Here is a 57,022-nt window from a genome sequence, read left to right as displayed (position 1 = left end):
CACGCGCGGTAGCCACGCGTCCGGCCTGATAGAGTGCGCCCTCTTCGGAAATGTGCGGATCAAGACCTGCTCCAGATGCGGCTGCGAGATCGGCAGGCAGCGGGTTGTCTGGGGTCGCGCCGTAAAGTTCCGCCATCGCGCGACCGCGGTCGGCGATACCGGCGCTCGTCGGCGACTTGTTGCTGCCGCCGGCGCCCGCGCCGTTATAATCGACGGCTGAGGGCCTCGGCCAGAAGTAGCGGGGTTCGGTGAAGGCCTGCGCCACCTGGCGGCTGCCGATGACCGCGCCGCTTTCGCCGATGATCAGCGAACCATTGGCCGTGTCGGGGGCGATCGCCCGGGCCACGGCCCAGACGGCTGTTGCATAGCCCGCGACGCATATCAGCATGGTCGCCGCGGCAATGCGAATACTTGAGAGCAGAAGTTGCATCGTTCGGATCTCCGGATCAGTTCATGAACATGACGTGTTCGGCAATCGGGCCGAGCGTCGCCGCCGGGAAGAAGGTGAGTGCACCGATGACGAAGATCGTCGAGGCGAGCATGGTCGCGAAGACGCCGCTTTCGACGCTGAGCGTGCCGCTCGATTCGACGCTGCGCCGTTTCGCCGACAGCGAACCGACGATCGCGAGCGGCAGGATGATCGGAATGAACCGCGCGAAGAGCATCACGATCCCGGTCGCGATGTTCCACGGAACGGTGCCATCGCCGAGCCCCTCGAAGCCGGAGCCGTTGTTGGCACTGGCCGACGTAAACTCGTAGAGCATTTCGGAGAAGCCGTGCGGTCCGACATTGTTGAGCGTGTCGGCGCCCCACGGCGTTGCGGCGAAGATTGCCGTCCCGCCCAGGATGAAGAGGCCATGCGCCAACAGGGCGAACAGCGCGAACTTCACCTCCCGCGCTTCCACGCGCCAGCCGAGATATTCCGGAGTCCTGCCGATCATCATCCCGGCAATGAAGACGCCGACGACGATATAGAGGAACATGTTGATCATGCCGACGCCGACGCCGCCGAAGGTGGAATTGAGCCACATGCCGACCATCGGCATCAGGCCTGTCATCGGATTGAGGCTGTCATGCATGGCCCCGACCGAACCGTTCGAGGTCGAGGTCGTCAGCACCGACCAGAGCGGGCCGCCGGTCGCGCCGAAGCGCAGTTCCTTGCCCTCGAGATTGCCGACGGTCTGCTCGATCGGCAGGTTGGCGAAGGCTTCTGTCGGCGCGGATTCGAAATAGACCGCGCCTGCGATCTTGACCACGATGAAGCCCAGCATCACCGCGAAGATCACCATGGCGTGGCGCTTGCGCTCTATGATCCGGCCGAACATCCATACGCAGGCCATCGGGATCAGGATGATGGCAACCATCTCGATGATATTGGTCCAGAAGCTGGGGTTCTCCAGCGGATGGGTCGAGTTGGGACCGAAGAAGCCGCCGCCATTGGTGCCGAGCTGCTTGATCGACACGAAGGCGGCGACCGGGCCGCGGGCAATGATCTGCTGCACGCCTTCCAGCGTGGTCGCAACCGCCGCCCCATCGAACGTCATCGGGACGCCGCCGAGAACGAGGAGGATGGCGAACACGAAGGCGACCGGCAGCAGGACGAGAAAGGACGCGCGCTGCAGGTCAACGAAGAAATTGCCGAGCGGCTTGCCGGCAAGACCGCGGGCGAGCGCGGCAAGCGCCGCGATCCCGGTGGCCGCAGACACGAACTGCAGCCACATCAGCCCGCCGAGCTGCGACAGGTAGCTGAGCGATACCTCACCCGAGTAATGCTGCAGGTTGGTGTTGGAGGTGAACGAGGCCGCCGTGTTGAAGATCAGGCTGCCCTCCAGCGCGCCCTTGCCATCGGGATTGAGTGGCAGGGCCTGTTGCAGGGCGAGAAACCCGAAGGTGACCACGAACATGACCACGTTGAAGGCCAGCATGGCGACCATGTAGCGCTTCCAGTTCTGGTCCTGCATGCATGTGGCGCCGCCGATCGACTGGAACAGGCGGGGGAAGCCGCCGGCCTCGCCCCTGTTCGGGTCCATGGCCCATTTCATGTAGCGGCCGAGCGGCCAGGAGATGAGCGCCGTGCCGCCAACGACGAGGACGACGAAGATTATGGATTGAATGAACATCGAGAAGTCTCCGACATCGTTGGAAGATCAGGCGCGGTCGACGGCGTCGGTCATGACGAGCAGAAGCCCGAAGACCGCCAGTCCGAGAACGAGATAGAGGATGGTCATGTGTCGCGTTCCTTGTGGTCAGGCGAGGCCGATGGCGGTGATGACGAGGTCGATCGCCTTGATGCCGATGAACGGCACGATCAGGCCGCCAAGCCCGTAGATGAAAAGATTGCGCCTCAGGAGCCCGTCCGCGCCGATGGCCTTGTAGGCAACGCCTTTGAGCGAAAGCGGGATGAGGGCGATGATGATCAGCGCGTTGAAGATGATCGCCGACAGGATCGCGCTTTGCGGCGTTGCGAGCCCCATGATGTTGAGCACGCCGAGTTGCGGATAGAGCGCGATGAACATGGCCGGCACAATCGCGAAATACTTCGCGACATCGTTGGCGATCGAGAACGTGGTCAGCGCCCCGCGGGTCATCAGCAACTGCTTGCCGATCTCCACGATCTCGATCAGCTTGGTTGGATCGGAATCCAGATCCACCATGTTGCCCGCCTCGCGGGCTGCGACCGTGCCGGTGTTCATGGCGACGCCGACATCGGCCTGGGCGAGGGCGGGGGCGTCGTTGGTGCCGTCGCCGCACATAGCGACGAGCTTGCCCTTGGCCTGTTCCTCGCGGATCAGCGTCAGCTTGTTTTCCGGCGTGGCTTCGGCGAGGAAGTCGTCGACGCCGGCTTCCGCCGCGATCGCCGCCGCCGTCATCGGGTTGTCGCCGGTGATCATCACCGTGCGGATGCCCATGCGGCGCAGTTCGTTAAAACGCTCGCGAATACCCCCCTTCACGATATCCTTGAGATGGACGACGCCGAGCAGTTTGCCTTCCTTGACCGCGGCAAGCGGTGTGCCGCCTGTCTTGGCGATGTCGTTGGCGATCGTCTCGAGTTCGCGTTTGCTTTCGGCGCTGGCGCGTGTCGACCCATTTGCGGCCGATGCCTGTTCGACATATTTGAGAACGGCATCGACGGCGCCCTTGCGGATCGATGACCCATCGAAGTCGACGCCCGACATGCGGCTCTGCGCCGTGAACGGCACGAAGGTCGTGTGAAGTGACTGCATGTCTCGCCCGCGAATGCCGTATTTCTCCTTGGCGAGCACGACGATGGAGCGGCCTTCCGGCGTCTCGTCGGCGAGCGAGGCCAGTTGAGCGGCATCGGCTAGTTCCTTTGCGGTGACACCCTTGACGGGCCGGAACTCGGTCGCCTGACGGTTGCCGAGCGTGATCGTGCCGGTCTTGTCGAGCAGCAGCGTGTCAACGTCGCCTGCCGCCTCGACGGCGCGGCCGGACATGGCAAGCACGTTGAAGCGCGCCAGGCGGTCCATGCCGGCGATGCCGATGGCTGAAAGCAGCGCGCCGATCGTGGTCGGGATCAGGGTCACGAACAGCGCCACCAGCACGATGATCGGAATGGAACCGCCGGCATAGGCGGCGAAGGCGGGGATCGTCGCCGTCGCCATGACGAAGATCAGCGTCAGGCCGGCGAGCATCACGTTCAGTGCGATTTCGTTCGGCGTCTTCTGGCGCTCGGCGCCTTCGACCAGGGCGATCATGCGGTCGATGAAGGTCGATCCCGCCTCGGCGGTGATCCTCACCTTGATCCAGTCCGACAGCACCTGCGTGCCGCCGGTCACCGCCGAACGGTCGCCGCCGGATTCACGGATGACCGGCGCGGACTCGCCCGTGATCGCCGCCTCGTTGACCGAGGCGATGCCCTCGATGATCTCGCCATCGGACGGAATGATGTCGCCAGCCTCGACCAGGACGATGTCGCCCGTCTTCAGGCTTGTGCACGGCACGAGCTTGGTCTCGTCGCTCTCAGAATTGGCAAGCAGCTTGGCCTGCGTCTCGGTGCGCGAACGGCGAAGCGAATCGGCCTGCGCCTTGCCGCGTCCCTCCGCGACCGCCTCGGCGAAGTTCGCGAACAGGATCGTGAACCAGAGCCAGAGGATGATCTGGAAGGAGAAACCGAGGTCGCCCGCGCCGGTCGCGACGTCTTTGAGAAACAGCACTGTCGTCAGAACTGAGACGACGCCGACGACGAACATCACCGGGTTCTTCGCCAGCGTACGCGGATTGAGTTTCTTGAAAGCGCCCCCAAGTGCGGGGACAAGGATGCGAGCGTCGAAGAGACTCGCGGATCGGGACTGGCTCATGCGTGACTCCAGCATGTTAATGAGTGACGGTTCGGTCCGTTCAGCCGCACCCGAAAAGCGCGGCGGAAAGCCGGGCGACAAGCGCGATCAGCACCGTCGCCAAGGTCAAGGCGAGGATGACGTCCGATGCCCGCAGCGGCTTTCCTGCCTTGGGGGGGTGTGCTGCTTCGGATCGAGGGATTTGCGGATCTGGCGAAGCGGCGTTCCTATGGTCCGTGCCGGTTTCATCGGACTGGACCTTCGGGAACTCAGAAGCGTTCCGGCCGAAGCAGCGCGTAGATCAGATAGGCAGCGACGAACAGCGTCACCGCACCGCTCAGAGCATACTCGACGATCATTTCTCACCTCTTCTCGTATGCGGGGCCTCTATTTGCGCCACGCATTTGCAATGCAGGTCATCGCCACAAGTTCGGATGCGCTATGGGGAGCTATGGGAGCGCCAGTCGCATTCCGGCCGATTACCGATGATGGCAAGAATATGGCGCGGAACCGCATAAGGGTTCGAGAGAGGGGGAGAGGCCAAGACATAAAAATCTCATAGGAAAAACGCGACTTCTCGATCGGCCGCAGGTCGCATATCGATCGATGTCGCGTCTTGGAGCGACCTACTGAAGGAGCGGGCGGTCCTCTGGTCCCAGTGTCCAGTTCCGGCCCGGCAGCAGTGCCGTTTTCCAAATTTCAGACCGGCGATGGCTGAACCGGCGATGCATTGCCGGGCGTTTCAGTCGTCCAGCGGCGCCAGCAAAGCGTCGATATCGTCCTTCGTGACACTCGCCAACTCCGGTGGATTCCACCTTGGCGCGCCGTCCTTGTCGATCAGGATGGCGCGAACGCCCTCGGCAAAATCATGTTCGCCGACAACCCTGACCGCGGAATGGAAGTCATCGGCCAGCACCTGCTCGATGGATTGGTCGCGTCCGTTCGTCATCCGGCGCCAGGTCAGGCGCAAGCTGGTTGGCGAAGCGCGCCGCAAAGCGGACTGCGCCTGTGCGATCCATTCCGCCTCTCCGGCTGCCGAGGCAATTCCGTCCATGACCAGGTCAAGATCCTCGCCTGCAAACAGGTGGTCTATGGCGGCCAGCCGTTCGGCCAGTTGTCCGGCTGCGGGAACTGCGGCATGCGCCTCGATGATTTCGTCTATCAGATGTCGGTCCAGCGGGCCGGCGGCCTCCAGTGCTGAGACGAGGCCATTGAAGCCGGCTTTGGGGACATGATGCGTGGCCAGTCGGGCGGTCAAGGCGTCGGCTGCGCCTATTTCAAGCCCGGTCATGGCCAGATAGCGCCCCAGCATGCCGGGACAACGATTGAGGAACCAGGTTCCGCCGACGTCCGGGAACAGGCCAAGCATCGTTTCCGGCATCGCCATGCGTAAATCCTCGCTCACCACGCGATGCGAGCCATGCACCGAGAGGCCGAGACCGCCGCCCATGGCGACGCCGTTGATGAGTGCGATGAACGGTTTGGGGAGCGTGTGAATACGCAGATTGAGTTTATACTCTCTGCCGAAGAATTTCCGGCCCAATGCCCTCCGGTCAGAGGGATCTGGCAGCATGCCGATCGACCGCACATCTCCGCCAGCGCAAAATGCGCGGGGGCTGGCGCTGCGGATCACTACCGCATCAACAGCCGGGTTCGTGGCCCAGCCGGCGAGAACTTCCTCCAGTTTCTCGACTATGTCGAGGTTGAGCGCGTTGAGCGCCTTGGGTCGGTCAAGGGTTATGATCCCCAGACGCCCCCGCATTTCCGCTTGAACGGCATCTGGCCTGGACTTCTCACTCATGGAGGCGCATCTCATTTTGGTCTGGAAGGATAGATCATGGGCTATTGTTTGCCTTGGAGTGCGCCAGAGCAAGGGCTTGGATCAGTCCCAAGCTTCTCGATACAGCAATTGAATGGTCTTCGCATCGGGAACACGCGGGTTATTGCCGGGCGATCCGGAGGCAAGAGCCTGTTCGGACATCAAGGGCAAAAGCGCGGTCCATTTCGCCTCGTCGATACCATAGGTTTTCGGCGTCGGAACGTCCAGATCGTGATTGACTTGGCGCAGCGCTTCCAAGAGCTTGACCCTGATCGTCATGGGTGGCTACGGCCATACCGGCCTGCGCGCGTGGGTGCTTGGCGGCGCAACGCGCGGGAAGTCATGAGGAAATCCGAAGTCCCTGTTCTCATGGGACACTGATCGACGAAGGTCGGCCTATTGCCAGGAATCGCTGTCGGACATCATCGACCAGACCGTAACGAAAAGCGCCGCGATCAGCGGGCCGACGACGAAACCGTTGATACCCATGAGCGCGATACCGCCGAGCGTCGATACCAGGATCAGATAGTCCGGCATGCGGGCGCCCTTGCCGACGAGAGGCGGCCTCAGCAGATTGTCGACGAGACTGATGACCAGTATTCCCGTCGCGAGCAGGATGAAACCTTTGATGACGTCCCCTGAAAGCAGGAGGTAGAAGGCGGCGGGCACCCAGACCGCGGCAGCGCCGATCACCGGAAGCAGCGACAGAAACGCCATCACGACGCCCCAAAGAAGCGCGCCATCCATCCCCAGCAGCCAGAAAACGATACCGCCGATCGCGCCCTGGACCAGGGCGATGACGACACTGCCCCTGACAGTCGCCGTGATCACCTGTGAGAATTTGTCGAGAAACAGTTCCGTCTGGCGCGGGGTCAGCGGGCTGGACTTCCGCACTGTCGCCGACAAGGCTCTGCCGTCGCGCAGCAGAAAGAACAGGATATAGAGCAGCACCCCGACATTGGCGATTATCCGGACCGCCCCCTGGCCGAGCCCGAGGGCCTGCGGCGCCGCCCATTGCGTGACCTCCACCAGCGCAGCGTCGAGGCGCCCCTGCAGCTCCTCCAGTGAACCGATGCGGATAAAGTCGAATGCCTGCAGCACGAAGGGCGGCGCCCTTGCGCGTAGGCTCTCGAAGGCCGAGGGCAGATCGATCTCATGCATGGACATGAAGCGATAAAACCGCGCGGCTTCCCGGACAACGGCGATGAAGATCAAGGCTGACGGGATGAGGATGACGCAGACGCAGATAAACAGACCGATGCCCGCGGCGATATTCCTGCGCGGCTGCAGGCGGGCCGCGAGCACTTTCTGGAAAGGGTGAAACAGGATTGCGATCACCACGGCCCACAGGATCGCGCCGTAGAAGGGGCGGATCAGCCAGACGAACCCGACCGACGCGATCACGGTCAGGATCACGAAACTCGCCTGCTGGACCTGCCTTTGCTGCATCGCACCGCCCGGTCGTGGGTTGTCACGGAAACTTGTCAGTAAGTCGTAACCTTAGCTGAACTCAGCGTGAAGCCAAGCAGGGGATGAAGGCGACGATCCCGGTCTTGTATTCGCCGCAACACTATAGCGCCGGTCGGCGCGAGCAAAGCCGATAAAGTCAATTGGACCAAGATTCCGGAGCGCCTGGCCGAATGCTACAAACGCAGGCCTTTTACCGTTCAATTGCGCCATGTCACTGTTGACCGCCGTATCTTTTCCGGCCGGGGAACCCAACTTTGAAGCCGTGGAGGAAACCTCGCGCGCAAGGTCCGATTTGCTCGACGGTCGTCTCGGCTTCTGCGCCGCGCTGCTGGACGCATCAGCATCTGTCGCATAACCTGAACGAAAACGATCTTCGGTAAACCCGAGGCGGATCAATCCCGCGCTTTTCGGCGCTTCATTTTATGACCAGCTTTCGCGAGAAGGAATTGTCGTGCGTTCATCAGGCTCGCCGGAAGGCGGACAGAAGGTCAAACGGTCTCTCGAGGCTCGAATCTACGCGATCTATTCGACGCTGACGCCCGCCGAAAAGCGGCTTGCGGATATTCTGTTGCAATACCAGATGGATCTGCCGAGCTACACGGCCGGGGAACTGGCTGACAGGGCGCATGTCTCCAAGGCGACGGCGGCCCGCCTGATCCGCACGCTCGGCTACAAGACCTATCCCGAGGCCAAGCGTCAGATACGGGAAGATCAGCACTGGGGCTCGCCGCGCGCTGGTCTTCAGGGCGAAAGCGAGGCATTCGCGAAAAAGCCGTCCATCGCCACAACGGTTCAGATGGATCTCGACAATATCCGCGCCACCGCCGAGGGGTTGCCGCCGGAAACGCTCGAGGCGGTCAGCAATGCCATTGTCTCGGCGCGCCGCGTCTGGATCATGGGGCTTCGGAGCGGCTATGGACTCGCCCATCAGGCCGCCCACTATTTCACGCTCATGAAGAATGATGTTCAGGTGATCCCGGTCGGCGGCGGCAGCTATTCCCACGAGATCGCCTCGATCGACAAGGGCGATGTCCTGCTCGTCATCGCCTTCCGGCGCCGGCCACGGCTTCTGCCGACGATCCTCAAGGAAGCGCGGGCGGCCGGCGCGACCACCGTCCTGATCACCGATCTCAGCGCTTCGGCCAGCGCCAAGGCGGCCGAACACGTGCTGCGCTGCCGGTGCCAGTCGCCTTCGCCGTTCAATTCCTTTTCGGCCGCCCTCACGATCATCAACTATCTCGCCTGGAGCGTGGCGACCGCGATGGGCGATGCCAGCCTGAAGCGCTACGAGCGGATCGACTGGCTGGTCAAGAGGCTGGATGATGTCTCGACCCCGCAGACCCCGGGCGGCCCCGTATAGGGGCCGCCGGTCGCCTTATTCGGCCGCGAGCAGATGCGTTCGGGACGGCGGAGCCCATATACCGCCGCGCGATGTGGAAAGTCCGCAGCGCACCAGCATTTCGGCGAGGCCGACCGCCGCGGTGACGCCATCGACGACGGGAATGCCATGGCGCGCCTGAAGCTCCTTTGCAAAGCCCGTCATGCCGGCGCAGCCGAGCGCGACGCCGTCCGCGCCGGCGGCGATGCCTTTTTCAATAAAGGCCGAAATGGTGTCGAAGGCGCCGCTTTCCGCGTCCTCGAGAGCAAGAACCGGGATATCCGATGCGAAAACCCGACGGCAACGCCCGGCAAAGCCATAGCGCAGGATGTTGTCCTCTATGATCGGCGCGGAACGGGTGAGCGTCGTCACCACGCAGAAGCTGTGGGCGAGAAGCGTCACGGCATGGAACGAGGCTTCACCGATGCCGATGACCGGCCGTGTGGCGATGGCGCGCGCGGCGTCGAGACCTGTGTCATCGAAGCAGGCGATCACATGGGCATCCGCGCCTTCGGCCTCGGCGGCGGTGATCGCCTTCAAGAGGCCCGGCACGGCGAGCGCCCCGTCGAAGGGTCCTTCGATGGCATCCGGGCCATGGAGGGACTGGCGTTCCAGGATGTCCGTTCCGGGGCTGGCCCCGGCGCGCGCGGCCTCGGCAATGCGGGCGGTCATGGCGGTCGTGGTATTGGGGTTGATGACGGCGATGCGCATTGTTTTCTGCTCTCTCGAACGTGTTCAGGCCGCTGTCGGCCGCTGGTCGATCAGCGCCCCGTAGGGTATCGGGGCGTCGGTGAGATGACCGTCGCATATGCCGACCTGCCAGCGCTGATAGGCGCCGTTGTCAATTCGGGGCGTGGTCCACATGCCGTTGGCGCGATAGATATCGGTGAGTTTCACCAGCAGGTCGGGCGCGAAACGCGGGAAGGTTGCCGCCAGGAACGCGCGATAGTCTTCGGCCTCGTGGTCAAGGATCCAGTTCATGCCGCGTCCAAGCGCGCGGGCAAAACGGGTATGGGTTTCGCGCCGTTCTTCGTCCGGCTCGCCCTCGCTATAGTAGACGCTCCACGGGATATTGCCTCCGGTGACGGGAAGCGGCTGGACCACATGGCCGCCGCCGGCCGCCTCGAGCGTCACGGCGGAGGGGAAATCGATCACCAGATAATCGCCCATGCCGCCGCTGAAGAGGTCGGTCAGCATCCTGCCGTCCAGATCCTGCACGAAGTTGACGGCCTTCGGGTCGACGCCGTTTTCGCGCAGCAGCATCTTGATGAACAGACCGACGCTGGCGCCGTTGCTGCCTTTCATGGACACGGTGCGGCCGGCAAGGGCGGACCATTCGAAATCCTCTGGCCGCTCGCGCCCGACGATTGCCAGCGGCGCACGGGCCGCGACCTGGGCGAAGGGGACATAGCGTTTGCCGCGGCCGTGAAACATCGACGGTACCCAGATGCCGCCAAGGGCTGCCTGCGCCTTGCCCGTGCCGATATCATCGAGCACACGGTCCCAGGGGGACGGAACCTCGGCGGTGACCCTGAGGCCTTCCTCCTCGAAGAAGCCCTGATCGACCGCGACATATTCGGGCAGGTAGTTGAGGCTGCGGCCGGTCGCGGAAATGTGAAATGTCTGCATGATCTTCTCTTTGTCGGTGCCGTTAGGCCAGGCGTCTGCCGTCTTCGGTGTCGAAGAGCAGGGTGTCCTCGCTGCGGTAGTTGAGCGAGCAGGCTTCCCCGATCGCCATTTTGAGATGGCCGGAAACACGCACGAAAACGAGATCGGTTTCCAGTAACCGGTCGTGATCTTCCTCGCCGGTCATCAGCCGGCAGCCGATCACGGTCTCGGCGCCGAGGCGCTCGACCACCGAGACGCGCGCCGGTAGCAAGCCTTCGCCTGAGGCGTGGATCGACAGCTTTTCCGGCCGGATGCCGAAAGTCACCTCGCGCCGCTTCGGCAAGGGGCCCGGATGGTCGACGGCGAGGCGGCCGGACAGCCGCAATTCGTCCTCCCTGATCGTTGCCGGGATGAGGTTCATCGGCGGCGAGCCGACGAACTGGGCGACGAAGGTATTGGCGGGCTGGTCGTAGATCTCGTCGGGCGTGCCTACCTGCTGGACGATGCCCTTGTTCATTATGATGATCCGCGTCGCCATGGTCATGGCTTCCACCTGATCATGCGTCACATAGACGAAGGTCTTGCCGACCTTGTGATGCAGCGCCGAGATTTCCGAGCGCATCTGGGTGCGCAGCTTGGCGTCGAGGTTCGAAAGCGGCTCGTCGAGCAAATAGAGCGACGGGTTGCGCACGAGCGCGCGGGCGAGCGCCACGCGCTGGCGCTGGCCGCCGGAGAGGCTTGCGGGCCGGCGGTCGAGTAGCGGCTCGAGTTCGAGCTGGCGGGCGATGCGGAGCGTGCGCTCGGCAATGTCGGCGCGCTTCATCAGCCGTGCGCGGGCGATCATGTTGACGGCGGGCAGGTGATACCACGGGCGAAACGCATCCATGATCAGCGGAAAGGCGATATTCTCGCGCACCGTGGCATGGGGGTAGAGCGCGTAGGTCTGGAACACGAAGGCGACGCCGCGACGGCGCGGCTGCCAGTCATTGGCGATTTCGCCATCGAACAGCAGCTCGCCGGAGGTGATGTCGCTGAGGCCGGCGATCATCCGCAAAAGCGTGGACTTGCCGCAGCCGGAAGGGCCGAGAAGGACGAGAAACTCGCCATCATGGATGTCGGCATCGAAGGTCTTGATAACGGTGTTGTCGCCGAACGACTTGGAGACGTTCCTGAAGCTCAAGGCGGGCATGGCACTATCCTTTGACCGCGCCGGCCGTCAGGCCGGCAACGATCTTGCGCTGGATGAGGAGGAAAAAGACGATGGCCGGAATGCTGAACACGAGGGCAGCGCCCATCACCGCCGACATTGGGGTTTCATACTGGCCGACGAAGGAGGCAAGCCCGACGCTCGCCGTCCATTTGTCGCGATCCATCAGGAAGGTGGAGGCAAACAGGAACTCATTCCATCCGGCGAAGAAGGCGACGACGGCGGCTGCGGCGATGCTCGGCATGATCAGCGGCAGGATGATCATCGTCAGGATCGAAAAACGCGGGCAGTTGTCGATGATCGCCGACTCCTCGATCTCGTAGGGCACCGCGTCCATCGCGCCCTTGAGCACGAAACAGGCGACCGGCAAGGAAAAACCAACATTGGCGAGAACCAGACCCGCAAGGCTGTTGAGCAGGCCGAAGGTGATGAACATCGCATAGAGCGGCACCAGGATCAGCGCTTCCGGCACCACCTGGGTGACGAACAGGAAGAACCCCACCAGACCCTTGCCATGAAAGCGAAAGCGGCTCAGCGCATAGCCCGCCAGCGAGCCGAGCACGAGGCTCAACACCGTGCCGCCGGCGGCAACCAGCAGCGTGTTGAACAGCCAGAGCCCGATCGGCACCTCGCCAAGGTCATGCATCAGGGCCGGAAAATGCTTCAGTTGCGGAAAGAAGGACTGCCCGGAACCGTAAAGCTCGGAATTGGCCGAAAGCGCGGTGGCCGCCATCCAGTAGACCGGAAAGCCTGCGCAAACGAGAAGCACGCCGATCAGGAGATAGCGAAGCGGTTTTAGGGTGAGGCGTTTCTTCGTCATCAGCGCGACATCCACTTCATGCGGCGTTGTTCGAACAGGAAATGAAGACCGGCGATGGCGAGGGCCAGAACCAGCCCGACCGCGCCATAGGCGCTGGCAAGTCCGAGTTCGTGGTTCTCGAAGGCGACCTGACGGATCTTCACCACAAGCGTGCTGGTCGAACCGACAGGCCCGCCGCCGGTGAGCAGGTAGATGATATCGAAGCGGCGGATCGACCAGACGCAGACCAGAAGCGCGGCGAGCTGTATGGCCGGCCGGATATGCGGCAATGTCACCATGCGGAAGGTGCTGAGGCCGTCGGCGCCGTCGATGGTCGCCGCCTCGCGCACTTCGCCCGGCACGGATTGGAGCGCCGCAAGCACGACCAGCATCACGAAGGGCGCGACCTGCCAGACGGTGACCACCACCACGGCCGCAAGCGCCAGGTCGGTGCTCGTCAGCCAGGCATAGCGGCCAAGCCCGAGCGCCTCGGTGATCCGGTTCAGCACGCCGGAGCGGTCATTATACATCCACAGCCAGATCAGCGAGGCCGCGACATTCGGCACGGCCCAACCGAACAGAAGAATGCTGCGCACGATCGCCCGACCCCGGAACGGCCGGTCGATCGCCAGCGCCGAGATGACGCCGAGCGACACGCCGAAGATGACCGCAAGCACGGCATAGACAAGCGTGACGCGGACGGACTGGAAGAAGGACGGGTCCGAAAACAGCCGCTCGTAATTGCCAAGGCCGATGAACCGGCCGTGGTTTGGGTTGATGATCCGCGTATTGGTGAGGCTCATATACATCTGCCGCCCCAGCGGCCAGAACATGAACACCACCAGATAGAGCATGGGCGGAAGAATGAAGCCGTATGCGGCGAGCCGCGGCAGGCTTATGCTGCGTTTATGACCCTTCATCATCACTCTTCCGCCCTTTCGCTCAGAACTGCCGGTCGACCTGCGTCTGGGCCTCGGCCAGCGCATCTTCCGCGGAGGTATCCGTCAGAATGGCCTTTTCCACGGCCTGCATGACGAAGCGCATGATCTGCGGCGTTTCGACCTCATAACCCGGGATCAGCGTGCTGCGCGAGGTTTCGGCAAGCTTGGCGAAGGTCGGCGCCCAGGGGTTGGCGGCGGCGAACGCCTCCGTCACCGGCACATCGGTCGCCAGCGTATCGGGACCGGAGGCATCACGCAGCGACTGCTGACCCTCGGGGGTGACGAGCCATGTCAGGAAGGCGATGGCCTCGTCCTGATGGTCACTGTGCGAACTGACGCCCAGGAAGATCTGCTGATGGGCGCCGGGATGGGCAAACGGCAAGGCGGCGGCGCCGATATCGGCGCTTGGCAGTGCGCCCCCGGAGGCAATGTTGAGCGTGCCGCCGGAATTGTCGATCGAGAAGGCAACCTGCTTTTCCTTGAAGCGGGTGCGCTGCGTCGGCATGCTGTCGCCGATCGGGATGACGCCGGAGTCATAGGTCTCCTTGAATGCCTCGACCGCAGCCACCGCTTCCGGCGTGTTGATCGTAAGGTTTCCGTCCCCGTCGACCCAGTTGACGCCGTAGCCATAGGCCCAGTTCTGGAAATCCATGAACCAGCCGGTGAAATCGTTGATCTGGTGACGGGCGGTGAAGCCGATCACGCCCGGGTTCTTTTCCATGGATTGCTTGGCGGAGGCGATCAGCTCCTGAACGGTGGCCGGGATCGCGACGCCTTCCGCCTCGGTCACCTCGGTGTTGAAGATCAGGGCATAGACGGCGCGCTGCCAGGCGATGCCGTAGCGCACGTCATCGATCACGCCGTTTTCATTGGTGCTGTTGAGGTCGACGCCGTCGACCGCACTGCCGACATCGACCAGAAAGCCGGCATCGGCCATGGTGTAGAACAGGCCTTCCTGCATGATCGCGATATCGGGGCCCTGGCCGGCGCCCATTTCCGTTGTCAGCTTGTCGGCAAATTCGGCCGAGGGAATGGCCTCCTGCTCAAGCATCACATCCGGGTTGACCTCTTCGTATTTCTTGATCGCGGCCCAGAGATTTTGGCCGCGCAGCGCGTCAAGCCACTGCGAATTGGCGATGACCAGCGTGGTCTTGTCGCCCGATTGGGCTAGGCTCGTTCCGGGATTGCCGATTGTGGCGGCAAGGCCGATGAAAAGGGCGGAGGCGAGCAGGCCCCGTCTGCGAATTCTGTCAATCATGTTTGTTCTCCTGCTGAAGTTTGCTTTTTGTTTTGGGTCTTGAGAAGGGGTTCAGTCCGCTTTCACGCGGTGGGGCGCAAGCGGTGTGTGGCAGCTGAGGTTCTCGGCCCCGTCTGCCGTCACCAGGTAGCAGTCGCCGACATTGCAGCCGGCGACTTCCGGCTCCAGCCACTGGGCATGGAGCACGAAGGTCATGCCTTGTTCCAGAAGGTCGTGATTGTTGGACTGGATGTTGTAATTCTGGAATTTCTGCATCGAAACCGAATGGCCGACATTGGGGTTATGCGGTCCGAGCGTCGCCGGATAGACATGCATCAGTTTCCGGCCCTGGCGCTCCCAGTCTTCGTCGGGCACGTGCTTGCGGGGGACGAGCCGCGGTTTGCCGTCGTCTTCGGAGACCCAGTTATAGGGCATGGTCCGGCTGTCGGCGGAGGCGAGATAGCCGCGTTCGATATAGGGCTCGAAGGAGGCATTGGCGACATCTGATACGAGCGCGCCCGGACGGACGACGGCGGCGGCCTTTTCCACGCCCTCCACGCACATTTGAAGGACTTCCTCCTGCTTGTCGGTGATATTGCCGACGGCGATCATGCGGGCGATCTGGGCGGTGTACCCCTGATAGATCACGGCGGAGATATAGAGGTTGATCAGGTCGCCGTTGCGCACGACATGGCCGTAGGGCTTGCCGCAATGGGTGCCGTAGCGGTTGATGCCGATCTGGTACCCGTCGCCGGTCTCGCCGCCGCGCGCCATCTGGGCATAGGTGAAGGCGGCATAGATCTCGTGGTCGGTCACGCCGGGCCGGATTACATGATAGGCGGCCTGGATGCCGATATCGGCGAGCTGGGCGGCGGCGCGCACCACGGCCTGTTCGCGCGGCGAGCGGATTTTCTGCATCCGGTCGATGATCGCGGAACCGTCGGCAAAGGCGCTTTTGGGCAGATGCGCCTTGAGCCCATCCCAGTAAGGCCTTGAGGTGGCATCGCCGATGAGGCCGATCTGGGCGACGGAGAACCCCTCGCGTTGAAGGAAATCGCCGACCGCCTGCACCACCTTGTCGACGGTTTTGCCGGGGCGGTTGTAGGTCTCGCGGCCCCAGGTGCCGACCTGCCAGATATCCTCGACCAGAACCGGCTCGCCCGCCGGCGGCAGCAGGACCGAGCTACTGAAGATCGAAAACATTGTCAGCGGCTTGTCGTCATCGGTCGGAACCACCAGAACGCCCTCACGCGCCCAGTCGCAGACATAGCGCAGATAGGAGTTCGACACCTTGTAGGAGCCGATCGAATCCGCGTGGATGAGGATGACGTCATACCCGGCAACCGTCGCTTCCCGCCGGATGCGGCGCAGCCGGTCGACGAATTCGCTTTCCGGCAGCGGGCCGACCGGCTCGAACTCGAAAGACGGCTCAAAACCATCCAGAAGACGCTCGAACCGAAGATCGGCTCGGAAGGCGGAAGGGGCAGGACTGAGGGCGGTCATGATATGTCTCATCAATGCTATGGATGAGGACAGACTACAGATGAAACTTTTTTTGCAAATAGCGCGACTGCATGAAGTTTCGGCACTTTGAGCATTGAGTGTGCAGAGTCTAATTTTTTCGCGATTTTTATTTCCAAACGACGCAGGTCCTTAAATTACAGCTATCGTCAGGCTGTTGGAAAGGCGAGCTATTTCCCGATTCGGCGACACGGAGCTTGAAAAAAATATTTTATGAAAACGCGAAAAGTCATCATTTGCGTATTCGCGACTGCCTGTTTCGCAGTCAGCAACCCGGTAACAACGCACCGGAAATGACGTCTTCTCGCCATTTGCGGGCCTTGCGAAGGAGGCAATCCGTCACGCTTGTCTCATCTGGCCAGGAGGTAACTCATCCAACGTCGGGCAGGCGGCTGTTTCGATCTTCCGCTATCGTCTTCCGTATCCGCAAGTCGGCGGAGGAGGGACCGATGGCGAGGGTGAATGGCGTTGGTTCGCGGACCCACCGGTCCTTGTACGGGTCCCAGCCGCAGAGCCTGCGTTCCGGAATTGCGAGCCTGATGCTCCGCTTTTCCATGGGTGCGAGAACCGTCTTGGCGAAGGCGACAAGGCGTAGCGGCGCCCCGGTTTCGCTGATGAGGTAGATCTGGGCGACCTCGCTGCCCTTCCGCTCCGATCGGTTGAAAAGATCGACTTCAACTGTCAATTGCTCTCCCCCGAAAACCAGCCGCGCATCGACATATTCGATCTGTGCGTAACCAAGCCCGTGACCGAAGGGGAATTGCGGCCGCGTGCCGCGCGCGGCAAAGCCGCGATAGCCGATGGCCGTTCCTTCGGCGTAGACAACCTTGCCGTGGGCCTCGGGTCGCCGGGTGAGCCCGCCGTAGTCCTCGCCCTGGGCGGGAAAACTCTGGGGCAGGCGCCCGCCCGGCTCGGCTTTGCCCGTAAGAATGTCGGCGAGCGCGTTGCCGCATTCCTGGCCCGGATACCATAATTGCAGGATCGCCGGCACTTTATGCGCCCAGGGCATAGCAACCGGCCCGCCGGACTGCATGACGACGATCGTCGAGCGGTTTGCTGCCGCCAACGCCTCGATCAGCGCGTTCTGCGCGGGCGGCAGGTCGAGGCTTTCGCGGTCCTCCGCCTCGGTTTCCCAGTCGTCGTTGAGGCCGGCGACCACGACGACCGCATCGGCCTTGCGCGCGAGCGCCACGGCGTCCTCGATCGAACCGAGCGACGAGGGCGCCCTGAGGCCGAAGCGCACGGCCTTCAGCGTGGTGGTGATGCCGTCGCCGCAGGCGTAATCGACGCTGATTTCATAGCGTTTTCCGGCTTCGAGATGGACCCGGCCGCGCCGTTCGGCGCAGCCATGGCCGAAATAGCTGAAGCCGCGCGTCCAGCTTTCCCATGCTTCGAGAATAGGTTCACCATCGATGGCAAGGCGGCTGGTGCCCGCGCTCATCAGGCCGATCTCATGCCATCCCGTTTCGCGCGCCTCGTAGCGTGCCGAAAGCCGCGCTGAAAACGCGCGGTGATCCACTTCGGGCGCCACCGGCCCGAACCAGCGGAACTCGCTCCTGGCGCCGGTCTTGGTCAGCACCGGCGGGCCGCCAAAATCGGTTCCGGCGAAGAAGGCGATGTCGACGGGCGCGTCGATCAGCGGCAGGTAACGGTCGCCGGGACAGCCGAGCGCATAATCGACCGTCGCGTGGGGAAAGGCGGCGCGGATGCCTTCGAGCGGAGAGATCGCATAATGGGCGTTGATCTGTGCCGAGCCGCCGCCGAACATCACCGCCCTTGCCGCATTGGGGCCGATGACGGCAATGCGGCGGGGCGTCGGGTCTGCAAGCGGCAGTAAACCGCCGTCGTTCTTCAGCAGGACGGCGGCCTCCGCGCCGGCGCGGCGGATCAGGGCCCGCGTTTCAGGCCGGTCCTCGGCGCGCTCGGTCTCCAGATCGTCAGTCGTTTTCGCACCAACGCGCTCGATCAGCCTCATCACCCTTCGGGCGGCATGGCGAACGGCTTCGCGCGGCACTTCGCCGTTTTCAACGGCCTCGACCAGCCTTTCGCCGCGGAATTTCCCCGGTCCCGGCATTTCCAGATCGAGTCCGGCGAGAAGGGCTGCTACCGTTGAATGGGTCGCCGTCCAGTCCGACATCACCACGCCGTCAAACCCCCATTCCCGGCGCAGAATGGTGTCGAGCAGCCATGGGTTTTCGGAGGTATGCACGCCGTTGAGCGCGTTATAAGCGGTCATCACGCAGGCAACGCCGGCCTCTTTCACCGCCGCCTCGAAGGGCGGGAAGTAGATTTCGCGCAGCGTCTTCTCGTCGATCTCGGAACTGGTCGTGCGGCGCTCATGCTCGCATTCATTGCCGATGAAATGCTTGATCGTGGCGGCGACGCCCTGCGACTGGACGCCCCTGACATAGGCGACCGCCATGGCCGAGGCGAGGACGGGATCCTCGGAAAAACACTCGAAATTGCGCCCGTTGAGCGGGTTGCGGTGCATGTTCACTGTCGGGCCGAGCAAAATGCGCGCGCCCTTCGAACGCGCCTCGCGAGCCAGATCCGCGCCGATTTCATGGACGAGGTCGGGATCGAACGTCGCCGCGAGCGCGATCGCGACCGGATAGGCGGCGGATCGTACGCCGCCGGAAAAATCCTCCCCGCGCGCGCCATTTGGGCCATCGGTCATCTTCACGGCTGGAATGCCGAGGCGCTCGATCGCCGCCGTGCGCCAGAAGGACGCGCCGGAAAGCAGGCTGACCTGCTCGGCAAGCGTCATCGCGTCGAGCTTTTCGTCGAGGGTCTTGTCGGTCATGTCCAAATATCTGTTTCAGCCGGCGCGGCGCTTGAGGGACCGGGAGAGCCCGTAGCTCACAGCCATTGTGAGAATGAGGGTCGTGGCCAGGAGGACGAAGGCAAGCGCCGCGCCGAAGGGCCAGTTTCCGGCGGTCATGAACTGGTCGTAGACGGCAGGGGCCAGCATGGTGAAGCCGGGGCCGCCGAGCAGGACCGGGGTCGCATAGGCGTTCATGGAAAGGATGAACACCAGCATGCTGCCCGCGAGAACCCCGGGGGCCGCTTGCGGCAACAGGACGCGGAAGAACACTTTCAGCGGTGTCGCGCCGAGATTGGCGGCGGCCTCCTCGGTGTCGCGCGGCACGGTTTCCACGACGGAGGAAAGCGTGAGGATCATATAGGGCAGCACCACCGCCGTCGTGCCCACCACCACGGCGAGCGGGGTGTACATCAGCGTCAGCGGGCCGATGCCGAACATGCCGAGGAAGGCGTTGATCGCGCCATGGGTGCTGAGCAGCGCCATCCATCCCGCCGCCCGGACCACATTGCCGACCAGCAGCGGAAACAGCGTTAAAATGATCAGTATCGACTTCCACCGGCTCTGCATGCGCGCCAGCCAATAGGCCGGCGCGAGCGAGAGCAGGAGGCAGAGCGTCATGCACAGGAACGCCACGCCGACCGTCGTCAGGATGATCTCCTGGTAATAGGGATCGGTCAGCGCGGCGATGTAGTTTTTCCCGCTGAGCGCCGCGGTCATCATCTCCATCGGGCTGTAGAGGTTGAGCGACATTCTGAAGAGACCCGCCATCGGCAGGACCAGCAGAACGAAAACCAGCAGCGCGGCGGGAAAAACCAGGAGTGCCATCTCAGCCCTTGAACTCGCGGTTCCAGAAGTCGAGGATCTCCGTCTGATGCTGCATCAGATAGTCGTCATCGAGCTGGATCAGGCGATCCTGGTCCGCCGCAGGCAGGCCGATTGCCGCCTCGAGCTCCGCCGGCAGTTCGGCGTCGGTCACGGTCGGCAGGTAGCCCATCTTGGCGGCGAAGCCGATCTGGGCCTTGGGGTCGAGCGCCGCTTCGAGATAGGCGAAACCGCCCTCCTTGTTCGGGGCGTTCTTCGGCACGGCCATCTCGAATGCGATCGGGATCGCGCCTTCCGATGGCACGGCGCGTTCGATGTTGAGCCCGCTCTGACGCCAGGAATAGCCCCTCGAGACGTAGTTGAGCGTGATCCAGATATCTCCGCTTTCGAAGGCCCCGGCGATCGCTTCGTTCGAGGGCAGGATCTGGACGTCCTGCTTGTCCTTGAGTTCGAGCAGCTTGGCCTGGCCGGGGGTGAAATCGCTCATCGAGCCGCCGCCGACCAGCGCGGCCACCGCCGAGGTCGCCACATGCAGCTTGTCGGAAACGCCGATCTTGCCCTTGTATTCCGGCTTCCACAGATCGGCATAGGAGGTCGGCGGCGTGGTGACCTTCTCCGGGTTGTAGAGGATGGCGATGTAGGAATAGATCTGGGGCACCGAATAGGTCTTGCGCAGCGCCGGGATGACCGCGGCAAGCCGCGGAACATTCTCCTCGGTGACTTCCGACAGCACGCCGAGCTTTGCCATCGGATACATGTCGAGGTCGGCGAGCACGGCGACGTCGAAGCTCGACTTGGCGCGCATCTTCTCGGTTCTGAGCTTGGTCTGGCGGGCCTCGGTCGAGGAGATGTCCTGAATGACCTCGTAGCCTTCCGGGGCCATGATCGCCTCATCGACGGTCGCGCGCAGGATATCGCCATAATCTCCGCCGAAGACGGAGGCAATGACGGTTCCCTTGTCGGCGGAAAAGGCCGGACCGGCGGTGCCGAGCGCGATAAGCGATGTCGCGGCGGTGCCCACGAGGAAAGCGCGGCGGGTTGTTTTCAATCTGTCTGACATAGGCTGTTCACTCTTCCTTTTTGATCGTCTTCTCGTCCGGATCGTTCAGACCCGGCTTGTCTGGTCCGGGGCCGTTCAGGGCCGCTCGGCAAGCAGGCGCGCGTCCTGCGCCTGCCATGTTGCGAAAACCTCCGCTCCGGGTCTGAGAGCGGAAAGAGGGGTGTTGCGGGAGGGCGTGGGCATGACCGCGACAAGCGACGTGCCGGCGAGATCGAGCTCGAACTCCGTCTGGGCGCCGAGATAGGCCATGCCGCTGATCCGCGCGCGCTGGCGCGTCGCATCGTCTCCGGGGCCGGGCGCGGAGGCGACGGGGACAAGCGTGATCTTTTCCGGGCGCAGGGCGAAGGTTACCTCCCGCGCGCCAGCATCATTCGCGGGGTCGCAGGGCAATTCCGATCCGCCTTCGCTGACAAACAGCCCCGGAGCCTTTTGCCGGCCCGCGATCAGGTTGCAGCGGCCGATGAAGCTGGCGACATAGACATCCTTTGGCGTATCGTAGATTTCCTGCGGCGTGCCGATCTGGCGGACAACGCCGCCCTCCATCATCGCCAGACGGTCGGCCATGGTCAGCGCCTCGTCCTGGTCGTGGGTCACCATCAGCGTCGTCAGCCCCAGCCGCTGCTGGAGGTTGCGGATCTCATGCTGCACCTCGCCGCGCAGCTTGGCATCCAGATTGGAAAGCGGCTCATCGAGCAGCAGCATTTTCGGGTTGATCGCCAGCGCGCGGGCGAGCGCCACGCGCTGCTGCTGGCCGCCCGAAAGCTGACGCGGCATGCGCTCGGCCAGATGGTCGAGCCGGACCATCGAAAGCGCCTGTCTGATCCGCTCGTCGCGTTCGGCCCGGCCGATCTTGCGCATTTCAAGGCCGAAGCCGACATTGGCTGCGACGCTCATATGCGGAAACAGCGCATAGGACTGGAACACCATGCCGGTGTCGCGACGGTAGGGCGGCAGTCGGGAGATATCTTCGCCGCCAAGCAGGATCCGTCCCTCGGTCGGCTTCACGAAGCCGGCGATCATCCGCAATGTCGTGGATTTTCCGCATCCCGATGGCCCGAGCAGCGCCACCAGTTCACCTTCCTCGACGTGAAGGTTGATGTCCTTCACGACGCGGGTGTCGCCATAGGCCTTGGCAAGATGTTCAATGATCAGTTCGCTCAAAACACTCTCCGGGCCTTGGGGGTCATAGGACGCGCGACAGCTTGACGTAGCGGTCGGTCACCAGCATCAGCACGCCGATCAGAAGAATCTGGATCGTGCCGACGGCGGCAAGCGTCGGGTCGATCTTGAATTCGAGATAGTTCAGCATCGCGACCGGCAGCGTGATCTTGCCGGGGCCGATCAGCAGCAGCGAAAGCTCCAGGTTCTCGAAACTCTGGATGAAGGAGAACATGCTGGCCGCGACAATGCCGGAGCGCAGCATGGGCAGGGTGATCCGCCAGGCGACGACAACCGGCGGCGCGCCGAGATTGGCGGCGGCTTCCTCGACGCGCAGATCGACGCCTTCCATGCTGGCGGCGACCAGGCGCACCGTCCACGGGATCGTCAGCAGCACATGGGCGGCCACCAGACCCGCCGTCGTGCCGACGATCGTCTGGTCTATGATCGCCTCGGCCCGGATGTAGAAGATATAAAGCGCGGTTCCCATGATGATGGCTGGCACCGCGAGCGGGCCGAGCAGCAGCGTGGAAATCACGCCCTTGCCGCGAAACCGGCCGCGATTGAGCCCATAGGCGGCCAGCGTTCCGAGCGGCACGCCGATGGCGGTCGCAATCAGCGCCAGCTCCAGGCTCATGATCAGCCCTTGCGTGAATTCCCGCCGTGCCCAGGCGTTGACGAACCACCGAAGGGTAAGCCCGTCGGGCGGAAAGCTGATAATGCCCTGGTCGAAAAAGCTGATCGCCACCACCGTCACCACGGGCGCGAGAATGACTGCGTAGGCAATCACGATCAGCGCCGACAAAACGGACTTTGAAAGAAGGTGGCTGGAAATCATGAGATCTAATTTACCTAAAACTATCCCGAAAACAGTGGAAATTTCCGCTCGAAATCATATGATGACGTCACCATTTGCAAATGATGACGTCATCATCAATAGAAAAAGAGGCCCGGCGTGGAAAAAAATCGACACTTGTCAACCATGGGGGATGTGGCGCGGCATGCGGGCGTGTCGCCGGCGACCGTGGCGCGGGTGCTCTACGAGCCGGACAAGGTCGGGCCGGAGAAACAGCGGCGCGTGCGCGAGGCGCTCAAAGCGACCGGATACCGGCCAAACGCGGTGGCGCGCGGGCTCAGAACCAAGCGCAGCTGGACGATCGGCCTGATCGTGGTCGATGGCTCGCTCAATCCGTTCTTCAGCCAGTTGAGCCAGGCCATCCGCAGCGAGGCGCTTGCCCGCGGATACAATGTGCTGATGTTCCAGCACGGCATGAAGCCGGAGATCGAGGCAAGCGCCGTGGTCCAGCTTCTGCAGCAGCGCGCTGATGCGGTGATCTTCTCCTACGGGATCAATGCCAGCGGCCTGGCGCCGCTGTTGCAGGCGGGCGTGCCGGTCATCCAGATCGAGCAGGAGGTCTGCGGGGGCACCGATGCGGTCCTGATCGACCCGGCGAGCGGCATCGACCAGGCGATCGATCATCTTCAGGCGCTGGGACATCGGCGCATCGCCTTTATCGGCGGCGCGCCCGACCGTTACAACCGCGCGCGCGTACACGGCACATCGATGGAGGAGGACCGCCTTGCCGCCTTCAAGGCTGCCATTGCCCGCCACCGCCTTGACGATGATCCGGCCCTGATCCGGCTGGGGCTTTATTTCCCGCTGACGGGCGATGACCCGGCAAGCGAAGGCCGGAAGATGATGCGCGACCTGCTCGGCATCGAGCGCCGCCCGACGGCTGTCCTCGCCTCCAGCGACATTCTCGCGGCCGGGGCATTGCAGGCCCTCGGCGAGGCCGGGCTCAGCGTACCGGACGACATGTCCCTCATCGGCTTCGACAATTCGATCGCCAACCTGCTGACGCCGCCGCTGTCCTCGGTAGGCCGGCCGCTTCAGGCCATGGGCCTCGCCGCCATCGACCTGGTCGTGGAGGCGATCGAAAACCCCGACCGAAAGGTCCGCACGCTCGTTTATCAGACGGAACTCGTCGTCCGCAAATCCACCGCCACGGCCTGACCGCGGAGGAGCGGAACAGAGCGCGCCCATGCACTTCGAGGGTCTGATACCAAGGATCAGAACACCGGTGCCTGGCGGCTGAGAGTTGCGTTTTATGCTCCTGTCCACGACCAAAAATATGCCGCGCGCCCGACGCTTTAGATTGCAGCGATCGTCTCGTTCTGATGCACCACGATGCGGGCGTGATAGGGAACGCGCTCGTAAAGATCGACGATATCATGGTTGATCAGCCGCACGCAGCCGGAAGACACGCTCTTGCCGATTGACTGCCATTCGGGGCTGCCGTGCAGGCGGTAGAGCGTATCCTTGCCGTCCTTGAAGATGTAGAGCGCTCTGGCGCCCAGCGGATTGTCGATGCCGGGCGCCATGCCGCCATTGGCGACGGAATAGATTTCAAGCTCTGGCTGGCGCGCGATCATCTCAGCCGGCGGTTTCCAACGGGGCCAATGTTGCCGCCAGTGGATCGTGCCTTCGCCCTGCCAGGCAAAGCCCTCCCTCCCGATACCGACGCCGTAGCGCATGGCCGTGCCGCCTTCTTCAACGAGATAAAGGAACCGGTTGGGGGTATCGACCACGATCGTGCCGGGCGCCTCTCCCGTCGGGTCGGGGACGCGCTGCCGCAGATATTTCGGGTCCATCTGCCGGTACGGAACAGCCGGCACGATGTGTCCGTCATCCTCGAAGGCCGCGTAGCGCGCTTCGAGCACAGGATCGGCGGCGGGGGTGATCGGCAAACGCTGCGGTTCAGGCGATACCGGTTGTTGGATGTTGGAGGCGCAGGCACAAAGCGCTGCGAGCGATGACAGGGAGCCGGCCAGGAATGCGCGGCGGCGAAGGGGCGGAGATGGGAGATGCATGGGCGATACTCGATGATCATCTGGCGCCGCCGGGACGGCGGGTTTCGGGTGACCGAAGGAACACGCAGGCGCATTCCATGTCCATTATTTATGGGGAATAGGATAGATAACCATCTGTTATACCGGTTCGTCGGCGTTCTGGCTGACGCCCTTCAAAGCCTTCAGGCGGGGAATGACGAAGTCGGTGAAACCGCGGACCGCCGGGCGCATGAATTTGTTCGAAGGGTAGGCCAGAAATGCTTCCGTCGCCTTGACGGTGTATTCCGGAAGAACGCGCACCAGCCTGCCTTCGGCAAGCATGTCGGCGACGAGGCAGAGCTGCACCTGCGCCACGCCGCGGCCTGCCAGCAGGGTGTTGAGAATGACATTTGCATCGTTTGTCTTGAAGGCCGGTCTGACGGGGATTTCGATCGGCCCATGGCCTGCGTGGATCAGCGGCAACATATTTTTCGTTGTTTCGATCGCGAAGGTCGAAACGATGCAGTGGTCCGACAATTGCCCGGGCGATGTGATCGCGCCGGCTGCTTCGATATAGCCGGGTGAAGCGACGAGCACGCGCTGCATGAAGCCGAAGCGGCGGGCAATCACGTCCTGCGCTTCGATCCGGCCGTGCCGGATATCCAGGTCGAAATTCTCGTAGACGAGATCCACCGTGCGACCGTCGAGAACGAGGTCAACGGTGATCGCCGGGTGAAGTTCCTGAAACTCCAGCACCATGCCATGCAGGTGCCTCGAACCGATGCAGGACGGCGCATGGATGCGCATATTGCCCTCGATCTCGCCGTTGTTCAGTCGAACGCCTTCGATCGCGGCGTCGATTGCGGCGATGGCGCCGCGACTGGCGTGATAGAGTTCCATGCCCTGGGCCGTGGGCCGGACACGTTTCGATGAACGTTCAAGAAGGCGGGCTCTCAAATGCTGCTCCAGATTGAGAAGCTGCTTCGTTACCGCCGGCTGGGAGATGCCAAGGTCGCGGGCAGCCCCCGTAATCGACCCTTTTTCGACAGTCCTGATAAAGGTCTTCAGTGCTGTATTCAGGTCCATGCATGCCTTCCGCTTATTGCTTGCGAACAAGCATAGCGAATATTGATGAGCATGTCTTCGCCAGCCGTCGAACATCACCGGTCCCAATCGCTCCAAGGCCGCGAAGCTGTCCGTCAACATGGACTATGTCACTCGAGTCCAGCCGATCTATCAAAGGCAGCTTTTCCATCCCAATTCTGAGGTTCAGTCTCCTGCACATTGACCGGGAGTCGTCGGCTGCTGCTCCCCGGTCGGGTGTCCAGCATTGGGGCTGTTTCCCGGAATCCTGTTTTGGGATGACGCGGCGTAAAATCTCAGGTGGACAAGCCGTCAGTTCTTGCCTCGCGATCGCGCCATGCATTTCCCGTCCGTCGAGATAATGGATCTTGGCATCGTCACGGGCGCGTTGTTCGACGATAGGCTGGAGCTGACGAATGATGTGCAGGGTGAGCTTTCCCGCGCCCTCCTCTGCCTGCGACCCGAGGCCCATGAACTTGGTTGCGCCCTTCCCGAGGGCATCAATATCGAACACGTCAGACCCAGGCGTTGTTCATGTATCGGGCAGTATAACGGAGAAATCGCCGGAAGCGGTGTGTCGGGAGGCCATCCCGGATGGTATCCAGAAAACCATGCACTGCCGGCCCGAACGCGCGGAGACGCATCAAGTCTGCATTGACAAGGATGACGACGGAGAGTGGGGCGGGCTTTGTCAGCAAACTGGTAGGCCCTCCGATTTCCTATGCCGTCGGCATCTCGAACCGGTTGCGCAGCCGGAAAAGTTCGGCCGTGAAGCCGCGGACGAGGGCGGACTTCTGGATGTCGGCGGGAAAGAGAAGGTAGACGCGGAACATCACCTCGGGCGCGAAGGGGCGCAGAGCGACGGTTCTGCTTTCTGCTTCGCCGATGACCAGCGGGTTCACCAGACCCACGGCGTCGCCCTCCTGCGCCAGTGCGCAGATCGTGGCGGCGTTCGGGGTCTCGATCACATATTTTGGCTCGTGCCCGGCATTCTTCATGGCCTCGTCGAAACGCTGCCTTGCCCGATCTTCCGGGCTGAGGCCGATCAGCGGCCATTTTGCGATCAGATCGGGGGTGATCGACTTGTGAAGGGTCAGCGGATGGGATTTCGGCATGGCGACAAGACCGGGGAAGCTGCCGAATAACTGGCTGTCTATGCCCGAGCGGTCGATTTCGTCGGCTGCGAGCCCCAGGTCGTACTGCCCGTCGGTGATGCCGTTCCGGATCGCCGACGACCAGGTGATGTGGAAGGTGATCCTGACGCCCGGATTCTGTTTCCGGAAGGCGCGGATGGCGGCGGGTGCCAGAATGGCCCCGGCTGCCGCCAGCGAGGCGATCTTCAGCGTGCCTGCGCCATAATCCCGGATGCTGGCCGCCGTTGCCTGTAGCCGGTCCAGCCCCTTGAAGCTGACCTCGACCTCGCGGAAAAACAGCGTTCCCTCGGGCGTCGCGATCAGCCGCCCGCGCACCCGGTCAAACAGCGGAAACCGCACCGCCGCTTCCAGCTCGGCGATCAGACGCGAGACGGCCGGCTGGGTGACGCCCATCAGCTCGGCGGCCCGGACGGTGGAGCCCGAGATCATGACGGCGTTGAAGGCTTCGAGCTGACGAAAATTCATGCCTATAAGGTTTCCGCATAGAACTATGTGTCCTGATCAGTATTCCTGCTGCCAACAAAAGGCAATGATGGCGTCGTTATTTCAGGAGTTCATATGCGCGACGCAACCAAGAGCGTTCACCACCCGAAGATCAGCGAAGAGGGCTATGCCGCTCTCGGCGTTCCGACCCACCGGGCCTCGACCATCGTCTTTCCGGACGCCGAAGCCTATGCCACTCGTTCGCAACGGGATCTCGACGGCTATTCCTACGGCCTGCACGGCACGCCGACGCAGCGGGTGCTGGAGGCGCAGCTATCGGGGCTGGAAAACGGGTTGAAGACGGTCATTCTGCCCTCCGGCCAGGCCGCGATTGCCGTTGTGCTGCTGTCGTGCCTGAGGCCCGGCGACCATGTTCTGGTGGCCGACAACGCTTATCCGCCCGTTATCGGTCTCTGCCGCAATTTCCTCGAGCCGCGCGGCATCGCATGGTCGGTGTTCGAGCCGGGTATTGGCGCCGGAATCGAAGGCGATGTGCGCGACAACACAAGGCTGATCTGGATGGAATCGCCCGGTTCCACGACCATGGAAATCGAGGACGTACCGGCCATCACCGCGATTGCGAAACGGCGCGGCATCCTGACCGGCATCGATAATACCTGGGCGACGCCGCTTTTGTTCAAGCCACTCGACCATGGCGTCGACTTCTCGATGCAGGCCCTGACCAAATATCCGGGCGGCCACTCCGACCTGCTGATGGGTTCGGTCAGCGTCAACGAGCTGGAACTGCGCAAGGCCTTGCGCGACACGATGCGCATGCTCGGCTTTGGCGTCTCGCCGGATGCCGTGCAACTGGTGCTGCGCGGGATGGAGACCATGGCGGTGCGCCTTGCGCATGTCGGTCGTGTGGCCGGCGAAATCGCGGCGGAGCTGGAAAGCCGCGGTGTGGGGCCGGTGCTGTTTCCCGCGCTCGCCTCCAGTCCCGGACATGCCATCTGGAAGCGCGATTTTACCGGCGCCAGCGGCCTGTTTTCGGTCGTCCTGCCGGCCGCGCATGAAGCGCGCCTCGATGCCGCGCTCAATGGTCTGCGCTATTTCGCGATCGGTGCCTCGTGGGGCGGCACCCGCAGCCTGATCGCGCCGATGAGCGTCAAGACATCGCGGCAGATGCCGCATCCCCACAAGGACCGCATCATTCTGCGCGTCAATATCGGCGTGGAAGACCCCTCCGATCTCAGGGAAGACCTCGACGGCTTCTTCACTGCGCTCGCAGGCTGACAAGACAAATGCAGCATATAAAATCCAACAAGGAGACGGGAACATGACCTGCAAGACCACATTGACCGCAATGGCGATGATCGCCGCGCTAACTGCGCCGGCATTGGCGCAATCGACCTCGACGCTTGACACCGTGAAGGAGCGGGGGCGGCTGATCTGCGGTTCCAGCCAGGGCACGCCCGGTTTCGGCGCGCCGGATGACAATGGCTACTGGCGCGGCCTCGACGTGGAAACCTGCCGGGCCGTCGCCGTGGCTGTGCTTGACGACAAGGATGCGGTCGATTTCGTGCCGCTTTCGGGCCAGCAGCGCATTCCGGCCCTTCAGACCGGCGAGATCGACATGCTGCCGCGCACACTTACCTGGACGCTGCAGCGCGACGCCAACGGCATCAATTTTACGACGCCGAACTATTACGAATTCACAGGCTTCATGATGCCGAAATCGCTCGGCATCACCAGCGTCGAGGACATGGCGGGGGCGTCCGTCTGCGTGCAGACCGGCTCGACCACCGAGGTTGTCGTCAATGATGTCTCGACCAAGAATGATCTCGATCTTCAGCCGGTCGTCTTCGACAACACCACCGCCGGTCGTCAGGCCTTCTTCTCCGGCCGCTGCGATGCGCTGATCACCGATGCCGGTGCGCTCGCCTCCGTGCGCGCGACGATGGCCGACAATCCGGATGATTACGTCATCTTCCCGGCAACGCCCTATATGGATGCGCTGACGCCCGCCGTCCGTCACGGTGATGATCAGTGGCTCGATATCGTGACATGGTCGATCCAGGCGATGATCGCCGCCGAGGCATTCGGGCTTTCCAGCGAGAACATTGACGACTATCTCGACAGCGACGATCCGCGCATCCGCCGCTTCCTCGGCACGGATCCGGGCAATGGCGCGGCACTCGGCCTCAGCGACGACTTCGCCTACCGGATCGTGAAATCCGTTGGCAATTATGCCGAGGTTTACGATCGCAATGTCGGCATGGATAGCCCGCTGAAGCTGGAGCGAGGCTATAACGCGCTGTTCAACGATGGCGGGCTGATGTTCCCGCTGGCCTTTCAGTAAAGCCGGTCATGCTGTCGCTCTGGTATTCACAACGGGCCCGATCATGGGCCATGCAGATCGCCCTTCTGGGCGGTCTGGTCCTGTTCGTCTGGTGGCTTGCGGGCAATACGCATGAAAACCTGACCGAACGCGGCATCCGCACCGGTTTCGACTATCTCTGGCGGCCGGCGCGCTTTCCGATTTCCGAAAGCATCATTCGCTACGATGCATCGGACAGCTTCTTCTGGGCCTATGTCGTCGGTCTCGCCAATACGCTGTGGCTGTCGTTCCTGTCGATCCTGTTTGCAACGCTGCTCGGGCTGGTGGTCGGCCTTTCGCGCCGCTCCGCCCATCCGCTGTTGTCGCGTTTTGCCGGCACCTATGTCACCGTGCTGCGCAACGTTCCGCTCATCGTCCAGCTTCTCTTCTGGTATGCGATCGCCACGTCGCTGTTTCCGGTTCCGCGCGAGGCGCTCAATCCCTTGCCCGGCGTGTTCCTGTCCATTCGCGGCGTCTATGCCCCGGCCCTGACGCTCGGACCGGGCGCCAGTATGCTGCTGATCGTCGCGGCGTTTCTGTTCGTGCTTGCGATCGTCGCTGGCTTCAAGGCTGCGGCCGGACGGGTACTGCCGGTAAAAGCCGCATCTGTCGGCATTTCCCTGTGTGTATGGGTGGCGGCCATCGTCTGGCTTTCGGGCATGCTCGGCCATCCGGTCGGTCTTGATGCGCCTGCCCTGAAGGGGCTCAATTTCAGGGGCGGCATGGTGCTGTCGCCCGAATTCGCCTCGATCATTACCGGTCTGACGATCTACACCTCCGCCTTCATCGGCGAAATCATCCGCGGCGGCATCGATGCCGTTGAGAAGGGCCAGTGGGAAGGCGCGCGCGCCCTGGGGCTCAGTGAACGTCACATCATGTTCCGGATCATCCTGCCGCAGGCGCTGAGGATCATCGTGCCGCCGATGACCTCGCAATATCTCTCCACCGTCAAGAACACCACGCTTGCCGTGGCGGTCGGCTATCCCGAGCTCGGCCTCGTGGTCAACACGGTGATCAACCAGACCGGTCAGGCGATCGAAAGCATCCTGATAATGCTGGCGGTCTTCCTCAGCATTTCGCTCTCCGTTTCCGCTTTCATGAACTGGTATAATGCGCGCGTCGCATTGGTGGTGCGCTGATGACCGATATCGCTTTCAAGACCGCCGCCGATGCGCCGCAGAAACCGCCCAGGGCCAAGCGCAAGCCGCTGCTGAAGCTGCTGTTCGGCGATCTGCTGTCCGCATTCCTCACGGTTCTGGCCGTCCTCATCATTCTCGGCCTCATCCCGGCCTTCAACTGGGCCGTTCTCGATGCCCACTGGGTGGGCGGCCCGGCCGCATGCCAGGGCGGCGGGGCGTGCTGGACATTCATCGGCGCCAAGGCGCGGCTGATCCTATTCGGTCTCTATCCGCCGCAGGAGCAATGGCGCGCCACCATCGTGATCGTGCTGATCGTCGCCATGGTGCTCGTTTCGCTGTCGCCGAAATTGTGGAACGCGCGGCTGTTGCTGGTCTGGGCCGTCGCGATTGCCGCCATGCTGGTGCTGATGGGCGGCGGCGTGCTGGGCCTCGACTACGTGCCGACGTCGAAATGGGGCGGCCTGCCGGTGACGCTGCTTCTGGCGGTGCTGTCGCTCGGCCTTGCCTTTCCGCTGGCCGTGCTACTTGCGTTGGGGCGGCGGGGAAAATTGCCCGTGGCGCGCGCGATCAGTATTTTCGTGATCGAGCTTGTGCGCGGTCTTCCGCTGGTCGGCCTGCTGTTCGTGGCGGCGATCCTGTTGCCGCTGCTGCTGCCGCCGGAATGGACGGTGGACAAGCTCGGCCGCACGCTTGCCGCGCTGACGATCTTCGCTGCCGCCTATCTGGCGGAGGTCATTCGCGGCGGCCTTCAGGGGCTGGATGACGGGCAGATCGAGGCGGCCGAGGCGCTCGGCATTCCCTACTGGAAGATGATCTGGCACATCGTCCTGCCGCAGGCCATCCAGAACGTGATCCCGCCGCTGACCAACACCGCCATCGTGATGATCAAGAACACTTCGCTGGTGCTGATCGTTGGCGTGTTCGACATGCTGAGCGCGGCGCGCAGCGCCAGCACCGACCCTGCATGGCCGGCGCCTTCCACCGAGGCCTATCTCTTCGTCGCGGCGATCTACTTCATCATCTGCTTTTCCATCTCAATCTATTCGCGCCATCTCGAACGGGGCGTAGCCGCAAGGACACACGGATGAAACCTGCGATCGAAATCGATAACATCGACAAATTCTACGGCGATTTTCATGTCCTCAAGGGCGTTTCGCTGACGGTTGCGGCCGGCGAGAAAGTGGTGGTGTGCGGGCCTTCGGGATCGGGCAAGTCGACGCTGATCCGCTGCATCAACCGGCTCGAGGAGCATCAGGCGGGCCGGATTGTCGTTAACGGCGTTGAGCTTGGCGACGATCTGCGCAATCTCGATGCGGTGCGGCGTGATGCGGGCATGGTGTTCCAGCACTTCAACCTGTTTCCGCATCTGACGGTGCTCGAAAACTGCGCTCTGCCGCAGATCCTGTCGCGGCGCACGCCGCGCGCGGAAGCGGAGACGGCGGCGGAAACCTTCCTGAAGCGCGTCCGGATTCTCGACCAGGCGCCCAAGTTTCCCGGGCAGCTTTCCGGCGGGCAAAAGCAACGCGTCGCCATAGCGCGGGCGCTCTGTATGCGGCCGCAGATCATGCTTTTCGATGAACCGACATCGGCGCTCGATCCGGAGATGATCCGGGAAGTGCTCGACGTGATGGTGGAACTCGCCGATGACGGCATGACCATGGTGGTCGTGACCCACGAAATGGGCTTTGCCCGCCAGGTCGCCGATCGCGTCGTCTATATGGAAGCCGGCGAAATTGTCGAAACCGCCGCCCCGGATCAGTTCTTCGATGCGCCGGAAGACGAGAGAACCCGACGTTTTCTGTCCAGCATCCGGACGATGATCCACTGAAGGGCCCGTCGCGAGCCGACATCTTCTTGCGAGACAGTTCGATGCAGCGTGCTTGTGGCGCACCGCATCGACGCTTTTCAGTTCAGCGCGCGCCGAATGCCCGGAAGGAACCGCAGCACTGTCGCATCCAGAAGCAGGATGAGCGTGATCGCGAGCCCGGCCAAGGGAAACACGATGCCGAGCGCGACGACGAGCAGGGCGGCGCCTTTCCAGAATGGCAGGTCCTGTGGTCTAGGTGGTGCGAACAGGCGGCTGCCGGCGGTTCCCGGGCGGCGCTTCCACCACATGATGGCGCCGGAGACCGAGACCAGCACGACGGACAGGCAGAAGACCGTGTTCAGCACGAGGTTCCAGACGCCGAGATCGCCTTCGTGGAAGGCGATGCCGACGGCCATGGCCTTGGCATAGGGCGAATAGTCGGCAAATCCGACATCGGCGAGCACTTTGCCGGTATACTGGTCGATATGGATCGTCCGGTCGGCGGTCGGGTTCGGGCCGTCATTCGACATGCTGTCATGGCTGATGGTCCACACGCTGGTGGCGTCTACCGGAATATGGATCTGGAAGCGGCCGTTGAAGCCGAGCGAACGGGCGAAGGCGGCGACGCTGTCGATATCGACCTTGCCGGAAATCGCCTCGACGCCGGCGGGCGAACCGGATTCCGGCAGCGGCGTCTGTTCCAGGCCCCACGGAACCTCCTTGGTATTGCCGTGGTTCATGTCGGCATGGGTGCTGTCGGAAAGTGGCGCGCCCCATTTTTCGGCCGGAAAGGTGTTCCAGGCCTGCACCATCTTCTCGCCCCAGATGCCGGCCCAACTGAGGCCGGAAAGCAGGAAGACGAGCAGGACAAGCGAGATCCACATGCCGGTGACGCCGTGGACAGATTTCCACAACGCCCTCTTGTTGAGAGAAAGCTGCGGGATCAGCGTTGCGCGCCAGCCGGTTCCGTTGCGCGGCCAATGCAGGTAAAGCCCGGTCGCGATCATGATGATGGCGAGGCTTGCGGCGATTTCGATCATCCGGTCGCCGAAACGGCCCAGAAGAAGCGTGCCATGAATGTCCGTTGCAAAATCGTACCAGCCCGCGCGCCACGGAAAGGTCTTCATCACCGCCCCGCTATAGGGATCGATCGCCACGCCGGTGGTGCCGGCGTCTGTTGCGACGGCGAAGGCAGCAACGCGATTGTCGGCAAGCGGCTCGACATACTGCGTGGCATGGCTGCCGGGAACGGCCGCCTCCGCTGCGGCCTCAAGTGCGCTGATCGCCATCGTCCCGCCCTGTGGCGTGATGGCCATGCGCTCGGCGCCAAGGCCAGCGCCCCAGGATATCCAGAGCATGGTCAGGCCGGTGATGGCCAGCATGCAGAGGAAGGGAATGACGTAGAGGCCGGCGTAAAAGTGCCATCGCCAGGCGATGAAGTAATATTTTTTTGCGTCAACCGCAGTCGACGGGGCCGCGGCCCGAGAGATCGTGTCAGTCATGTCTGTCTTTCGCTTCGATAAGGTTTCAACGGATTTCGAAACTCAGGAAGCGAGAGGTGGCCCTGTTGAAGGCGGCAGGCCGGTGGCCTTGGCATGCGCGAGCAGGATCGTCGGTCGATCGGGAATAATCAGGAAGGCGCTGCTTCCAGTCGACAGGGGCCGTGGGGCATCGGCAAGATTGAACAGGCCATGCGCCATGGCCCAGCCGCAAGGGTTGCCCTGCGCCGGCTCCGGTTTTGCGGGCTTCGGCTCTGTCGTGATCTCCAGCGGGCCGTGGCTCGTGCAGATGACGACCTTGATGCCCTCAGGCGTTGCAACCGGCATGATGCCGGCCGGCGCCAGCGAGAACAGCAGGAAGAACACTAGCACGATACCGCCGATCAGATCGCGGTTTCGGCGCAACTCAGCCATCGTCGGTGTCGATCAGCCGCTTCAGCTTCTCGATCGCCATATCGTGATCTTCCTGATAGGCGATGGTGCTTTGCAGCACGCCGCCATCGTTCAACAGGAACACCGATGCGGAATGGTTCATCGTGTAGTCGCCGTTGGGATCGTTCGGATCGAGTGGCACCTTTTCGTAGTAGATGCCGAAGCCGTCCGCCATGGCGCGGACCTTGTCCGGATCGCCGGCAATGCCGGTAACGCGGTCGGTGACGTTGGAGAGATAGTTCCGCATCATCTCCGGCGTGTCCTGTTCCGGGTCGATCGTGATCCAGTAGGCGTCGATCTTGTCGCCATCGGGATCGACCTCGTGCAGCCAGCCATTGAGCTCGTAAAGCGTCGTCGGGCAGACTTCCGGGCAGTGGGTGAAGCCGAAGAACAGCGCGGTCGGCTTCTGGCGGAAGGCGGCCTGGGTGATGGGAGAACCGTTATCGGCGGTCAGCGTGAAGTCCGGCCCCATAGGGATATGCATCATCTCTTCATTGGTCTCACCGATCTGATAGACCAGCCAGATGATCACCACGCAGATGGCAGCGATGGACCCCCAGAGGGCCCTTCTGAAGTTCTTCATGTCCTGAATTCCTGCTTGCGCACACGGGTCTGCGGGGCCGTCGCCGGCCCGGCAGACGCGCTTGTGCGATTTGGGAACGCCCCGCATCGCCAGTCAGGCTGTGCGGGTCGGTGCGGTGTCCGAAACTCAGTTCGCCTTCATGTCGCCATGGTCGGCGTGGTCATGATCCATGCCATGCATGTCGTGGCCGGCTTCCTTCGCGGCGATGCTTTTGACGGAGAAGGGCACGGTCACCTTTCCCGCCTTCTCGAAGGTCAGCTCGACATCGACGACCGTATCTTCGACAAGCGGTCCATTCAGTTTCATGAACATGATGTGCAGGCCGCCCGGCGAAAGCTCCACAGTCTCGTGAGCGGGAACCGGAATGCCATCGGTCATCTGGTACATCTTCATCACATCGCCATCCATGCGCATGTTGTGAAGCTGCAGGTCGCCCGCGGCATCGGATGAGGCGGCGATGAGGCGATCGTCGGTATCGCCATTATTGGTGATCGACAGGAACCCGCCGCCGACGGGCGCGCCGGGCAGAGTGGCGCGGGCGAAGGCGCCGGTGATGTCAAGATCACCAAGCTTGATGTCCTCGCTCATGGCGTGGTCCATATCATGGCTCATGTCATGAGACATCGCGGCGTGGTCGTCGTGGCCACCATGTCCGTGACCGGCCGCCGTCACCGTCAGCTTGGGCGCGGGTTCGGCGTCACTTGTCTCGCCCGTACCGGTCCAGTGGTTGGCGCTGCCATCGGCGCAGAGCTGAACGGCCGGGAAATAGAGCACCGTGCCGGGGGCGATATCGGCCGACAGCGAGCCGCGCATCACGAACTCGTCGTAATAGGCGTCGGGCAGTTCTCCGCCCTTCCAGATCACCTCGGTCACGCCTTCGCTGACCGGCGTGCCATGGTTCATATAGGTTTCGGCGTAAGCGCCGGTGACGGTTTCGAGCTCCCAGCCGGCATGCGGCATCGGCTTCACGCTGTAAAAGCCTTCCGGCACTTTGACCCGGACTTCAGTGGTCGCCGCGCCATCGCAGCCGTGCGGCACGCGGATAACGGCCTTGTAGCTGCCGCCGGCCGATGCTTCGCCGGTTTCGAGCGTCATGTGGGCATTGGCGGCGGAAAGGCTGGCAAGGCTGATTGCGCCGGCCCATGCGATACGGGTCATGAACGTGGTCATGGAAAATACTCCGTTTGGAATTGTCGTGATTTTACGGACCCTGACAGGCCCGCTTTGCGGAATCAGACAGCAAACGGCGGTGCGCGCGGGTTGTAATGGCTCGTGTAGACGACGCGGGACGGTGTCTCATCTTCAAATGCGAGATCATGCGCCAAGAGGCAGGTATAGGCCGGGACGGCCTCGTCCGGCGGTGGCGGCAGGATGGCGGCATCCTGGCGGCAGGCATGGCAGGGGCCGTGGCTCATGGCCCCGTCATCGCCGGGCCCGCTGCCGCAGAGAACGGTCTGGGACGATGCCAGAAGCGAACTGGCGTCGTGGTGGGTCAGAGCCGGCATGAAGGGCTGATAGATAAAGGCGAGCGCAAAAACGGCGATCACGGCCAGTGCCGCCGCCAGTTCCCGCATCGCTGCCTTCAATCCCCGCAAACCCAAAACCTCCCCATCATTCCGCTGTTCCGCCGAAGCATGCAGCATGTCGGCCAGACAAGAATGGAAGCCGCACGTTATTGCAACTTGTCAATTTGACGCAAGCGAAATGCGATCTCGCGCACCGGTTTCATCCATGGTCCTGAACATCTGCCGCCACAAGGCTGACGTCCTCGAACGTGACATACGCCATCGCCTTGTGGATCGAAAACTGACGTGTGTCGTTGGGCCCCGTCATCACCAGAATGACCGTTTCCTTCGGCGGACAACCGGGGAGGTGGCAGGCAAGCTCGTTGACCGAGACGATGGTTGCATCATCGATCTTCAAACACGCGCGCGTCCAGCTCTTGATCCTGCGCGCGGACTCGACAACATTCGGCCGTTTCGGGGCGAGCGGGTTCACGAAAGCACTGCTCAAGCGGTTTTCCTACTGCTTTTCCTTGAGCGCGCGACAAGGGCGTCGAAAAACGCGCGGATCTGCTGTTGCGGGAGGTCCATGCCGATCAGCACGATCCGCGTGCCGCGCTCCTCACCTGGCCATTGCGGCAGGCGCACGGTCGGGTCCATCCTGTGCTGGACGGCGTGGATCACCATTGGTCTTTCGGGATCGTCGCTGAGCGCGACCAGCCCCTTCATGCGGATGAGGCCGCGGTTTTGCGGGCTGAGGAGAACGCCCAGCAGAATGCCGATCGCATCCGGGTCCAGCGGCGTTTCGCTCGTCAGGGTAAACGCCTCGATCTCGTCGCCATGGCGATTGGGGTCGTGGTCGTGTTCGGGATGAGGGGAGAGCCGCTCCATCGCCAGCCAGCCATTGACGTCTTCAGCCTTGTGCACAACGGAGTAGGGCGTTTCGCCGAGAAGCGAGCCGAGGTCGAAGCCCGGCGCATGCCGGTCACGAAAGCGCGCGGCGGGATGAGCACGGAAAGCTCCTGCGCCCAGTTCCGTTTTTCCTCGGCGATATCGGTTTTCGTCAGGATCACCGCATCGGCAAAGGCCAGCTGTTTCCAGCCTTCGATGAAGCTTGCAAGCGTTGCACGCCCGTCAATCGTATCGAAGGCGGTGATGACGCCCTGCAGATAGAAATGGCGCGCAACGGCGTGGTCGCGCAGCGCGGTGGCCGGCGCGCCGCCGGGGATCAGGCTGTTGATGATAGGAGCGGGATCGGCAAGCCCGGTGGTTTCGATGACCACCCGGCTGATCGGGCCGATTGCGCCTTTCATGCGGGCGTCGTGCAATTCGAAAAGCGAGGTGCGGATATCGCTGCTGGCGGAGCAACAGAGACAGCCGGTCGTGGTGCGCATGTAGCGCTCCGAGCCGGCGCGGACCAGATCGTGATCGATGGCGATGGAGCCGAATTCGTTGATGATCACGGCCGTGTCGGCCATCCGCGGATCGCTAACCAGTGAATTGACCAGCGTCGTCTTGCCGGAGCCGAGAAAGCCGGTCAGCAGCGTTACCGCAACGGGGTCGTAGAACTGCTTCAATCCATTCCTCTCTGACGCGGGGACGGGCTTGTCGACAAACCGCTGCGTCCGGCCCTGGAAGGCCGGACGCTTCTTCTTTGGTTACGGCGCTGACCTCAGTGCGCCAGCATCTCGTCGACGATCTGGTCGCTGTCGAGCGATGACGGGTAGTAGGTCGGCCAGTTGGTGAGTTCCTCCAGCACGGCGGCGCGGTCGTCGCCCCAGTAGAGGTGATAGTGATCGGCCTCTGCCGGTGCGATCCGGTGGTCGGAGAACTGGATGAACTGCGGGGCCGCCTCGTCGCCGCCGGTCTTTTCGAAGATGAAGCGGACGCCGCGGTTGCCCTTGGCATAGGTCAGGATTTCATAGCCGTCGCTTGCGTAGTGGCCTTTGACGGCCGCGCCATCCCTATAAAAGGTGACCATGTCGCCATCGATGGTGATGCGCTCGACATCGGTCTTGTAGCCGGTGTCGTAATAGGCCTTGTATTCCTCGGCGGTCATCTCGCCGGTCTCGGCCTTGTGTTCCATGACCGAGTCGAGGGTTCCGTCCTGAAGATAGGGATAGACCGACTGCCAGTCGCCGGCCCAGTCGGAAAGGGTGCGATCAGCGATCTGGCTGTCCTCGAAATAGCCCTTGGCGATCTGCGGGTCGCCATGATCGTGGTCATGGCCTTCGTGGTCATGTTCGCTCTCGTGGACCATGCCGCTGCCGCCGGCAACGGCGATGTTGTAGGGGATGCCGCCGACGTCGATGGTGCCGACTTCCGTGAGGCCATCCTTGGCGATGCGGCGGACGAGGCCGGCATTCGGGTCGCTCATCACGATTTCATCGCCGGCCATGGCGATGCGCGGACGCGGATCGTTCCAGTGGCCGTCCATCGAATAGGGTCCGGTGACCTTGGCACTTTCCGTGAGGCTGGCGTCCAGGATATCAATCTGGTGCAGGCTGCCATCCTCGGTCAGGACATAGCCGAAGCGGGCATTGGCCGGATCGAGCGCGAAATCGACGCGACGGAAGGGCAGTTCGATGTAACGGAAATGCGGTTCGTCGGCGGGATCGACGACGACGAGGCCATTGGATCCGTAATTGCCGAGAAAGACCTGCATGCTTTTCGCGCCAAGCAGGGTACCCGTCGTCTGGTCGTCCGGCAGATCATCCGGATAGGTCAGCATCTCGAAGACGGGGCCGTCTTCACCGGCGGTCACGGCCAGCACGCCTTCCTGGCAACCGGCGGCGAGATAGGCGCCGGAGAAGGCTTCGCCATGGATGCCGGTGCAGGTCGCGACATCGCCGGTCGGCTCGCCGTCTTCGGTCACGGCGCGCAGGCCGATGCGGGTGCCGTCGACCGGCGTGTCGGTGGCAACGGTCGTGACCCAGTATTGGCCGACGGGGGCGGCAAAGCCGTGATGGGCGCGGTCCTGCTTCAGCTCGCTGGTTTCAATCTCGCCGTGGGAAAGCTCGTGAGCATCGACGATCGCGGCATAGCCGCCCTTGTCGAAATTGATGACCACCTTGCCGTCATGATCAATGATGTGGAACGGGCGCGGACCGGTGAGGCTGCCCTCGACGGCCGCCGGCTCCTCGATATCGATATCGGAATGGTCGCCATGGGAATGCAGCGAGATGCCGCTGTTGATGAAATGCACCGCGTCGCTGTCCGACTGGACGGCGACGATGGCGGCGCCACCATTGACCGCGTAGAGCTTGCTCTGGCCGGCGGTGTCGAAGGACCAGCGATGGTCGGGCTCGCTGAGATCGAAGGCCGTGATTTTCGCATCGGCATGATCGCCGACGAAAACGCGGTAGAGGGTGACGCTGTCCTCATGGTCTTCGGCAAACGCCGCCGGAGCGCCAAGTGAAATCGCGAGTGCGGATGCACCCAGGATCCATCGTTTCATATCAGTCTCTCCTTGATGGTATAACGTAACAAGTATGGGCAAGGCTCGGCCTCGCCCTTTTTTATGGGTGTCAGCCGTTGTTGATGGCGGCGGCGAACGTTTCGACGTTGTAGTGCATCATGTCGATATAGCGCGGCGCGGGGCCATCGGCTGAAGACAACGCATCCGAATAGAGCGTTCCCCCAAGCTCGAGTCCGGCTTCGGACGCGATCTGTTCGACGAGGCGGGCGTCGGAAATGTTTTCGGCAAAGACGGCGCTGAGCGACAGCATCAGCGTGCCGGACAAGGCCCTCTGCATGAAAGCGAACTCGATGAAGGGAAGCACGAGAGCGTCGTAGATCATCCTAGCAGCCCGACAATGCCCTTCATCAGCGTCGATTTGCCAGACCCGTTGCCGCCGACCACCGCCGTCAGACTGCCCTTGCCGACAATGCCATTCAGGTGGTGCACGGCCGGATGGCGGTCATATCCAAGCGTCAGATCGCGAAAGGTCAGGCAGGCCTCGGCCATCGAAAGAGTCTCGTTCATAGACAGGAGATTCAGTAATGTAATACCATTACGTCTATCGAACGCGTGATTTGAAGGCAACCGCTTTTTCCGGCTTCGGCGAAAATTTCGTCCCGGGTTTGAAAAGGCTTCGACAATGCGCACTGGCGGCGTTTCGAGAAAACGATGCGCATCTCGTCTTCGGCTCCAAGCTTGGCAATTTCGAAATCCCGGAAACCCTGCCGCCGGGGCCGCTGCAGGCGTTTCTGCCGCTGAAGGTTGCAGAAGTCTCCTCGCTCAGGCCGGGCCTCACCGTAGCCGTGGAAGGTGAGGGGCTTTCCGGCGCCGCTTCCCGCTGGCTGGAGCGACTGGAGACCGCGCTTCCTTCAAAGCTTGCGACCGAAGACGGCCAGCCGGTCATGGTGGCAGATGAAAAGCCGAGCTATCTTGGCGCTTGGCTCGATCCCGCGCTTCTCCACGCGCTATTTGGCCGCCTTTTGGATGAGGCCGGTATTGCCCGTGTCGCAATGCCGGAACCGTTGCGCCTGGTGCGGCGCGGAAAGGTGGCGGCGATCTTCAAAGATGGTCCTGAACCTTACACGATACCCTTCGCCACCGGCCGCTTTCTGCTCGGCGAGCGAACGGTGCCCCCACAGGATCTCGCGATCTTCGAGACGACGCCTTGAGAGGCCTTCTGGACGCGCCATTGATGCGATAGATTCAATAGGTTGGAGCCGTGCATCCGAATGGATGCGCGGCTCCAGCCAGTTCCGGCGCGAATCTCCCTTGCAAGCAAAGACCTCAAGGGCAACAGGTCACAGAAAGTCGAGCACCATCCGGTTGAACTTGTCGGCATGTTCCCACTGAACCCAGTGGCCGCATCGATTGAAGACGTGCAGTTCGGAATTCTGGATGCCAGCCACCAGCCTGATGCCGGTGTCCATCGGCACGAAGCGGTCGTTGCGACCCCAGACGATCAGCGTCTCGGCGGTAATCTCGTGCAGCCGGTGGTCGACATTGGGGAACTGGCGCGGATTGATTGCCAGGCTCTTGACGAAATTTCCCAGATGGTCGCGGCGCGCCAGAATGTTCTTCAACCGGGTCTCGAACAGGTCTTCGGTGAGATCTCTCGGATCGAAGACGAAAACCTCCATCATCTTCTTCAGGTTCTCGATGGTGGGATTGCGGTAAAGCGCGCCGATCAGCTTGATGCCTTCGGCGGGCTGCGGCGTGAACAGGCTCACGCCCCCGGTGCCGCCGCCCATCAGGATCAGCTTGCCGACCTTTTCTGGATGCGCGAGCGCAAAGGCGACAGCGCTGTGGCCGCCCATGGAATTTCCGATGATGTGTATCTTCTCAAGCGCCAGTGCCTCGACAAGGCCGTTCAGCATCCGCGCGTTCAGATCGGAGCGTGAACCGGTGGAAATCACCGTGTCGCTCTCGCCCCAGCCGGGGCAATCCATCAGCACGACGCGATAGCCTGCGTCGGTCAGGGGTTGGATATTGCGATTGAAATTCGCCCAACCCGTTGCCCCGGGACCGGAACCGTGCAGCATCACCACGGTCTCGCCGCCGTTCCTGGGGTCGCAGTCGTTGTAATGAATTTTCAACGTGCCGTCGCCATCGGCGATCTGCGCAAAACGGCTGGTCTCTTCCGCCGTAAATATATGAGCCATGAAAACTCCTCCGAATTCCGTGATGGCGGTTCCTTCGCGGCGAACTTAGCGACCTCGTCGCGGCGCACGCAAACGGTCCGCCCATGCTGTGCACATTGTGCACGTCGCCGATTTGAAGATTGTCCCGCCTGTTTCGCCTCTGTTAGCCAGTGAAAAGCGGACGGCGCGGTCCCAATGCCGCGAGGAGCGGCGCTCGCCAGACGTTTTCATATCAAAGGCCAGTGCCGCGCATGTCGCGGCCGGGACGCAATGTTCAGGAAGCCGCAGGCGGTTTCCCGGCTAGAGAAGTGTTGCCATTTTCAGGGAGGCTTTCCATGGCATTTTCAGACCAGTTTGACCCCGGGCCGCAGATCGCCCAGTGCGGCACCGTCAATCTCGGCACCAGGGATATCGAAAAGTCGCTGTTCTTCTTCCGCGATACGCTGGGCATGGAAGAGGTCGAGCGTAATGACAATGTGTCCTATTTGCGCTGCTATCAGGAACTCGGTCATCATTCCCTGGTTCTGACCGAACAGGAAGAGGCCGTCGTCAATGCCTTTTCATTCCGCGTCAAACGCCCGCAGGATGTGGCGCTTTTCCATGAGGAACTGAGCCGGCAGGGTATCGAGGTTCTCGAGGTTCCGGCCGGCGCCGAAGCCGGACGCGGCGAAGCGATCCGTTTCCTGCTACCCGGCGGCGGCCATCCGTTCGAGCTCTACTACGATATGGAAAAGCCGCTGGCGCCGGAAAGCATGCGCTCGCGCCTGCCGTCCAACAGCTCGAAACGGCGTGGTCTCGGCGTGCGCCGGATCGATCATTTCAATATTCAGGCCTCGCCGGACACGATCAATCAGGCTGAAAACTGGGTGCGCGATACGCTCGGCTTCAAGCGCCGCGAATTCGCCCATTTGCCGAACCGGCCGGGAACCGTGCTGGCCTCCTGGATGTCGGTGACGCCGCAGGTGCACGATCTGGCGATTGTCGCCAATGGTCTCAACAAGACGGCCCAGCTTCATCACATCGCCTTCAACCTGCAGGATTTTTCCGACGTCTTGACCGCGGCCGACACGCTGCGCGATCTCGACGTTTCCTATGGCGTCGGACCGGGCAAGCACGGCATCGGCCAGGCGATGTATCTTTACATTCACGATCCGGGGTCCGATCACCGCGTCGAGCTTTACGCCGGCGGCTACCTGATTTTCGACCCCGACTGGAAGGCGATCGAATGGGAGCAGGAAGCGTTTCCGGACGGCATGACCTGGTACGGCGATCCCATCGACACATCGACAGGCAGCCGCGGCCGCGACACCACCGGCTGCGCCGGGCTCTATCGCAATGAGCTCGTCCCCGCCCCGGCCAAATAATCTTCGACCTTGCGCGCCGCTTCCCGAAGCGGCGCGAGATATTTCTCGCATGCCTGCGACAGGCTCATGGCCGATCGCAGCATCACGACATTGATGCAGCCGGCCACCTTGTCGCCATGCATGACCGGAACCGCGAGCGCCATGATCTTCTGCTCGCGAGTCCAGTCGCCATTGGCAAATGCGTAGCCGTTTTTCCGGTGGTCATCGAGCTGCGCCTCGAAGGCGCTCCGCGCCGATGGTTCCGCCAGAAGCGACCCAGGCTGCTGCGCAAGCTCGGCAAGCAGCTTTTGGCGTTCCTCATCCGGACAGAAGGCAAGATAGGCGCGGCCCAGAGCCGTTGTGGTCAGCGGCAGGCGGCGGCGCACCGTGACCTTGTGAAACGAGAGCGGGCTGAAGCGGTGCGTGGTCTCGCGCACCTGCATGGAAAGCCCGTCCAGCGTTGCCAGATCCGAGGGCCAGACCACCTTGACAAGCAGTTCGCCGAGAACGACGGAAGCTGCTTCCGAAATCCACTCGTCTTCATTGTAGCCGTCGCTCAGGCCATAGACGCCGGCCGTCAGCCTGTAGCTGTCGTCGGAGGTCGACCGGCGCACCAGCCCCTCGTTCTGAAGCGTTTCCAGAAGCCGGCGCACCGTTGTGCGATGCAGCGCCGTTGCCGTGCTCAGTTCGCGCACGGTCGCCCATCCACCCTCGGCCTGATTGAGAGACCGCAACAAAGCGAGGCCGCGCGAAAGCCCTTGGACAGGCTTGTATGGCGTGTGGCTTGCGTCTCCCATTTGAGCTCCCGTCACGTGCACTATGTGCACGAATCTTTCATGATCGTTGTTAACTTTGCAAGCCTGCTGATAGCTGATCCCGGTTGCCGGGGCGCGGAGGAGAACGTCTCCCGGACGATGAGACCGAGGAGCCAGATCATGACATTTCCCGTCAGTTCACATCAAGATGCCGCCGCGGCGGCCGAGACCGCGCGCGCGACCCCGATGAAGGCGCGGGTTCTGATTGCGGGCGCGGGCCCCGTTGGCCTGACGCTCGCCAATTATCTTGGCGGCTATGGCGTCGAGACGATCGTGATCGAGGCGCTGCCGGAGCTGATCGATTACCCGCGCGCCATCGGCATTGACGATGAGGCGATGCGCACGATGCAGGGCATCGGGCTCGCCGACAGGATCGAGCCGCACACCACGCCCTTGCACTGGATGCGGTTCCTGACCGCGAAGGGCCGCTGCTGGGCCTCTCTTGAACCGAAAACCGACGAGTTCGGCTGGTCGCGACGCAATGCCTTCATCCAACCGCAGGCCGACCGGATTCTTTACGAGGGGCTTTCCCGCTTCAGCCACGTGAAGGTCCTGTTCGCGACCGAATTCAAGAGCCTGAAGCAGGACGCGGACGGCGTGGTCGCGACGGTGGAAGGTCCGGATGGTCCCTTCACCATCGATGCTGACTATATGGTCGGCGCAGATGGCGGCCGCAGTCCGGTCCGCGAGGCATTGGGCCTTGCCTTCGAAGGTAAGACGGCCGCCAATCAATGGATGGTCGTCGATGTCGAGAACGATCCCGTCGGCACGCCCAATGTCTACCTGGTCTGCGATCCGAAGCGGCCTTACGTTTCTGCCGCCTTGCCGCACGGCGTGCGCCGTTTCGAATTCATGGTGATGAAGGATGAGGACGAAGCCCATTTCGAGCGTCCCGACGTCATGCGCGCCCTGCTTGCCAAGGTTCTGGAAAAGCCGGAAAAGGCAAAGCTGATCCGCCGCCGCATTTACAATCACAATGCCAGGCTTGCCAATCGCTTCCGCGTGGGGCGGGTCATGCTTGCCGGCGACGCCGCCCATATCATGCCGGTCTGGCAGGGGCAGGGCTATAACAGCGGTATTCGCGACGCCGCCAATCTCGGCTGGAAGCTGGCCATGGTGGTGAATGGTCGTCTGGGTCCGGACATTCTCGATACCTATGAGAGCGAGCGGCGCAGCCATGCCAAGGCGATGATCGACCTGTCGGTCATGGTCGGCAAGGTGTTCAATCCGCCGTATGCGTTTCTCGGCACGGTGCGCGATGGCGTCACCCGGTTTTTGAACCTGTTTCCCGCCGTCAAGCGCTACATCGTCGAGATGCGCTTCAAGCCGATGCCGCGTTTTACCGAAGGCGCTCTCGTGCCAAGTCGCGTCAAAAGCAAGGAAAGCCCGGTCGGTCGCCTGTTCATCCAGCCGCGGGTGCGCACCGTCACGGGTGAGGTCAGGCGCATGGACGACCTGATCGGTCCCAACTTCGCAATCCTCTCCTGGGGCAACAATCCGCTGCAATATATGGATGCCGACCAGGTCGCGATGTGGCAGGCGCTCGGCGCGGTCTTCATCTGTGTGAAGCCGGACGTGCAGCTCGGCGTCAGGCCCGATGAGGCGCTCGGCTTCGGAACAGATGCGATGAACGGCGTCGTCGAGATCGGCGATCAGCAGGGCCGGCTGAAGGAATGGTTCGGCAACTGGCCGGAATCCGTGGTCTTCCTGCGGCCCGACCGCGTGGTGGCGGCCACGGCCACGCCGCTGACGGTGACCGAGGTCTCGCGTTCGCTGGCGCGCGCCATGTCCTATCCCGGCAAGCCGCAGCGGATGGCGGTGGCGAAGGAGGCGTGATCATGGTCGATCCCGCATTGGTCCGGCAACTCGCGGGCGCGCTTCTTGCCGCCGAGGAAACGGCAAAGCCCATCGCCCCGATCCGTGATGCCATGCCCGACGATGACGGCGAGACCGCCTATGCGGTCCAGCGCGCCAATGTCGAGCATTGGGTGTCGTCCGGTCGGCGGGTCGTCGGCAGCAAGATCGGGCTGACGGCCAAGGCCGTGCAGGCGCAGCTTGGCGTCGATCAGCCGGATTTCGGCACGCTTTTCGCCGACATGATCTATGGCGATGACGAGGAAATGCCTTTTGCGCGGGTGATGCAGCCGAAGGCGGAGGCGGAGATCGCGCTGGTGCTGAAGGCCGACCTCAAGGCGGCCGACACGACGCTGGTCGAACTGATCCGCGCCGTCGACTTTGCGCTTCCCGCGATTGAGATCGTCGGCAGCCGGATTGCAGACTGGAATATCCGCTTCAACGACACGGTTGCCGACAACGCATCGTCCGGGCTCGTGGTTCTGGGCGGCGTTCCGGTGCCGCTTGCCGGCCTTGATCTCAAAACTCTCTCAATGGCCATGACCCGGAACGGCGAAACGGTTTCGACCGGTTCCGGCGCGGCCTGCCTCGGCCATCCGCTCAACGCGGCGCTGTGGCTGGCGCGCAAAATGGCCACCTTTGGAACACCGCTTCTGGCCGGCGATCTCATCATGACCGGCGCGCTCGGGCCCATGGTCCCGGTTTCACCCGGAGACCAGCTTGAGGCCGACATTGAAGGCCTTGGGTCGGTTCGCGCCGCTTTCGGTAACAATCTGGACTGAACAGCAAGCCGGACCGGGTTTTCATGGAGGCGACCCGGCTGCCGGCATCATATTTTTGAGGAGGAAAACCAAAATGATCAAACGCAGATATTTTCTCGGTGCGGCATTGGCTGCAACCGCGCTGACGGCAGGGTTTCCAGCCTTCGCAGCGGACGATACCGTCAAGGTTGGCGTGGTTCTGTCGCTGTCCGGGCCGTTCAGCATCTACGGCACCCAGATGCAGAACGGCATCGACCTGTTCATGAAACAGCATGGCGATGAGGTTGCAGGCAAGAAGATCGAGCTGATCGTCAAGGATGACGGCGGTATTGCCCCCGACCGCGCCCGCCGCGCGGTGCAGGATCTTCTGGTGCGCGATCATGTCGATGTCCTGGCCGGGTTCACCTTCACCGCTTCGGCCATGGCCTCCGCGCCGTTGGCCGAGAAAACCAAAACGGCAATGATCGTGATGAACGCATCATCGTCGCATATCACCGATGCCAACCCCTATATGATCCGCGTCGGCCAGACCCTGCCGCAGATCACCGAGCCGGCCGGTCGCTTTGCCGCCGAACAGGGCTACGAGAATGTTTACACGCTGGTGGCCGACATCACCGCCGGTCACGATGCGGAAACAGCCTTCATTCGCGGTTTGACGACCAATGGCGGCACTGTTGCGGGAAGCCTGCGCGTTCCGGCGCAAAACCCGGATTTCGCTCCGTTCATCCAGCGCATCAAGGACGCCAAGCCGGATGCGGTGTTCGTCTGGCTGCCGCCGGGCGAGGCGACGATCAACTTCATCAAGGAGTTCGACCAGCGCGGCCTCAAGGAAGCGGGCATCACCATGCTCGGCACGGGCGATCTCACCGACGAGCTGACCATCCGCCAGACCGGCGATGCCGGGCTCGGCGTGGTGACCACCGGCCATTATGCGATGGCGCATGATTCCGACCTCAATCGGGAATTCGTGCAAGCCTATCTTGCCGCCTATCCCGATGATCCGTGGCCGAATTTCCTCTCGGTTTCGGCCTATGACGGCATGGCCGCGCTTTACTACGCGCTGGAAAAGACCGGCGGCGATGCCTCGGGCCCGGCCATCACCGAGGCGCTGAAGGGCGCGACCATAGAAAGCCCGCGTGGACCGATCACCGTCGATCCGGAAAACCGCGACATCGTTCAGACCATCTATGTCCGCAAGGTCGAGGCGGTCGACGGCAATCTCGCCAATGTCGAGTTTTTCGAATTTCCCGAAAGCCGGGACATGACGCCTTGAGGCCAGAGACGGGGCGGCTCTGCCCCCCCGTCTTCCTTTTTCGGAGCTTTGAATGGCAGGTAATATTGTCGGCATTCTCTTCGACGGATTGGCCTATGGCAGCTTGCTGTTTCTGGTCGGCGTCGGGCTTTCCATCACCATGGGACTGATGAATTTCATCAATCTGGCCCATGGGTCGTTCGCCATGATCGGCGGTTACGCAAGCGTCTATCTGGCCAACAGGGCGGGTATTCCCTTTCTCGCCACCCTGCCGCTCGCCTTTGTGGCTGCGGGGCTCTGCGGTATCGTCGCCGAGCGTCTTCTGTTTCAAAGGCTCTACAAGGCGCCGCATCTCGACCAGATGCTGTTTACTGTCGGTTTCGTGTTCTCCTCGATTGCAGCCGCGCACTATTTCTTCGGCGCGTCGCAGCAGTTCGTAGCGATGCCGGACATGCTGCAAGGGCAGGTCCGGTTCATGGGCGTCGATTTCGGCAAATACCGGCTGCTTCTGATCGCCTTTGTCGCCGCTGTCACGCTGGCGCTCCACCTGATGCTGTCGAAGACCCGCTTCGGCGCGGAAATCCGCGCCGCCGTCGACAATCAGGATGCGGCGGCGGGCCTTGGCATCAATGTCAATCTGGTCTTTGCCCTCTGTTTTGCGCTGGGCACCGGTCTTGCCGGTCTCGGCGGCGCGCTGGGCGTGGAAGTGCTCGGGCTCGACCCGACCTTCCCTCTGAAATACATGGTCTATTTCCTGCTGGTCGTGGTTGTCGGCGGCGCAGGCTCGATCAGGGGGCCGTTGATCGCCGCATTGCTGCTTGGTGTTTTCGATGTCGCGGGCAAGTATTTCGTGCCGGAAATCGGCGCCTTCATCATCTATGTCATGATGATCGTGCTGCTGATCGCGTTTCCCTCCGGTCTTGGGGGTAAGCGCGCATGACAATCCGTTTTCAGGCCGTCCAGAGGCTCGCGTCGCCGCGCCCGCGCCTTGCCGAAATTGTCTTCTGGCTGCTGCCGGCCGCCCTCTATTTCCTGCTGCCTTTCGACCGGGCGCTCGTTCTGTCACTGATGACCTATGCCATCGCGGTTCTCGGCCTTGATCTGGTGCTCGGCTATGCCGGCATCGTGTCGCTCGGCCATGCCGCCTTCTTCGGCATCGGCGCCTATACTGCGGGGCTTCTATCCGTCAATGGTTGGCGCGAGCCCTTGAGCGGGCTTTTGATCGCTGGCGCGCTGACGCTCGCCATCGGCTATCTGACCAGCTTCCTTGTCGTGCGCGGCAAGGATCTGACCCGGTTGATGGTGACGCTCGGCATCTGTCTCGTGACCTATGAACTTGCCAATCGCATGAGCGGCGTGACCGGCGGCATGGACGGGCTTTCCGGCATCGAAATGGCGCCGCTTTTCGGCACCTTCGAATTCGATTTCTTCGGCAACACTGCCTATTGGTATGCCTATGCGGTGCTCGCCATCGTTTTTGTCGCGCTGAAGTTTTTCGCTTCCTCGCCGCTCGGCCTGTCGCTGCGCGCCATCCGCGAGGGCGTTAACCGGATGCCCGCCCTTGGCGCGTCGGTCAACAACCGGTTGCAGGTCGCCTTCACCCTTTCGGCCGGGATCGCCGGCATTGCCGGCGGGCTGATGGCGCAGACGACGCAATTCGTCGGCGTCGATTCCCTTTCGGTTACCCGTTCGGCCGAATTCCTGGTGATGCTTGTCCTTGGCGGCACGGGCCGGCTTTACGGCGCGGTAATCGGCACGGCCGTGTTCGTGGTCGCCCATGATTTTCTCAATGAGGTCGATCCGGTCTACTGGGAGTTCTGGATGGGCGTGCTGCTGATGGCGGTGGTGTTTTTCCTGCGCGGCGGGCTGACCGGCGGCGCCAGCGATCTGCTGCGCTTCATTGCTTCCAAGGGCCTTCCGGCCCTGCGCAAGAGGGAGCCGGCGGAATGAAACACGATACCAGTTTCCTTTCCAAAAGCGCGGGCTTTGCACTGGCAACCGAGGGCCTGTCGAAAAGCTGGGGCGGTTTTCAGGCCAACAGCGATATCAGCTTCGCCCTGCCCACCGGCGCGCGTCATGCGCTGATCGGGCCGAATGGCGCGGGCAAGACCACCTTCATCAACATGCTCACCGGCGTGTTGCCGCCGACCGCCGGCAAGGTATTCATCGGCGGCGAGGATGTGACGCAGACCTCGCAGGAGGAGCGGGTGCGCAAGGGCATGGCCCGCACGTTCCAGATCAACACGCTGTTTCCCAAGCTCACGGTTCTCGAAAGCGTGTTGCTGGCGATACTGGAGCGCAAGGGGCTTACCCGGCAGTGGTTCCGCCCGCTGCAAAGCCATACGGTCGAAATCGAGGAGGCGCTCGACCTGATCCAGGATCTAGGGCTTGAAAACCAGGCAGGCAGCGCGGTCGAGACGCTTGCCTATGGCAAGCAGCGTCTGGTCGAGATTGCACTGGCGCTGGCATCCAGGCCACACATTCTCCTGCTCGATGAGCCGGCGGCCGGCATTCCGGCGGGCGAAAGTACCGAGGTTTTCAACGTCATTGCCAGACTGCCCGCCGATGTCAGCATTCTGTTCATCGAGCACGACATGGAACTGGTGCGCCGGTTTGCCGAGCGCATCACCGTTCTGGTCTCGGGCAGGGTGCTGACCGAGGGAACGCCGGACGAGATCATGAGCGACCGCCGCGTCCGCGAAGTCTATCTCGGGGAGGGCGGCCATGACTGATCTTCTGACCCTTGAGGGCGTTTGCGCCGGTTATGGCGAGGCCAGCGTGCTCGACAATGTCTCGTTTTCCATGGCAGGCGGCGACAGTATCGCGCTTTTAGGGCGCAACGGCGTCGGCAAGTCGACGCTGATGCGCACGCTGATGGGGCTGACGCGCCATCGGGCGGGCGTGATCCGTTTCAACGGCGCCGATATCACCTCGCTTGCCACGCATAAACGCGCCCATGCCGGTCTCGGCTGGGTGCCGCAGGAGCGGGCGATGTTTCCCTCGCTCACCGTCGAGGAACACCTGACGACGGTGGCGCGGCCGGGGCCGTGGGATCTCGGCGCGGTCTACGAGGTGTTTCCGCGTCTCAAGGAACGCCGCGCCAATATGGGCAACCAGCTCTCCGGCGGCGAACAGCAGATGCTGGCGATAGCCCGCGCGCTGATGACCAATCCGCGCCTGCTGCTGCTCGATGAGCCGATGGAAGGCCTAGCGCCGATCATCATTCAGGAGCTGGCCCAGGTCGTGCGGGAGCTGATCCGCGACCGAGGGCTTTCGGTGATCGTTGTCGAACAGCATGCGCGTCTGGCGCTGTCGATGACGGCGCGCGCCATCGTGCTTGATCGCGGGCGGATCGTCCACCAATCGGCGAGCGCGGAACTTCTTGAGGATCACGAGAAACTGAGCCGCCTCGTGGCGGTCGCCGCCTGACCGGGCGGACAAAGGATTGACGGAAAAGGACAGGTCATGACGGAAAAGATCAAGTGCGCGATTATCGGGTCCGGGAATATTGGCTCGGATCTGATGATCAAGGTGATGCGAACCTCCGATGTGATTGAAATGGGTGCCATGGTCGGCATCGATCCGCAATCCGACGGTCTGGCGCGGGCAAAGCGGCTTGGTGTGGCGACCACCCATGAAGGCATTGAAGGTCTTCTGAAAATGCCGGAATACAGGGATATTCAGGTCGTTTTCGACGCGACGTCGGCGCGCGCCCATGTTTCCAACAACGCGATCCTGCAAAGGGACGGCAAGAAGGTCATCGATCTGACGCCGGCCGCGATCGGCGCGTTCACCATTCCCGCGATCAATGGCGACGCGAATATCGACGAGCCCAATGTCAATATGGTCACCTGCGGCGGCCAGGCGACGATCCCGATGGTTCATGCCGTGTCTCGGGTTTCGCGCCGCACCGTCTATGGCGAGATCGTTGCCTCGATTTCCTCGAAATCCGCCGGTCCGGGCACCCGCGCGAATATCGACGAGTTCACCGAAACCACCTCGAAGGCGATCGAGCTTCTGGGCGGGGCCGAGCGCGGCAAGGCGATCATCATTCTCAATCCCGCCGAACCGCCGCTGATCATGCGCGACACGGTTTTCGTGCTGTCGCAGGGGGCGTCGCGGGACGATATCGAACGTTCGGTTGCCGACATGGCCGAGACGGTCCGTGGCTATGTGCCCGGATACCGGCTGAAGCAGCGTGTGCAGTTCGAGGAGATCGGCGACAACCAGCCGGTGCGGATGCCGGGCATTGGCCTTGCCACGGGACTGAAGACCACGATCTTTCTGGAGGTGGAAGGGGCGGCCCATTATCTGCCCGCCTATGCCGGAAACCTCGACATCATGACGTCTGCCGCGCTCAGAACCGCCAATCACTGGGCCGCAAAAACCATCACGGAAAGGGCCGCATAATGAGCCGGAGCAACAGGGACAAACTCTATATTCAGGATGTGACGCTGCGTGACGGCATGCATGCGATGCGTCATCAATACAGCCTCGACGATGTCCGTGACATCGCCCGCGCTCTGGACCGGGCCGGTGTCGACGCCATCGAAATCACCCATGGCGACGGTCTGGCGGGCTCGACCTTCAATTACGGCTTTGGCCGTCATGATGATATCGAATGGATCGCGGCGGTCGCCGAAGTGTGCGAAAACGCCGCCGTCACCGTCCTGCTCCTGCCGGGCATCGGAACCGTGCATGAGCTTGAGCAGGCCCATCGGGCCGGCGCGCGTTCGGTGCGGATCGCGACCCATTGCACCGAGGCGGATGTCTCGCGCCAGCATATCGAGGCGGCGCGCGCGCTCGGCATGGATACGGTGGGTTTCCTGATGATGGCGCATATGGCGGAGCCTGCAAAGCTTGCCGAGCAGGCAAGGCTGATGGAAAGCTATGGCGCGGAATGCGTCTACGTGACCGATTCCGCCGGCGCGCTGCTGCCGGACCAGTATCGCGACCGCGTTACGGCGCTGCGTGATGCGCTGAAGCCGGAAACCGAGGTCGGCGTCCACACCCATCACAATCTGGCGCTGGGCATTGCCAATGCGGTCGCCGGCATCGAGGCGGGTGCGGCGCGCGTCGATGCCTCGCTTGCGGGCATGGGCGCCGGCGCCGGCAATGCGCCGCTCGAAGTGCTGATCGCCGTCCTCAACCGCATGGGGATCGCTACGGGCTGCGACCTGTTCGCCCTGATGGATGCCGCAGACGATCTGGTGCGCCCGTTGCAGGAGCGGCCGGTGCGCGTCGATCGCGAAAGCCTGTCGCTCGGCTATGCCGGCGTCTATTCCAGCTTCCTGCGGCATGCGGAGAACGCCTCCAAGACCTACGGCGTCGATGCACGCGACATCCTGATCGAGCTCGGTGAGCGCCGGATGATCGGCGGCCAGGAAGACATGATCGTCGATGTCGCTCTCGACATGCTCGCAACGCGCCGGAAGCGTTCGGCCTGACGACGGTTTGGTCGACGCGCCTGGCTGAATGCCCTCTCCCGCGATAATGGCGAGCGTGGCATGAAATCCAGCCGATCACGGATATCCGCAGCGATCCTCCTGTTCGTCGGCCATGTCCGGCCACCCCCCCTCCCGGAATCTGCCTTTTCAGACTTTCACACGCTTCATGCTGTCGACGAGGTCAAACGTTGACAGATGCAAAATTGTAATACAAGTTGATAATATGAATATCTTATGATCCTCGGAAAGCCTTCCGCAACCAAATAAGAGTCGTGAACGCGGCGACCCCTTCTCGTGCAACATCAAAGGTTGAAGACCGAAGGAGTTTTGTTTTGAGCCAGGCCGCTTCCAATACGACCTTCTCCCGGATCGGGTGGGGATTTCATGGCTGATGTCGGCGTATCCGGTTCCCGCCGGGGGTGGCAGATCGGCAAGGCGGGCAAGGGGCTGGCCGGCGCGCTGGTGCTCGTGGCCTTCTGGGAAATGCTCCGGTCGAGCGGAGTGGTCGATCCGCGCGACCTGCCTTCGGTCCTTGCCATTCTCCGTTCTTTCGTCATGCAGATCACCAATGGCGCTCTCGTTCTCGCGGCGCTTCAGACCCTGTTTTCGTGGGCGATCGGCATGGCGGTCGCCATGGTGTTAGGAACCGCGCTCGGCATTCTCCTGGCGCTGGTTCCCTGGCTGGAACGGGCGAGCCGGCCGACGCTGGAATTCCTGCGCCCGATCCCTTCGGTGGCCCTCATTCCGGTGGCCCTGATGGCGCTCGGGATCGGCGTCGCGATGCAGGTCTCGCTGATCACCTTTGCCAGTATCTGGCCGATCCTGTTCGCCGCGCGCCAGGGCGTGGAGGCCATCGATCCGCGCTATTTCGATGTCGGCCGGGTCTGGGGCCTCGGGCAGGCGGGCCGGATCGCGCGCATCGTGCTTCCTGCCGCCTTGCCATCGATTGCGACCGGCACCCGGATCGCCGCCTCCGTGGCGCTGGCGCTGTCGATCACCGTGGAATTGCTGACCGGACGGCCGGGGCTGGGCGCGGTGCTGCAGGCCGCGCGCCTGTCGGGACAGACCGCGGACATGTGGGCCGTGGTGTTTTGCGCCGGGATCATGGGGCAGGGGATCAACATGGTCTTCCTGCGCATCGAACGCGCCCTGTTTCCATGGAGTGGAGAGCATCTTGCCTGATCGCCAAAAACTGACGATCCTGTTCGTCCAGGGGCTGTTCATCGCGCTCCTCGTGGCTGTTTGGCAATGGGCCGCGATTGCCCATCCCGCGCCCTATCTGCCGCGGATCGGCCCGATCATCGAGGCGTGGCTTTCCTATTTCCGAGCGCCGCTTCTACACCAGGCGACCTGGCCCAGCTTGTATCGCCTGCTTGCCGGCTTCTGGATAGGCGGGGGGCTTGGTGTCGTGTTCGGACTGGCGCTGGGGCAGGCGCGCGGTCTCATCGACTGGACGCGGCCGACGCTTGAATTCCTGCGCTTCATTCCCGCGGTCGCCATTCTTCCGGGCGCGCTCGTGATCCTCGGGCCGACCGATGGCATGCGGATTTTTATCATCGCCTTCGGGTCTTTCTTTCCCGTGCTGCTTGCCACGCTTGACGGCACAAGGCGGATCGAGCCGCTTCTGCTCGATGTGGCGAAGATTGAGGGGCTGAAGCCGGTGACGGTTTCGTGCCGCGTGATCCTGCCCGCCACCTTGCCGGCGATCTTCGCGGGCCTGCGCATCGCGCTCGGCATGGCGCTGATCATGATGATCATCTCCGAACTCATGGCCGCGACGAACGGGATCGGGGTCGCGATGCTGCGCGCGCAGCGCCTGTTCCAGAGCGCGAAAGTCTATGGCGGCGTTCTGGCCATCGGCACGATCAGCATTGTCCTCACACTGGCGCTTCTGGCCGTGGAGCGCCGGGTGCTGCGCTGGCACATCGGATGGAGAGAGGGCGCGAAATGACAGCTTTGACACGGACGGAAACGACGATGGGCACCGAACTTCTGAAGGCCGAGAATTTGACCAAGGCTTATGCCGGCAACGCGACCCCGGTGCTGGGCGGCGTCGATTTCGCCCAGACCGAAGGCGAGTTCCTCTCGGTGGTCGGCCCCTCCGGCTGCGGAAAGACCACGCTTCTGCGCTGTCTGTCCGGTCTGATGCGGCCGGATGCGGGTGGCGTCTCGCACCGGGGCGAAAGCTTCACCCGGCCGCCGGAATGGCTCTCGATCGTGTTCCAGGACTATAATCGCAGCCTGTTCCCATGGCTCACCGTGCGCGGCAATGTCGGTTTCGGCTTGCGCGAACGCGACCGGGCAAAGAAGGCGGCGATGGTGGATGACGCGATCGATGCCGTCGGTCTTTCCCATGCCGCCGATCTTCACCCCTGGCAGATTTCGGGCGGGATGCAGCAACGCTGCGCGCTGGCGCGTTCGCTGGTGTCCTCGCCGGGCCTGCTGCTGCTCGACGAACCCTTCGCATCGGTGGATGCGCAGACCCGGATCGATCTTCAGGACCTGTTGATGAAGCTGGTTGCCGAGCGCGGCATCTCCGCGCTCCTGGTCACCCATGACATCGATGAAGCGGTGTTCATGGGCGACCGGGTGGTGGTGCTGTCGACCCGGCCCGCCCGCGTGGTGGAGGAGGTGGTCGTCGACCTTCCCAAGCCGCGCGATCAGCTCGCCACCAAGGAGAGCCCGCGTTTCCTCGAACTGCGTCACCATGTCTACACTTCGGTGCGTCGGCAAGCCGGGGCGGCCGTCTGAGCCGCCCCCAACAACAAAAAGAAGATCAGAAAAACCTCACCAGAGAGAGAACAAATCCATGTACAAAACCCTGAAAACCCTGATCGTTTCCGCCGCGATGGCCGTGACCACGCTGTCGGCCCTGCCGCAGCCTGCCGTAGCGCAGGACCTGACCAAGGTCCGTGTTGGCTACATTCCCGTCGGCGTCTATGCCTATCTATGGCGGGCCCGCGATGCCGGCTATTTCGC

53 protein-coding genes and 3 pseudogenes (1 of these 56 running past the window's edge) are annotated in these 57,022 nt (G+C 62.6%); 21 read left to right on the top strand and 35 right to left on the bottom strand.

Annotation, left to right across the window (positions count from 1 at the left end):
- The 7 genes from B4E36_RS10955 to B4E36_RS10925 form a co-directional block, all read right to left on the bottom strand.
- Window positions 1-430, bottom strand: partial view of a potassium-transporting ATPase subunit C gene (locus tag B4E36_RS10955; RefSeq protein ID WP_292059289.1) — the 5' portion only. The gene continues 125 nt to the left of window position 1, outside the view; 430 of the gene's 555 nt are visible here — the first part of the coding sequence; its start codon is at window positions 428-430; the stop codon falls past the left edge of the window.
- Between the two features lie 16 nt (window positions 431-446).
- Window positions 447-2,120, bottom strand: coding sequence for a potassium-transporting ATPase subunit KdpA (gene kdpA, locus B4E36_RS10950; protein ID WP_345900335.1), 1,674 nt, complete (start codon window positions 2,118-2,120; stop codon window positions 447-449).
- Window positions 2,121-2,246: 126 nt separating this feature from the next.
- A complete protein-coding gene (kdpB, locus tag B4E36_RS10945) occupies window positions 2,247-4,319 on the bottom strand; it encodes a potassium-transporting ATPase subunit KdpB (protein ID WP_292059294.1) in 2,073 nt (690 codons plus the stop codon).
- Window positions 4,320-4,567: 248 nt separating this feature from the next.
- On the bottom strand, window positions 4,568-4,657 hold the full coding sequence (kdpF, locus tag B4E36_RS10940; RefSeq protein WP_045679702.1) for a K(+)-transporting ATPase subunit F: 90 nt from the start codon (window positions 4,655-4,657) through the stop codon (window positions 4,568-4,570).
- A gap of 383 nt (window positions 4,658-5,040) precedes the next feature.
- Complete coding sequence (locus B4E36_RS10935) at window positions 5,041-6,099, bottom strand: enoyl-CoA hydratase/isomerase family protein (protein WP_292059301.1); 1,059 nt, start codon at window positions 6,097-6,099, stop codon at window positions 5,041-5,043.
- 81 nt (window positions 6,100-6,180) lie between these two features.
- Window positions 6,181-6,396: a hypothetical protein gene (locus B4E36_RS10930; protein WP_292059303.1), complete on the bottom strand. Its 216-nt coding sequence runs from the start codon at window positions 6,394-6,396 to the stop codon at window positions 6,181-6,183.
- Between the two features lie 117 nt (window positions 6,397-6,513).
- Window positions 6,514-7,566, bottom strand: coding sequence for an AI-2E family transporter (locus B4E36_RS10925; protein WP_292059305.1), 1,053 nt, complete (start codon window positions 7,564-7,566; stop codon window positions 6,514-6,516).
- Window positions 7,567-8,038: 472 nt separating this feature from the next.
- Between B4E36_RS10925 and B4E36_RS10920 the strand changes: the two genes are divergently transcribed.
- Window positions 8,039-8,947: a MurR/RpiR family transcriptional regulator gene (locus tag B4E36_RS10920; RefSeq protein ID WP_018063388.1), complete on the top strand. Its 909-nt coding sequence runs from the start codon at window positions 8,039-8,041 to the stop codon at window positions 8,945-8,947.
- 15 nt (window positions 8,948-8,962) lie between these two features.
- Here the strand turns inward: B4E36_RS10920 and B4E36_RS10915 are convergent, their stop codons facing one another.
- From B4E36_RS10915 to B4E36_RS10860, 12 genes are all read right to left on the bottom strand, one after another.
- The gene (locus B4E36_RS10915; RefSeq protein ID WP_292059307.1) at window positions 8,963-9,676 is read right to left on the bottom strand and encodes an aspartate/glutamate racemase family protein; all 714 of its coding nucleotides are present in this window, start codon (window positions 9,674-9,676) and stop codon (window positions 8,963-8,965) included.
- Window positions 9,677-9,700: 24 nt separating this feature from the next.
- The gene (locus B4E36_RS10910; RefSeq protein WP_292059309.1) at window positions 9,701-10,594 is read right to left on the bottom strand and encodes an ABC transporter substrate-binding protein; all 894 of its coding nucleotides are present in this window, start codon (window positions 10,592-10,594) and stop codon (window positions 9,701-9,703) included.
- A gap of 22 nt (window positions 10,595-10,616) precedes the next feature.
- On the bottom strand, window positions 10,617-11,762 hold the full coding sequence (locus tag B4E36_RS10905) for an ABC transporter ATP-binding protein (RefSeq protein ID WP_292059311.1): 1,146 nt from the start codon (window positions 11,760-11,762) through the stop codon (window positions 10,617-10,619).
- Window positions 11,763-11,766: 4 nt separating this feature from the next.
- Entirely contained in the window at window positions 11,767-12,600 is an 834-nt protein-coding gene (locus tag B4E36_RS10900) for a carbohydrate ABC transporter permease (protein ID WP_292059313.1), read from the bottom strand.
- Complete coding sequence (locus B4E36_RS10895; RefSeq protein WP_292059316.1) at window positions 12,600-13,499, bottom strand: carbohydrate ABC transporter permease; 900 nt, start codon at window positions 13,497-13,499, stop codon at window positions 12,600-12,602. Before B4E36_RS10895 ends, B4E36_RS10900 begins: the two co-directional genes overlap by 1 nt.
- 22 nt (window positions 13,500-13,521) lie before the next feature.
- A complete protein-coding gene (locus B4E36_RS10890; protein ID WP_292059318.1) occupies window positions 13,522-14,778 on the bottom strand; it encodes an ABC transporter substrate-binding protein in 1,257 nt (418 codons plus the stop codon).
- Window positions 14,779-14,829: 51 nt separating this feature from the next.
- Window positions 14,830-16,260, bottom strand: coding sequence for a M24 family metallopeptidase (locus tag B4E36_RS10885; protein WP_292059320.1), 1,431 nt, complete (start codon window positions 16,258-16,260; stop codon window positions 14,830-14,832).
- Window positions 16,261-16,648: 388 nt separating this feature from the next.
- The gene (locus B4E36_RS10880) at window positions 16,649-19,081 is read right to left on the bottom strand and encodes a beta-glucosidase (protein WP_292059322.1); all 2,433 of its coding nucleotides are present in this window, start codon (window positions 19,079-19,081) and stop codon (window positions 16,649-16,651) included.
- Window positions 19,082-19,096: 15 nt separating this feature from the next.
- Entirely contained in the window at window positions 19,097-19,927 is an 831-nt protein-coding gene (locus B4E36_RS10875) for an ABC transporter permease (RefSeq protein WP_292059323.1), read from the bottom strand.
- 1 nt (window position 19,928) lies between these two features.
- Complete coding sequence (locus tag B4E36_RS10870; protein WP_292059325.1) at window positions 19,929-20,984, bottom strand: ABC transporter substrate-binding protein; 1,056 nt, start codon at window positions 20,982-20,984, stop codon at window positions 19,929-19,931.
- 75 nt (window positions 20,985-21,059) lie between these two features.
- Window positions 21,060-22,145 (bottom strand): ABC transporter ATP-binding protein, encoded by a 1,086-nt coding sequence (locus B4E36_RS10865; RefSeq protein WP_292059327.1) that lies wholly within the window; start codon window positions 22,143-22,145, stop codon window positions 21,060-21,062.
- 22 nt (window positions 22,146-22,167) lie between these two features.
- Entirely contained in the window at window positions 22,168-22,980 is an 813-nt protein-coding gene (locus tag B4E36_RS10860) for an ABC transporter permease (protein ID WP_018063400.1), read from the bottom strand.
- Window positions 22,981-23,124: 144 nt separating this feature from the next.
- On the opposite strand from B4E36_RS10860, the gene B4E36_RS10855 reads away from it, so the two are divergent.
- A complete protein-coding gene (locus B4E36_RS10855; RefSeq protein WP_345900336.1) occupies window positions 23,125-24,156 on the top strand; it encodes a LacI family DNA-binding transcriptional regulator in 1,032 nt (343 codons plus the stop codon).
- Window positions 24,157-24,293: 137 nt separating this feature from the next.
- Here B4E36_RS10855 and B4E36_RS10850 read toward each other — a convergent pair whose 3' ends face one another.
- The 4 genes from B4E36_RS10850 to B4E36_RS10835 form a co-directional block, all read right to left on the bottom strand.
- Window positions 24,294-25,013, bottom strand: coding sequence for a L,D-transpeptidase (locus B4E36_RS10850; RefSeq protein ID WP_292059332.1), 720 nt, complete (start codon window positions 25,011-25,013; stop codon window positions 24,294-24,296).
- 117 nt (window positions 25,014-25,130) lie between these two features.
- Window positions 25,131-26,057, bottom strand: a complete 927-nt coding sequence (locus tag B4E36_RS10845) for a LysR family transcriptional regulator (protein WP_292059333.1) — start codon at window positions 26,055-26,057, stop codon at window positions 25,131-25,133.
- Between the two features lie 13 nt (window positions 26,058-26,070).
- A complete protein-coding gene (locus B4E36_RS10840) occupies window positions 26,071-26,568 on the bottom strand; it encodes a hypothetical protein (protein ID WP_292059335.1) in 498 nt (165 codons plus the stop codon).
- A gap of 205 nt (window positions 26,569-26,773) precedes the next feature.
- Window positions 26,774-27,673 carry a LysR substrate-binding domain-containing protein gene (locus B4E36_RS10835; RefSeq protein WP_292059337.1) on the bottom strand — a complete coding sequence of 300 codons (900 nt, stop codon included), beginning with the start codon at window positions 27,671-27,673 and terminating at the stop codon, window positions 26,774-26,776.
- A gap of 93 nt (window positions 27,674-27,766) precedes the next feature.
- Between B4E36_RS10835 and B4E36_RS10830 the strand changes: the two genes are divergently transcribed.
- The 5 genes from B4E36_RS10830 to B4E36_RS10810 are packed head-to-tail and all read left to right on the top strand — an operon-like array spanning window position 27,767 to window position 32,978.
- Entirely contained in the window at window positions 27,767-28,927 is a 1,161-nt protein-coding gene (locus B4E36_RS10830) for a trans-sulfuration enzyme family protein (RefSeq protein WP_292059339.1), read from the top strand.
- A gap of 43 nt (window positions 28,928-28,970) precedes the next feature.
- Window positions 28,971-29,993 (top strand): amino acid ABC transporter substrate-binding protein, encoded by a 1,023-nt coding sequence (locus B4E36_RS10825; RefSeq protein WP_292059341.1) that lies wholly within the window; start codon window positions 28,971-28,973, stop codon window positions 29,991-29,993.
- A gap of 50 nt (window positions 29,994-30,043) precedes the next feature.
- The gene (locus B4E36_RS10820) at window positions 30,044-31,150 is read left to right on the top strand and encodes an amino acid ABC transporter permease (protein ID WP_292059343.1); all 1,107 of its coding nucleotides are present in this window, start codon (window positions 30,044-30,046) and stop codon (window positions 31,148-31,150) included.
- Complete coding sequence (locus tag B4E36_RS10815; RefSeq protein ID WP_292059346.1) at window positions 31,150-32,238, top strand: amino acid ABC transporter permease; 1,089 nt, start codon at window positions 31,150-31,152, stop codon at window positions 32,236-32,238. The genes B4E36_RS10820 and B4E36_RS10815 overlap by 1 nt, the downstream gene beginning before the upstream one ends.
- Window positions 32,235-32,978 carry an amino acid ABC transporter ATP-binding protein gene (locus B4E36_RS10810; protein ID WP_292059348.1) on the top strand — a complete coding sequence of 248 codons (744 nt, stop codon included), beginning with the start codon at window positions 32,235-32,237 and terminating at the stop codon, window positions 32,976-32,978. Before B4E36_RS10815 ends, B4E36_RS10810 begins: the two co-directional genes overlap by 4 nt.
- A 77-nt stretch (window positions 32,979-33,055) precedes the next feature.
- Here the strand turns inward: B4E36_RS10810 and B4E36_RS10805 are convergent, their stop codons facing one another.
- The 10 genes and pseudogenes from B4E36_RS10805 to B4E36_RS10760 form a co-directional block, all read right to left on the bottom strand.
- The gene (locus tag B4E36_RS10805; RefSeq protein ID WP_345900334.1) at window positions 33,056-34,459 is read right to left on the bottom strand and encodes a PepSY domain-containing protein; all 1,404 of its coding nucleotides are present in this window, start codon (window positions 34,457-34,459) and stop codon (window positions 33,056-33,058) included.
- 42 nt (window positions 34,460-34,501) lie between these two features.
- Entirely contained in the window at window positions 34,502-34,870 is a 369-nt protein-coding gene (locus tag B4E36_RS10800; protein ID WP_292056378.1) for a hypothetical protein, read from the bottom strand.
- Entirely contained in the window at window positions 34,863-35,471 is a 609-nt protein-coding gene (locus tag B4E36_RS10795) for an SCO family protein (RefSeq protein ID WP_292056380.1), read from the bottom strand. Before B4E36_RS10795 ends, B4E36_RS10800 begins: the two co-directional genes overlap by 8 nt.
- A 126-nt stretch (window positions 35,472-35,597) precedes the next feature.
- Complete coding sequence (locus B4E36_RS10790) at window positions 35,598-36,641, bottom strand: DUF1775 domain-containing protein (protein WP_292056381.1); 1,044 nt, start codon at window positions 36,639-36,641, stop codon at window positions 35,598-35,600.
- A gap of 62 nt (window positions 36,642-36,703) precedes the next feature.
- Window positions 36,704-37,066, bottom strand: coding sequence for a hypothetical protein (locus tag B4E36_RS10785; RefSeq protein WP_292056383.1), 363 nt, complete (start codon window positions 37,064-37,066; stop codon window positions 36,704-36,706).
- Window positions 37,067-37,196: 130 nt separating this feature from the next.
- Window positions 37,197-37,484 (bottom strand): hypothetical protein, encoded by a 288-nt coding sequence (locus B4E36_RS10780; RefSeq protein ID WP_292056385.1) that lies wholly within the window; start codon window positions 37,482-37,484, stop codon window positions 37,197-37,199.
- Window positions 37,481-38,550: pseudogene (locus tag B4E36_RS10775) on the bottom strand (CobW family GTP-binding protein). Before B4E36_RS10775 ends, B4E36_RS10780 begins: the two are co-directional and overlap by 4 nt.
- A 95-nt stretch (window positions 38,551-38,645) precedes the next feature.
- Window positions 38,646-39,350 (bottom strand): metal-binding protein ZinT, encoded by a 705-nt coding sequence (locus tag B4E36_RS24315; protein WP_414673755.1) that lies wholly within the window; start codon window positions 39,348-39,350, stop codon window positions 38,646-38,648.
- A gap of 1,150 nt (window positions 39,351-40,500) precedes the next feature.
- Window positions 40,501-40,689: pseudogene (locus B4E36_RS10765) on the bottom strand (metal ABC transporter solute-binding protein, Zn/Mn family); the annotation flags it as partial.
- A gap of 86 nt (window positions 40,690-40,775) precedes the next feature.
- Window positions 40,776-40,940 (bottom strand): annotated as a pseudogene (locus B4E36_RS10760) (ATP-binding cassette domain-containing protein); the annotation flags it as partial.
- A gap of 116 nt (window positions 40,941-41,056) precedes the next feature.
- Between B4E36_RS10760 and B4E36_RS10755 the strand changes: the two are divergent.
- Complete coding sequence (locus B4E36_RS10755) at window positions 41,057-41,602, top strand: beta-galactosidase trimerization domain-containing protein (protein WP_292056389.1); 546 nt, start codon at window positions 41,057-41,059, stop codon at window positions 41,600-41,602.
- 129 nt (window positions 41,603-41,731) lie between these two features.
- Here the strand turns inward: B4E36_RS10755 and B4E36_RS10750 are convergent, their stop codons facing one another.
- On the bottom strand, window positions 41,732-42,592 hold the full coding sequence (locus B4E36_RS10750) for an alpha/beta fold hydrolase (RefSeq protein WP_292056390.1): 861 nt from the start codon (window positions 42,590-42,592) through the stop codon (window positions 41,732-41,734).
- A 314-nt stretch (window positions 42,593-42,906) separates the two neighbouring features.
- Here B4E36_RS10750 and B4E36_RS10745 point away from each other — a divergent pair, with 314 nt between their 5' ends.
- Window positions 42,907-43,935: a VOC family protein gene (locus tag B4E36_RS10745; protein ID WP_345900333.1), complete on the top strand. Its 1,029-nt coding sequence runs from the start codon at window positions 42,907-42,909 to the stop codon at window positions 43,933-43,935.
- Here the strand turns inward: B4E36_RS10745 and B4E36_RS10740 are convergent.
- Window positions 43,899-44,711, bottom strand: coding sequence for a DNA-binding transcriptional regulator (locus tag B4E36_RS10740; RefSeq protein WP_345900332.1), 813 nt, complete (start codon window positions 44,709-44,711; stop codon window positions 43,899-43,901). The two genes, B4E36_RS10745 and B4E36_RS10740, sit on opposite strands and share 37 nt — an antisense overlap.
- A gap of 138 nt (window positions 44,712-44,849) precedes the next feature.
- Between B4E36_RS10740 and B4E36_RS10735 the strand changes: the two genes are divergently transcribed.
- The 12 genes from B4E36_RS10735 (at window position 44,850) to B4E36_RS10680 (ending at window position 56,794) form a co-directional block, all read left to right on the top strand.
- Complete coding sequence (locus B4E36_RS10735) at window positions 44,850-46,565, top strand: bifunctional 3-(3-hydroxy-phenyl)propionate/3-hydroxycinnamic acid hydroxylase (RefSeq protein WP_292056395.1); 1,716 nt, start codon at window positions 44,850-44,852, stop codon at window positions 46,563-46,565.
- A 2-nt stretch (window positions 46,566-46,567) separates the two neighbouring features.
- A complete protein-coding gene (mhpD, locus tag B4E36_RS10730; RefSeq protein ID WP_292056397.1) occupies window positions 46,568-47,365 on the top strand; it encodes a 2-keto-4-pentenoate hydratase in 798 nt (265 codons plus the stop codon).
- Between the two features lie 73 nt (window positions 47,366-47,438).
- A complete protein-coding gene (locus B4E36_RS10725) occupies window positions 47,439-48,617 on the top strand; it encodes an ABC transporter substrate-binding protein (RefSeq protein WP_292056398.1) in 1,179 nt (392 codons plus the stop codon).
- Between the two features lie 52 nt (window positions 48,618-48,669).
- Window positions 48,670-49,536: a branched-chain amino acid ABC transporter permease gene (locus B4E36_RS10720; RefSeq protein ID WP_292056399.1), complete on the top strand. Its 867-nt coding sequence runs from the start codon at window positions 48,670-48,672 to the stop codon at window positions 49,534-49,536.
- Window positions 49,533-50,546, top strand: coding sequence for a branched-chain amino acid ABC transporter permease (locus B4E36_RS10715; RefSeq protein ID WP_292056401.1), 1,014 nt, complete (start codon window positions 49,533-49,535; stop codon window positions 50,544-50,546). The genes B4E36_RS10720 and B4E36_RS10715 overlap by 4 nt, the downstream gene beginning before the upstream one ends.
- Entirely contained in the window at window positions 50,543-51,328 is a 786-nt protein-coding gene (locus B4E36_RS10710; RefSeq protein WP_345900331.1) for an ABC transporter ATP-binding protein, read from the top strand. The genes B4E36_RS10715 and B4E36_RS10710 overlap by 4 nt, the downstream gene beginning before the upstream one ends.
- Window positions 51,321-52,025, top strand: coding sequence for an ABC transporter ATP-binding protein (locus tag B4E36_RS10705; protein WP_345900330.1), 705 nt, complete (start codon window positions 51,321-51,323; stop codon window positions 52,023-52,025). Before B4E36_RS10710 ends, B4E36_RS10705 begins: the two co-directional genes overlap by 8 nt.
- A 36-nt stretch (window positions 52,026-52,061) precedes the next feature.
- Window positions 52,062-53,006 carry an acetaldehyde dehydrogenase (acetylating) gene (locus tag B4E36_RS10700; RefSeq protein WP_292056407.1) on the top strand — a complete coding sequence of 315 codons (945 nt, stop codon included), beginning with the start codon at window positions 52,062-52,064 and terminating at the stop codon, window positions 53,004-53,006.
- Window positions 53,006-54,043, top strand: coding sequence for a 4-hydroxy-2-oxovalerate aldolase (dmpG, locus tag B4E36_RS10695; protein ID WP_292056409.1), 1,038 nt, complete (start codon window positions 53,006-53,008; stop codon window positions 54,041-54,043). Before B4E36_RS10700 ends, dmpG begins: the two co-directional genes overlap by 1 nt.
- 384 nt (window positions 54,044-54,427) lie before the next feature.
- On the top strand, window positions 54,428-55,225 hold the full coding sequence (locus B4E36_RS10690) for an ABC transporter permease (RefSeq protein ID WP_292056411.1): 798 nt from the start codon (window positions 54,428-54,430) through the stop codon (window positions 55,223-55,225).
- Window positions 55,218-55,994, top strand: a complete 777-nt coding sequence (locus tag B4E36_RS10685; RefSeq protein WP_292056414.1) for an ABC transporter permease — start codon at window positions 55,218-55,220, stop codon at window positions 55,992-55,994. Before B4E36_RS10690 ends, B4E36_RS10685 begins: the two co-directional genes overlap by 8 nt.
- Window positions 55,995-56,020: 26 nt before the next feature.
- Window positions 56,021-56,794, top strand: coding sequence for an ABC transporter ATP-binding protein (locus tag B4E36_RS10680; RefSeq protein WP_292056416.1), 774 nt, complete (start codon window positions 56,021-56,023; stop codon window positions 56,792-56,794).
- The last annotated feature ends 228 nt before the right edge of the window (window positions 56,795-57,022 follow it).

Origin of the sequence: Martelella sp. UBA3392 (assembly GCF_002358775.1) — a bacterium.
GTDB lineage: Bacteria > Pseudomonadota > Alphaproteobacteria > Rhizobiales > Rhizobiaceae > Martelella > Martelella mediterranea.
Note: the sequence above shows the minus strand (reverse complement) of the source record. Positions and strands in the feature narration are given on the sequence as shown.

Bases quoted from the DNA above. Each gene is read 5' to 3' on its own strand.
- B4E36_RS10810 (WP_292059348.1), top strand. From the start codon at position 32,235: ATGAAACCTGCGATCGAAATCGATAACATCGACAAATTCTACGGCGAT.
- B4E36_RS10850 (WP_292059332.1), bottom strand. From the start codon at position 25,013: ATGCATCTCCCATCTCCGCCCCTTCGCCGCCGCGCATTCCTGGCCGGC.
- B4E36_RS10845 (WP_292059333.1), bottom strand. From the start codon at position 26,057: ATGGACCTGAATACAGCACTGAAGACCTTTATCAGGACTGTCGAAAAA.
- kdpB (WP_292059294.1), bottom strand. From the start codon at position 4,319: ATGAGCCAGTCCCGATCCGCGAGTCTCTTCGACGCTCGCATCCTTGTC.
- kdpF (WP_045679702.1), bottom strand. From the start codon at position 4,657: ATGATCGTCGAGTATGCTCTGAGCGGTGCGGTGACGCTGTTCGTCGCT.
- B4E36_RS10815 (WP_292059346.1), top strand. From the start codon at position 31,150: ATGACCGATATCGCTTTCAAGACCGCCGCCGATGCGCCGCAGAAACCG.
- B4E36_RS10870 (WP_292059325.1), bottom strand. From the start codon at position 20,984: ATGTCAGACAGATTGAAAACAACCCGCCGCGCTTTCCTCGTGGGCACC.
- dmpG (WP_292056409.1), top strand. From the start codon at position 53,006: ATGAGCCGGAGCAACAGGGACAAACTCTATATTCAGGATGTGACGCTG.
- B4E36_RS10725 (WP_292056398.1), top strand. From the start codon at position 47,439: ATGATCAAACGCAGATATTTTCTCGGTGCGGCATTGGCTGCAACCGCG.
- B4E36_RS10745 (WP_345900333.1), top strand. From the start codon at position 42,907: ATGGCATTTTCAGACCAGTTTGACCCCGGGCCGCAGATCGCCCAGTGC.
- B4E36_RS10735 (WP_292056395.1), top strand. From the start codon at position 44,850: ATGACATTTCCCGTCAGTTCACATCAAGATGCCGCCGCGGCGGCCGAG.
- B4E36_RS10905 (WP_292059311.1), bottom strand. From the start codon at position 11,762: ATGCCCGCCTTGAGCTTCAGGAACGTCTCCAAGTCGTTCGGCGACAAC.
- B4E36_RS10710 (WP_345900331.1), top strand. From the start codon at position 50,543: ATGAAACACGATACCAGTTTCCTTTCCAAAAGCGCGGGCTTTGCACTG.
- B4E36_RS10790 (WP_292056381.1), bottom strand. From the start codon at position 36,641: ATGACCACGTTCATGACCCGTATCGCATGGGCCGGCGCAATCAGCCTT.
- B4E36_RS10680 (WP_292056416.1), top strand. From the start codon at position 56,021: ATGGGCACCGAACTTCTGAAGGCCGAGAATTTGACCAAGGCTTATGCC.
- B4E36_RS10935 (WP_292059301.1), bottom strand. From the start codon at position 6,099: ATGAGTGAGAAGTCCAGGCCAGATGCCGTTCAAGCGGAAATGCGGGGG.
- B4E36_RS10700 (WP_292056407.1), top strand. From the start codon at position 52,062: ATGACGGAAAAGATCAAGTGCGCGATTATCGGGTCCGGGAATATTGGC.
- mhpD (WP_292056397.1), top strand. From the start codon at position 46,568: ATGGTCGATCCCGCATTGGTCCGGCAACTCGCGGGCGCGCTTCTTGCC.
- B4E36_RS10690 (WP_292056411.1), top strand. From the start codon at position 54,428: ATGGCTGATGTCGGCGTATCCGGTTCCCGCCGGGGGTGGCAGATCGGC.
- B4E36_RS10800 (WP_292056378.1), bottom strand. From the start codon at position 34,870: ATGGCTGAGTTGCGCCGAAACCGCGATCTGATCGGCGGTATCGTGCTA.
- B4E36_RS10895 (WP_292059316.1), bottom strand. From the start codon at position 13,499: ATGAAGGGTCATAAACGCAGCATAAGCCTGCCGCGGCTCGCCGCATAC.
- B4E36_RS10805 (WP_345900334.1), bottom strand. From the start codon at position 34,459: ATGACTGACACGATCTCTCGGGCCGCGGCCCCGTCGACTGCGGTTGAC.
- B4E36_RS10705 (WP_345900330.1), top strand. From the start codon at position 51,321: ATGACTGATCTTCTGACCCTTGAGGGCGTTTGCGCCGGTTATGGCGAG.
- kdpA (WP_345900335.1), bottom strand. From the start codon at position 2,120: ATGTTCATTCAATCCATAATCTTCGTCGTCCTCGTCGTTGGCGGCACG.
- B4E36_RS10855 (WP_345900336.1), top strand. From the start codon at position 23,125: ATGGGGGATGTGGCGCGGCATGCGGGCGTGTCGCCGGCGACCGTGGCG.
- B4E36_RS10830 (WP_292059339.1), top strand. From the start codon at position 27,767: ATGCGCGACGCAACCAAGAGCGTTCACCACCCGAAGATCAGCGAAGAG.
- B4E36_RS10795 (WP_292056380.1), bottom strand. From the start codon at position 35,471: ATGAAGAACTTCAGAAGGGCCCTCTGGGGGTCCATCGCTGCCATCTGC.
- B4E36_RS10880 (WP_292059322.1), bottom strand. From the start codon at position 19,081: ATGACCGACAAGACCCTCGACGAAAAGCTCGACGCGATGACGCTTGCC.
- B4E36_RS10835 (WP_292059337.1), bottom strand. From the start codon at position 27,673: ATGAATTTTCGTCAGCTCGAAGCCTTCAACGCCGTCATGATCTCGGGC.
- B4E36_RS10890 (WP_292059318.1), bottom strand. From the start codon at position 14,778: ATGATTGACAGAATTCGCAGACGGGGCCTGCTCGCCTCCGCCCTTTTC.
- B4E36_RS10885 (WP_292059320.1), bottom strand. From the start codon at position 16,260: ATGACCGCCCTCAGTCCTGCCCCTTCCGCCTTCCGAGCCGATCTTCGG.
- B4E36_RS10910 (WP_292059309.1), bottom strand. From the start codon at position 10,594: ATGCAGACATTTCACATTTCCGCGACCGGCCGCAGCCTCAACTACCTG.
- B4E36_RS10915 (WP_292059307.1), bottom strand. From the start codon at position 9,676: ATGCGCATCGCCGTCATCAACCCCAATACCACGACCGCCATGACCGCC.
- B4E36_RS10925 (WP_292059305.1), bottom strand. From the start codon at position 7,566: ATGCAGCAAAGGCAGGTCCAGCAGGCGAGTTTCGTGATCCTGACCGTG.
- B4E36_RS10860 (WP_018063400.1), bottom strand. From the start codon at position 22,980: ATGATTTCCAGCCACCTTCTTTCAAAGTCCGTTTTGTCGGCGCTGATC.
- B4E36_RS10825 (WP_292059341.1), top strand. From the start codon at position 28,971: ATGACCTGCAAGACCACATTGACCGCAATGGCGATGATCGCCGCGCTA.
- B4E36_RS24315 (WP_414673755.1), bottom strand. From the start codon at position 39,350: ATGAGCGACCCGAATGCCGGCCTCGTCCGCCGCATCGCCAAGGATGGC.
- B4E36_RS10750 (WP_292056390.1), bottom strand. From the start codon at position 42,592: ATGGCTCATATATTTACGGCGGAAGAGACCAGCCGTTTTGCGCAGATC.
- B4E36_RS10900 (WP_292059313.1), bottom strand. From the start codon at position 12,600: ATGACGAAGAAACGCCTCACCCTAAAACCGCTTCGCTATCTCCTGATC.
- B4E36_RS10740 (WP_345900332.1), bottom strand. From the start codon at position 44,711: ATGGGAGACGCAAGCCACACGCCATACAAGCCTGTCCAAGGGCTTTCG.
- B4E36_RS10820 (WP_292059343.1), top strand. From the start codon at position 30,044: ATGCAGATCGCCCTTCTGGGCGGTCTGGTCCTGTTCGTCTGGTGGCTT.
- B4E36_RS10720 (WP_292056399.1), top strand. From the start codon at position 48,670: ATGGCAGGTAATATTGTCGGCATTCTCTTCGACGGATTGGCCTATGGC.
- B4E36_RS10930 (WP_292059303.1), bottom strand. From the start codon at position 6,396: ATGACGATCAGGGTCAAGCTCTTGGAAGCGCTGCGCCAAGTCAATCAC.
- B4E36_RS10715 (WP_292056401.1), top strand. From the start codon at position 49,533: ATGACAATCCGTTTTCAGGCCGTCCAGAGGCTCGCGTCGCCGCGCCCG.
- B4E36_RS10875 (WP_292059323.1), bottom strand. From the start codon at position 19,927: ATGGCACTCCTGGTTTTTCCCGCCGCGCTGCTGGTTTTCGTTCTGCTG.